Origin of the sequence: Lysobacter sp. Hz25, assembly GCF_046097045.1 — a bacterium.
GTDB lineage: Bacteria > Pseudomonadota > Gammaproteobacteria > Xanthomonadales > Xanthomonadaceae > Lysobacter > Lysobacter antibioticus_B.
Genome location: NZ_CP175666.1, coordinates 3,785,492 through 3,842,415 on the forward strand (window position 1 = coordinate 3,785,492; position 56,924 = coordinate 3,842,415).

Consider the following 56,924-nt stretch of genomic DNA (forward strand, 5'->3'; position numbering starts at 1 on the left):
GCGAAGTGCTGATCGGGGTGATGATCGGGGTCACCGCGACCCGGATCCGCAGCTTGTTGCCGGGGTCTTCGGGCAGGCGCGAGCGGAACCGGCTGCCCTTGTAGACGTAGTCGACGTCGTAGGCGATCGGGCGGCGGAACTCGCGCTCGACCGGCACCGGCTTGCAGTTGTCGCCGGTGCTGGGCTTGGGGTTGCGCTCGCGGCCGAGGGCTTCGCGGACCGCGCCGACTACGCGCGACAGGCGCGAATCCTCGGGGGTGGGCGGCTCCGGCTCGCACTGCTGCTCGACCGTGGTGGCGCGCAGGGTCTGGTAGACCGGCGTCACCTTCAGCACCTGGGCGTAGTCGAAACGCACGTTTTCGGCCTGGATCACCGTGTGCTGGGCCGCCGCCGGCATCGTCCACAGGCCAGCCAGGGCGCTGGCGAGCACCAGGATCGAAGCCTGCAGGACGGTTCGGTTCATTGGGCTCGCAGAGTGGGATTCGTAAACAAAGTGTAAGAGCAGTGTCCGCTCACGGCCTGAATCCCGCCTTTAGACCCTGAGCCTGCGAGCTCTCGGCACGGTGCCGGCGCCGCTTCGGAGGCCGCAAGCGGGTCGGATTGCGCACCGGGCCCGCGCCGTCGCGCCCGAATCCTCGCCCTGCCCCTGCCTTGCCGTCCCGCCCTGCCTCGCCCACCTGCCCGCCGTTCGCACCGGCACCGCCGCGGCGAACCGCGAAGCGGATCGGCCGCATCGCCGGCCCGGATCGTCGCGGCGCGCACCGCGAGGGTCATCGGCCGTTAGAATGAACCGACCCCAAGCCGTATCTCCATGAGCCTGCATCTCTACAACAGCCTGTCGCGACAGGTCGAAGCCTTCGTCCCGCTGGATCCGGCACGCCCGACGATGTACGTCTGCGGCCCCACGGTCTACAACTTCGCGCATATCGGCAACGCCCGCGGCCCGGTCGTGTTCGGCGTGCTCGCCGACCTGCTGCGCCGTCGCTACGGTGTGCTGGCCTATGCGCGCAACATCACCGACGTCGACGACAAGATCAACGCCGCGGCCGCCGAACAGGGCGTGCCGATCTCGACCATCACCGATCGCTTCGCCGCCGCCTACCGCGAGGACATGTCCGGCCTCGGCGTGCGCCTGCCGGAGCTGGAACCGGCCGCAACCGCGCACATCGGCGAAATCGTGACGATGATCGAGCGCCTGATCGAAAACGGTCACGCCTACGCCGCCGAAGGCCACGTGCTGTTCTCGATCGAGACCTACGACGGCTACGGCAAGCTTTCGCGCCGCGACATCGACGACATGCGCGCCGGCGCCCGTATCGAGGTCGCGCCGTACAAGCGCGACGCCGGCGACTTCGTCTTGTGGAAGCCCTCGACCGGCGACCTGCCGGGCTGGGACTCGCCCTGGGGCCGCGGCCGCCCGGGCTGGCATATCGAGTGCTCGGCGATGGCCGCCGCGCACCTGGGCGAAACCATCGACATCCATGCCGGCGGCGTCGACCTGGTGTTTCCGCACCACGAGAACGAAATCGCCCAGAGCGAATGCGCCCACGGCGGCAAGACCTTCGCCCGCTTCTGGCTGCACAACGGCATGCTCAATTTCGACGGCGGCAAGATGGCCAAGTCGAAGGGCAACATCGAGACCGTGCGCGACCTGCTCGGCAAGCACCCGGCGGAAGCGCTGCGCTATGCCCTGCTGTCGGCGCACTACCGCCAGCCGCTGGAATGGTCGCCGGGCCTGATCGAACAAAGCGCGCGCACCCTGGACCGTCTGTACGGCACCTTGCGCGAGCTCGCCGAGGTCGACGCCGGCGCCATCGCGATCCCGGCCAGCATCGAGGCCGCGCTCGAGGACGACCTCAACACGCCGCAGGCCCTGGCCGAACTGGCGCGCATCGCCGGCGAAGCGCGCAAGGCCACCGACCCGGCCGAACAGGCACAGCTCAAGCGCGACCTGCTCGGCGCCGGCCTGGCCCTGGGCCTGCTGCAGCAAGACCCTGCGGCGTGGTTCGTCGGCGCGGTCGATGCCGACGACGACGCCCGCATCCAGGACCTGGTCGACGAGCGCAACGCGGCCAAAAAAGCGCGCGATTTCGCTCGCGCCGACGCGATCCGCGACCAACTCGCCGGCGAAGGCATCCTGCTCGAGGACACGCCGGCCGGCGTGCGCTGGGTCAGGAAGCGCGCCACCCAGCCGGCCTGAGGGCCGGTCGCGGCGACCACCGCTGCGCTTGTGCACGCCCGGTCGGCAACGGCCGCGGCGCACGCCCCGAACACCGCGCCAGGGACGGCCGCCTACCGTGATGAATCGATGATAGTCAGTCCCTTCCCGCTCGAACCCACCGCCGCGCAAGCGCAGGCCGCGATCCGCGAAGAATTCGCTTTCTTCGGCGACTGGTCCGAGCGTTACCAGTACCTGATCGACCTCGGCCGCAAACTGCCCGACCTGCCGGATGAGTGGAAGACCGAACAGCATCGCCTGCTCGGTTGCCAGTCGATGGTCTGGATCGTGGTCGAAGGCGACGCCGACAAGCTCGTGTTCCATGCGATCAGCGACTCGGCCATCGTCTCCGGCCTGATCTACCTGGCCCTGCGCGTGTACTCGGGCCGCAGCGCCACCGAGATCGTCGCCACCCAGGCCGACTACATCGCCGACATCGGCCTGGCCAAGCACCTCTCGCCGACCCGCAGCAACGGCCTGGCGGCCTTGCTCGCCTTCGTCCGCGACCAGGCGCAACGGCGCCTGTGAGCCACGACGCCGACCGCCCGGACGCAGTCGGCACCGGCTCGCGCGACGCCACCACCGTTCAAACGCCCGCTCCAGCCCCCACTCCAGCGGTCGGCGCCGCGCAGCTGCTGCGCAACCCCGGCTTCGTCGGCCTGCTGGTGTATCGCTTGCTGGGCATGCTGTCGTACCAGATCGTCGCGGTCACGGTCGGCTGGCATGTCTACGAAATCACCCACGACCCGCTCGCGCTCGGCCTGATCGGCCTGACCGAGGTCATCCCCTACTTCTGCTTCGCCCTGTTCGCAGGCTATGCGGTCGATCACCTGCCACGGCGCAAGCTCGGCCTGTTCGCCTGCCTCGGCCTGTTGCTGACGACGCTGATGCTGGCCGGCGTCGCCAGCGGCCATCTGCCGACCGGCGCGTTCGGTTTCGGCACTTTGACCATCTACGCGGCGATCGCCATCAACGGCGTGGTCCGCGCCTTCCTGGCGCCGGTCTATATGTCGCTGTTCGCGCGCGTGCTCAAGCGCGAGCACTACGCGCGCGGCGCCGGCGTCAGCAGCGTGGTCATGCAGACCGGGCTGGTGCTCGGCCCGGCGATGGGCGGCGCGCTGGTGGCCTGGGGCGGCAAGACCTCCGCGTATCTGGTCGCGGCCGGTTTCGCCCTGGCCGCGGCGGTCGCGATCATTTCCCTGCGCGTGACCGAACCGCCGGCGCCGGCCGAACGCGCGCCGGTGTTCAAGAGCATCGGCGAAGGCCTGCGCTTCGTCTTCAATAATCAGGTGGTGCTCGGCGCGCAGGCGCTGGACATGTTCTCGGTGTTGTTCGGCGGCGCGGTGGCGCTGCTGCCGGCCTTCATCAACGACATCCTGCATTACGGCCCGGAGGCCCTGGGCGTGCTGCGCGCGGCGCCGGCCGCCGGCGCGGTGCTGATCGGGCTGTGGCTGGCGAAACATCCGCCGCAGAAGAACGCCGGGCGCCTGCTGCTGTACGCGGTGGCCGGGTTCGGCGTGTGCATCATCGGCTTCGCCCTGTCGCGGCAGTTCTGGCTGTCGGCGGCGATGCTGATGCTGTCGGGCATGTGCGACGGCGTTTCGGTGGTGCTGCGCTCGACCATCCTGCAGTTGTCCACGCCCGACGAAATGCGCGGCCGGGTCTCGTCGATCAACGGCATCTTCATCGGCTCGTCGAACGAACTCGGCGCGTTCGAGTCCGGCCTGGCGGCGCGCCTGTTGGGCCTGGTGCCGTCGGTGATCTTCGGCGGCTGCATGACCCTGGCGGTGGTCGGCGCGACCGCGAAACTGGCGCCGAAGCTGCGCCGGCTGGACCTGCGCGACCTGCAATGAGGCCGCGCCGCGGCCGGATCAGCGGCCGGATCAATCGCTGCGCAGTCTGACCCGGCGACGCTGCGCTTCCGAATGTTCCGCCGCGTCGGCGCGCGGCGCCGGTTTGCGCACGGCCGCCGCGATCGCGGCGACCAGGGCGATCAGGCCGTTCAAGGCCACCGCCGCGACCGCCACCAGCACGTCGCCATAGCTGCCGGCGGCGCTGGGCTCGGCATCGAGATTGGCCAACTGCCATACGCCCACTCCGATCAGGGGCGAACCGACCAGCAGGTTGAGCACGAACAAGACCGCGCCGGCCACGCGGTCGAAGCGGTAGGACAGCCGCCACAGCACGAGGTTGAGGCCGATGATCAGCACCGGTGCGGCCAGTAACAGCAAATCGTCCATGAAGGGGGCTGGGTTGTGCGGGTACGGACACGGTATCACCGCATCGGGGTGCCGGTAGCCGCCGGCGGCTAAGCCGTCGATGCCGCAGGCGGCATGCCGCGCAGGCGCTCCATGCCGGCCCGGCATCGCTCGGCGTAGTCCGGGTCGGCGGCGATCTCGTCGAGAATCGCGATCTCCTGCGCCCGCGCCGCCGCCTGCAGCGGAACGAACGCATCGAGCAACCCGGCAAAGTGCGGCGGCGAATTGAGTATCCGGGTGTGCAACAAGGCGCACCACTCCGGCGCCCGCTGCCGCAGCGTCGCCAGGTTTTGCGCCAGCGCAGCGAAATACCGGTCCGACGCAAAGCTTTCGACGGCGTGAACGACGCCGAAGATCACCTCATGGAATTCGCAATCGTCGTCGAGCAGGCCGAGCAAGACAGGGATCAAGGCCTCGTCCTCGGCGCGATACGCCTCGGCGATCAAGGCGTCGAAGCGCGCCACATTGGTTTCTTCGACCGGCCCGAAGGCGAGCAAGTCGCGGCGGATCTCGGAGGTGGGGCGCATCGTGCATCGCTCCTGGGCAACTCGTGGCGGGTGCGTCGTGCCGAGGCCGACCCGGCACAGCGTGCCCGGCCCGGCCTGCATCGTAGCGGCGCGGCCGCAAACGAAAAGCCCCGCTTTCGCGGGGCCTTTCGTGATGCGGGACGAAGCAACGGTTCAGTCGCCCATCTGCTTCTGCAGATGTTCCCAACGCTCCTGGGCGTCGATGGTGCGCTCCGCGGTCAGGCGCGCCTCCAGGCGCTCCAGGCCGATTTCTTCGCCGGTGTCGACGCAGAAACCGTAGTCGCCGGAATCCACGCGCTTGAGGGTGCTGTCGATCTTGCTGATCAGCTTGCGGTAACGGTCGCGGGTGCGAAGCTCGAGCGAGTTTTCGGTCTCGCGCGTGGCGCGCTCGGCCTCGTCGCCGACATCGCGCACTTCGTCCTTGAGGTTCTCGATGGTCTGCTTCGACTCTTCGACCAGATCGGTGCGCCACTGCAACAGACGCTGGCGGAAGTACTCCAGCTGCAGCGGGCTCATGTATTCCTCGTCCGACGCCGGCTTGTAGCCTTCCGGCACGAGCGGACGACCGGTGGCGGGGTCGTTCTTGTAGGGCACGACCTTGACCTTGGTTTTCGGGGCGGGGGTTTGTTGGCTCTTGGCGGTCACGGCCACGGCGACCTTGCCGGCCGGGCGCACGGCCGGAGCGGCGGGGGTTGTCGCAGGCTTGCCCGCGGGAGTTTTGCTGGATGCTGTCTGGGTCACTGTGTTCTTGCTTTGGTCGGAGATGCTGACGACCTGCGTCGGGGCGGCCTTGGACGGCGACGGCGACGCGGGCTGCTTGTCGGCAGGCTTGGCTGCGGGCTTCACAGCTTCGGGCTTTTTCACTTCAGTTTTTTTAAGCTCGGGCTTCTTCGCTCCGCTGTCCTTGCTTGCCGCGGATTTCTTGGCCGGTGCCGCGGGCACCGCCTTCTTCGCCGGAACCGCCGGCTTGGCGGCCGGCGTCTTCGCGGCCGGGGCCTTGGCAGGCGCCGTCTTCTTCGCGGGCGCGGCCTTCTTGGCCGCCGGTTTGCTCGGCGTGGCTTTCTTGACTGCTGCCGTCTTGGTCGCCGCGGGCTTGCTCGCAGGCTTCTTGACCGCGGGCGTCTTGACCGCAGGCTTCTTGGCGACCGCCTTCTTCGGCGCAGGCTTGGCCACGGGTTTGGCCACCTTCTTAGCGGCCGGCTTGACGGTCTTCTTGGCGGCCTTGACGGCCTTCTTCGCAGGTTTTTTCACTGCCACGAGCGGCTTGTCCTTCTATTCCCTGAGGGCGCCCCTGGACGCGGTCCAGGAGCTTCGCGGGCCAAGCATGACCCACCCGGTCATCAAATGCACATGCGTTCGACGACCGCAAGTGAAATCCGACATTACGCCGGTTTTCGCCCGGTCCGAGCAAACTTGGCGGCTTCGCTTCCACGCCGCGCGGACCTTCGTCTTGCACTTGCCTTGTTTGGGGAAAGCGCGCTGTTATACCCTGCTGCGGCACCCGCGGCAACCGCGCGAAATACCCGGCCAAACGCAGTGCCCGCGGGTCTATCCAGCGCCCCGGCCCTGCCTTAGTCCCTACCGTTGCCGGCATGAAGGAAACGTGATCGACCGCCTGCTCATCGCCCTGCTTCATGGCTACAAACGTTGGATCAGTCCGATGTTAGGCCAGCGCTGCCGTTTCTATCCCAGCTGCTCGTCGTACTCGATGCAGGCCATCGAGCGCTTCGGCGCGCTCAAGGGCAGCTGGCTCACGGTCCGGCGCATCGCGCGCTGCCATCCCCTGCACCCCGGCGGGCACGATCCGGTGCCGCCCCTGGAATCTGGAAAGCACTCATGTCATCGACACTGATCGTCAACGCCCGCCTGGTCAACGAAGGACGCGAGTACGACGGCGACCTGCGCATCGAGGACGGCCGCATCGCCCAGATCGGCAGCGGCCTGGCCGCGCGCGGCAACGAAACCGTGGTCGACGCCCGTGGCCGGCGCCTGCTGCCGGGCATGATCGACGACCAGGTTCACTTCCGTGAACCGGGCCTGGAGTACAAGGCCGACATGGCGACCGAGTCGGCCGCGGCGGTCGCCGGCGGCCTGACCACGTTCATGGACATGCCCAACACCAATCCCCCGACCCTGGATGCGCAGGCGCTGGAGGACAAATACCGCCGCGCCGCCGGCCGCGCCTGGGGCAACTACGGCTTCTATCTGGGCGCCAGCAACGACAACCTGGCCGCGATCCAGACCCTGGACCCGCGCACGGCGCCCGGTGTGAAAGTGTTCATGGGCGCCTCGACCGGCAACATGCTGGTCGACGATCCGGTCACCCTCGACGCGATCTTCCGCGACGTGCCGACGCCGATCATCACCCACTGCGAAGACACGCCGATGATCGACGCCGAACTGGCGCGCTATAAGGCACAGTACGGCGACGACATCCCGGCCCGCTTCCATCCCGACATCCGCTCGCGCGAGGCCTGCAAGAAATCCACCGAGCTGGCGATCTCGCTGGCGCGCCGGCACGGCACCCGCCTGCACGTGCTGCACATCAGCACCGCCGACGAGCTGGCGCTGTTCGAAGCCGGCCCGATCGAAGGCAAGCGCATCACCGCCGAGACCTGCATCCATTTCCTGCGCTTCGACCGCGACGACTACGAGAAGCTCGGCCACCTGATCAAGTGCAATCCGGCGATCAAGGACCCGGCCGACCGCGAGGCGCTGATCCGCGCGGTCGCCGGCGACGTCATCGACGTGCTCGCCACCGACCACGCCCCGCACACTCTGGAAGAAAAGGCCCGCCCCTACACCGGCGCGCCGAGCGGCCTGCCCTTGGTGCAGTTCGCGCTCAATGCCGCATTGGAACTGGTCCACGAAGGCCACCTGACCACCGCCCAGGTGGTCGACAAATTCGCCCACGCACCGGCCAAGCTGTTCGACGTCGACCGGCGCGGCTTCCTGCGCGAGGGCTATGCCGCCGACCTGGTGCTGATCGACGACACGCCCTACACGGTGCAGCGCGAGGACGTGCTGTCCAAGTGCGGCTGGTCGCCGTTCGAGGGCCGCACCTTCCATTCGCGCATCGCCTCGACCTGGGTCAATGGCGTGCTGGCCTGGGACGGCAGCGCCCTGGTCGGCGCACCGAACGGACAGCGCCTGGCGTTCAATCGATGAGGGCAGTGCTCGCGGGCTCGATGCTGGTCGCGGCGTGGCTGGCGCCGGTGGCCTTCGCCGGTGCGCAAACCGCGCCGGTCGCGGCGCCGGCGCGCGCGCCGGCCGACACCCGCATCGTGTTTCCGCCGGCGGTGCAGCAGGGCGCGCTGGTGATCGGCAAGGTCCCGGCCGGTAGCGTCGTGCGCTACGGCGAGCGCGTTCTGCGCACGACCGGCTACGGCACGGTGGTGTTCGGCGTCGGCCGCGAGGCCAGCGGGACGGTGGCCGTGCAGGTCGAGAGCGCGCCGGGTCGCGCCGAAACCGTACGCATCGCGGTGACGCCGCGCGATTTCCCGACCGAATACATCCAGGGCGTGCCGCCCAAAACCGTCAACCCGCCGCCGGAGATCGCCGCGCGCATCGAGCGCGAGCAGGCCGAAGTCACCGCCGCGCGCGCGCGCGACGACGACCGCGCCGATTTCGCCCAGCCCTTCGTCTGGCCGGTGCGCGGCCGCATCAGTGGCCGTTTCGGCAACCAGCGCGTCTACAACGGCCAGAAAGGTTCCGGCCATTCCGGCATGGACATCGCCGCGCCGACCGGCACCGCGATCGCGGCGCCGGCCGCCGGCGTGGTCACCTTCGCCAAGCCCGGCCTGTATCTGACCGGCGGCACCGTGCTGCTCGACCATGGCCACGGCGTCAGCTCGAATTTCCTGCACCTGTCGCGCATCGACGTCAAAGTCGGCGACCGCGTCACACAGGGCCAGACCCTCGGCGCGGTCGGCGCGACCGGACGCGCGACCGGCCCGCACCTGCACTGGGGCATGAACTGGTTCGACGTGCGGGTCGATCCGCTGCTGGTGTTGGAACGCGGGCAAGCGACCCAGGCGGCGAAACCGGCGGCGCCGTAAAACCTATCTGGCGCTAACTCAGGCCGCGCCCGGCGCCGGATACAGGCGGCCGAGCGGCTCGTAGGAAGGCGAACGTTCCAGCTCGCACAAGCGCAGCCACTTCGGATTCGGCTGGCGCGGCCCCGCCGCGAGCAGGCCGGCGCCGGTCGAGATCAGGCCGAGCCGCGAACGCGCCGCGGTCGCGGCGATGTAGAAATCGCCGTCGTCGACGCCCGCATCGCCGTCGAACGACGGCAACAGTCGGCGTTCCTCGGGCAACCACGGTGCGATCTGCAGCCACAACGCCGGCCAGTCGATCTGCGGAAACGGCGCGGCGCGCGCTGCCATCGGGGTCAGCTGCGGCGCCAGGCGCCCAGGCGGCTGCACCGGGTTCTCGGCGAAGCACCGATAAACGAATTCGCTCGCGGTCATCGCATCGGCGCCGGCGCGGGCGACACGCTGCAAGGCTTCGTACAGCACCCGGCGCAAGGCCGGTAGCGGCGGCAGCTCGCGCTCGCGCACCGCCGCGAGCACGCCGAGCGCGCGCAAAGGGTCGCCGGCATAGTTCGGCCGACGCAAAGACAAGGCATGCGCCAGCACGGCGATGCGGTCGTTGTCCTGCAAGTCCTCGCCCTGCCCCGACAAGGGGCGGCGCACGTCCACCGCGACCACATCGGCTGCGCCCAGGCGCTCGTCCAGGGCCGGCTCGACCACGCCGCCGGCGCCGAAATCGATCACGCAACCGGCGCGGCCGACCAACAACACATGGTCGTAGTCGCTGTCGCCGAACCAGGTGGTCAACGTCGCCAGCTCGTTGCGGCTGCGCATCAGCAGCAGGTCGCCGGTGCGCAACTGCGCCGCCGAGACCGTAGCCGGGCTCGCGCCGTCCGGCGGGTTCATGCCACGACCTCGCGTTCGGGCGCGACGCTGTGGCCGGTGACGCGGTCGCGCCCGGCCGACTTGCTCGCATACAAGGCGGCGTCGGCGCGTTCGAGCAACTGCTCCGGGGTTTCGCCGGTGCGCAACTCGGCCACGCCGAGACTCAGGCTGACCGGCAACAGGCGGCCGTCGATCGACAGCGGGCTGCCGCTGACCGATTCGCGCAGATGCTCGGCGACCCGGATCGCGTCGCGCAGATAGGTGTCGGCCAACACAACCAGCACTTCGTCGCCGCCGTAACGGCCGAACAGGTCGTAGGCGCGCAAACGATTGCGGGTGCGCAGCGAAACGATGCGCAGGGTTTCGTCGCCGACGCGGTGGCCGTGTTCGTCGTTGATGCGCTTGAAGTGGTCGATGTCGAAGAACACCACCGACAAGGGCCGGTGCGAACGGTGCGCGCTCTCGACCGCGCCGCGCAGGCTTTGCGAGATCGCCGCGCGCGTCATCGCCCCAGTCAGGCTGTCGTAGGTGGCCAGGCGGTTGGCGGTGTCGCGGTCGCGCCGCAGCTGCTGCAGTTTCGAGGTCAGGCCGAGCAACAGGCCGAGCCCGCCGAAGGCCAGGCCGACCGGGAAGGAATATTCCAGCCAGGCGTACTCCGGCCACCACTCGTGATTGGCGCCGACCAGGACCACCAGCAGCACCATCAACGGCGACCACGCCAGCAGCAGGAAATACGCCTCGCGCTGGCGCCGCCAGATCGCTACCACGGTGCAGTACAGCACCAGCGCGATCACCAGCAACAGGTTGAGATTGCCGAACAACGCGCTGTGCTTCCAGGTCCGGAACAAGGACACCAGCAGCAGCGCGCCGAGCGAGACGCTGCAGTAATCGAGGATGCGCGCGACCTTCGGCTGGGTCGTGCGCAAGCCGAGGAAGAAGATCAGGAAGCGGATGCTGGCGAGCACCGCCGCGGTATTGAGCACGACATTGGTGCGCCCGTCCGGGGCGATCTCGTCGAGCCAGGGAATCGCGCGCATTTCGCCGCCGTCGGCGGTCAGGGTCAGGATCTGCAGGACCAGGGTCAGGCCGAGATAGGCATAGCCGCGCTCGCGCAGACCGGCCCAGAAGCCGAACGCGAGCACCGCCGCCACCCCCATCGCGGTCAGCACCACGCTGCGCAGGCCCACGTGCAGCATGTCCTCGCGCTGGACCTTCGCCAGCGGCTGGATCGTCACCTTGGACGGCAGCACGTCGACCGTCAGCACGCGCAGATACAGCGAGTCGCCGCGGCGCAGGCCCTTCGGCAAGGGAAAGACGATGAAGCGGGTGGAATGGCTGAAGTCGGTGTCGGGCCCGTAGATCGAACGCCGCAGCGGCACCGCGTCGCCCGGGCGCCACAGTTCGATCTCGCGGCGATAGGGCCGGCTGATCACCAATTGCGGCGCATCGGATTCGGCGACGTCCTGATTGGCCGTCACCCGCCACCACACCGGCTGGCGCCGCGGCGCCGAAATCTGGTTGCCGGCGATGCTTACGAACTCGCGATCGAATTCGCCCCCGAGTATCCGCGCCGGCACCGGATCCTGGCCCAGGCGGGACAGACTCAGCGACGGCGACGCATAGGAGGCGCGGCCCGGCGAAGCCAGGCCCAAGGATTGCGCCGACACGATCGTCGCCACCCACATTCCCAGCAGCACCAACAGGGTCTGCCAGGCTCGACGCGAGGGTTTCCCCATGCCCCTTCCGGTCACAAGTCTGGTGAACCGAGCATAGCCCATGGGCCTCGCGCTCCGGGGGAGGGGGCCGTCACGGTTTGGGCCTCGAATCTGTGCACTCGCACACGCCTCCATGCATTGCCGCAGCGATCCTGCCGCGGCTCGGAGAAGATGCTACACGTCCGTTACGTCGCCGCGATGCCGACTATCCGTAGGACATCGCCGCGTCGCAGCCTCAGTCGCGGGCGCCCTGCCCGGTGACCCGGGCGACGGCGTCGTGCGCGTGCAGGCTTTCGAAGTGAGCGATCTGCGCGTCGAAACGTTCGATGCGCTTGTCGTGCGACAAGGCGGCGGCGACACGGCGCGCGGCATCTTCGCAGAACATCAGGTTTTCGGCGTTGAGACGGGCGAAGGCTTGCTCGTCCTCGCGCTTGACCGCGGTCTGCACCGGCGTGCCGAGGGCGTGTTCGATCGCGTCGATCAGGGCCACCAGCGGGACTTCGTCGAAAGCCGGACGCAGTTCGACGCGGACGTCGGCGCGGCTGCGCTGGGCGTGCGGCGTCGCCGCCAGGCCGCGTTCGGACGCCAGCCAATCGCTGACCACCGCGGTCGACAGCGGATGGGCGGCGGCGAAGTCGTCGGCGAAGCGTTCGGCGTTGAGCTGGCGCGACAGCGCCGCCGAGGCCGGACAGGTGCTGGAGTACTCGACCGCGAAACGCAGACCCAGGTGCAGGTGACCGTCGAGCAGGTGCGCGTCGATCTCGACCGGGTAGCGCTTCCAGCCGGCGTTGTGGCTGGCGAGCGCGGGACGCAGCAGCAACTGCTCGTAGCGCAGGACCAGGCGCGCGGCGCTGGAAATGCCGCCCTGGCCGTCGACCAGGCTCTGCAGCACGCGGCGCAGGCCGGCCGGGGTCACCGTCTCGCTGGCGAAGGCGTTCTGCAGATGCAGGTACATGCGCGACATGTGGATGCCGCGCGCGTCGGCGTCGCGCAGATTCACCGAGACGTCGACCGAGGCCGCGACCTGGATGGAACTGCCGTCGGCCGCGGCGATCCGCAGCGGCAAGGCGATGTTGGACATCCCGACCCAGTCGAGCGGTCGCGCCGCGGCGGCGGCGTCGAAGGCGACATCGGGCAGGACGGGCTTGAGTGCGGAGGGGGTCTTGGGAGGATTCACGACGGCAGACATGGGGGCGCGTGGGGGGAACGCAACGCCGCCATTCTAGCCGCAGGGGGCCGGGCGCCCCCTGCCCGGCCCTGCAACGGTCAGTTGCGGGCGCCGCGCCAGGCCGCCAGCAAGGCCGTCCACGGCGACAGCGGCCGGGCCGCGTCGCCGCGTTGCAGGCGGGTATGGGCCAGGGCCGTCCACAAGCGCCGCGGCACGGTCGAGCCGCCGCGGGCCGGCCACTGGGCCAGCAGTTCGCGGCTCCATTCGGCCGCCGCGCCCTCGCCCGGGCGCGCCATGCTACGCGCGACCACGCTCAGCGGCACCGCCGCATCGCCCTGCAGGACCAGGCGCGCTTCCAGCAGCGACGAGAGGATCGGCGCCACCGCCGCTTCGGCCAACTGCCCCGGCACCGGCCCGAACAGGGCCAGGTCGATGGCGCCGATGGCCTCGGCCAGCGGAGTCAAGGCCTCGAAGGCCTCGTTGCGGTCGCCCGGGCGTTCGCGGCTGTCGCGCAGCGACGGCAGCATCACCGCCAGCGCCTTCCACGGCGCGGCTTGCCGCTGCAAGGCCAAACCGAGCGGGTGCCGGCGGCGCCCCTGGCTCCAGCCCTGCAGTTCTTCGATCCACCAGCCGAGCTTGGCTTCGCCGGGCGCGGCATCGCTGCCGCCCCAGGCGGCGTCGGTCAGTTCCTGCTGCAGGCTCGCCCAGGCCACCGCGGTGCCGCGCTGCGCGCGCGGCACGAACACTTCGGCCACCGACCATTCCGGCCAGCGCGCGCGCCACTTGCCGGTGAAGTCTTCCAGCGCGTCGTCGCGTTCGGCGGCGGCCGCTGCGGTCATCGCGTCGCCGGCCATGCGCCTGGCTCGCTCAAACTCGAAGGCAACTCGACCAGCACGTCGCCCTGCCAGGCGATCGGGTCGTCCTCGGCCAGGCGATAGCCCCACAGCGCCACCACCGAGGCCATGCCGGCGGCGCGCGCGGCGACGATGTCGCGCTCGTCGTCGCCGACGTAGATGCAATCGCCGGGACGCATGCCGATCAATTCGGCGGCATGGGTCAGCGGCAGCGGATCGGGCTTGCGCACCGCCAGGGTGTCGCCGCCGATCAGCACCGCGCAGCGTGTCTGCCAACCCAGCAGCGGGATCAGCTTGCGCGCGAGGTATTCGGGTTTGTTGGTGACGATGCCCCAGACGCAGCCGGCCGCTTCCAGCGCGGCCAGCATCGCTTCGATGCCCTCGAACGGCGCGCCGTGCAGGCCGAGTTCGTTTTCGTAAAGGTCGAGGAATTCCTGCACCCAGCCATCGCGCTCGCCGGCGTCGATGTCGGGAAAGGCCGCGCCGATCATCGCCCGCGAACCCTTCGACACATGCGGGCGCAAAAGGTCGAGGCTGATCGGGTCGCGGCCGCGATCGGCGCGCATGCGGTTGGCGACGGCCAGCATGTCCGGCGCGCTGTCGAGCAAGGTGCCGTCGAGATCGAACAGCACCGCCTTCGGAAAGGCGCGTGCGTCGGCCTGGCCGAGCGAAGCAGCGGTCATGCGTCGAGCTCCGGCTTCAGCGCGCAGGCCAGGTAGTTGACGTCGGTGCGCGAGATCACCCGCGCCGCGTTGCGCCAGGGCTCGTACATCAGGCCGCTGACGTCCTCCATCCGCAGGCCGGCCTCGCGCAACCAGGCGGCGAGTTCGGACGGCTTGATGAAATCGCGGTACTGGTGGGTGCCCTTGGGCAGCACCCGCGCCACGTATTCGGCGCCGACGATGGCCAGCGCGAACGCCGCCGGGGTGCGGTTGAGAGTCGACAGGAACAGGCGCCCGCCGGGCTTGAGCAGGCGCGCGCAGGCGCGCACCACCGCGGCCGGATCGGGCACGTGTTCGAGCATCTCCATGCAGGTGATCGCATCGAAGCGGCCCGGCATTTCCTCGGCCAGGCTCTCGGCCGGCTGCAGGCGGTAGTCGATGGCGACGCCAGTCTCCAGGCGATGCAGCTTGGCGACCTTGATCAATTCCGGCGCCAGATCGATCGCGGTGACCCGCGCGCCGGCCGCGGCCAGCGCTTCGCTGAGCAGACCGCCGCCGCAACCGACGTCGAGCACCTGCGCATCGCGCAGATTCGCGCGCTGGGCGACGTAACCCAGGCGCGCAGGGTTGAGCGCGTGCAAGGCCTTCTGCGGGCCTTCCGGGTCCCACCAGCGATTGGCCAGGGCGCCGAACTTGTCGAGTTCGGCCTGGCTGAAATTATTGTGCTCGGCCGCGGCGCCGTCGTGCTCGGCCGCGGTGCTTGCGCCCTCGGACGTGTCGGAGGGAGTGTGCGGGGTCGAATTGGCTGCGCTCATGACTTCCTGCCCGTCATTGCTGCGGATCGTTGCGGAGCGCCCTGCCCGCGCGATGCGCGTGCGAGGGTCGGTCCGGCGTGGCGCGGGCCGTGCCCGCGGCGTGTGGATCGATAGTGTGAAGCAAGCGCCGCCGATGCGCCGTCGAGGCCGCGCAAGCGCACGGCGACAGCGCCCGGTGGCGATCGCGTCGCAGCGATCGCGCTCAGCGCCGGATCGTCGCGATGCGTTCGCGCCATTGCCGGGCGTTCGCGACCAGGGCCGCGGTGTCCATGTCGATCAGCTCGCGCTGGCGCAGCTTGCTGCGCCCGGCGATCCAGACATCGCTGACCTGGTGACGGCCGGTCGCGTAAATCAACTGCGAAACCACGTGGTGCACCGGCTGGGTTTCGAGCTGGCCGAGGTCGACGCAGACCAGATCGGCCTGCTTGCCGATCTCGATCGAACCGATCTTGGTTTCGAAGCCGAGCGCCTTGGCGCCGCCGAGGGTGGCCGCGCGCAGCGACTTGAACGCATCCAGGGCCGAGGCGTCGTTGGCGACCGCCTTGGCCAGGAACGCCGCGGTGCGGGTCTCGCCGAACATGTCGAGGTCGTTGTTGCTGGCGCAGCCGTCGGTGCCGATCGCCAGGTTGACCCCGGCCTGATCGAGCTTGCACGCCGGACAGAAGCCCGAGGCCAGCTTGAGATTGGATTCCGGGCAATGCACCACGCTGACGCCGCGCTCGGCGCACAGGGCGATCTCGGCGTCGGTGAGCTGGGTCATGTGCACCGCGATCAGGCGATCGGTGACCAAGCCGAGCCGGTCCAGGCGCGCCAACGGGCGCTGGCCATGCAACTTGATCGAGTCGGCGACTTCCTGCGCGGTCTCGTGGGTGTGCAGATGGATCGGCAGGTCGAGCTGGTCGGCGAGCATGCGGATGCGCTCGAAGTTCGCATCGCTCACCGTGTACGGCGCATGCGGCGCGAACGTGGTCGCGACCAGCGCATCGTCGCGCCACAGGTCGTGCACTTCGCCGGCGCGGTCGAAATATTCGTCGGAGCTCTTGGCCCAGGCGGTCGGGAAATCGATCACCGGCAGGCCGACCCGGGCGCGGAAACCGTGGCGCTTGTAGACCGCGGCCTGCACATCGGGGAAGAAATAGTTTTCGTTGGCGCAGGTGGTGCCGCCGCGCAGCATCTCGGCGATCGCCAGGGTGATGCCGTCCTCGACGAACTCCGGCCCGATCACCGCGCCTTCGACCGGCCAGATGTGGCCCTGCAGCCATTCCATCAGCGGCAGATCGTCGGCGATCCCGCGCAGCAGGGTCATCGGGTTGTGGGTATGGGCGTTGACCAGGCCCGGGATCAACGCGGCCTCGGGCCGCGACACCGTCTGCGCGGCGGCGTAGCGCGTGCGCGCTTCGGCGCTCGGCAGCAGGCCGACGATGACGCCGTCCTTGATCGCCACGGCATGGTCCTCGAGCACCACCGCATGCGGTTCGACCGGCACCACCCAGCCCGCTTCGATCAACAGGTCGCAGGCGATGGGCGGATGTTCGTGGGTCATATGCGCTCGCTCGTGAGGCTGTGGGCACCGGCCCGGCAGGCTCCGGTGGTGGCCGCCAGGCCGGCGGCATGGCGCCGACCGGGGCGCTGCGCGCCCGCGGTTGCGGCTGTACCGGCACCGATTGTGGGCCGGCGGGGTTACATCATGCTTTCTTTGCCGATGACGACCGCAAGCGGCCGGCCCGGCGCCTGGCCGGCGCCGGAAGGCGCCGCGGCCAGACCGCGGCCGCCGCAGCGGCCACGGTTCGCAACAGGCTTACTTCGCGCGGCTGAAATACTCGCCCGAACGCGTGTCGACCTTGATGATCTCGTCCTGGCTGACAAACAACGGCACGCGCACCACCGCGCCGGTTTCCAGGGTCGCCGGCTTGCCGCCGCCGCCCGAGGTGTCGCCGCGCACGCCCGGGTCGGTCTCGACGATCTTCAGTTCGACGAAATTCGGCGGCTGGACCATGATCGGCACGCCGTTCCACAAGGTCACCACGCAGGCTTCCTCGCCCTTGAGCCACTTTTCCGCGCCGCCCATGCCGGACTTGTCGGCCTGGACCTGCTCGAAGCTTTCCTGGTTCATGAAGTGCCAGTACTCGCCGTCGCTATAGAGGTACTGCATGTCGGTGTCGATGACGTCGGCGGCTTCGAGGTCGTCGGTCGCTTTCATGGTCATTTCGACCACGCGGCCGGTCTTGATGTTGCGGTACTTCACGCGGGTGAAGGCCTGGCCCTTGCCCGGCTTGACGTACTCGGTATCGGTGATGACGCAAGGCTCGTTGTTGACGAGGATCTTCATCCCGTTCTTGACGTCGTTCATGCCATAGCTGGCCATGCTGAAACTCCTGCGAATAATGAGTGTGGCGTTGCGATTGGGTTCCGGTCACCCCCGCACCGGGCGGGTCGGCGGTGGCCGCGGCCGTCGTCCGGCGCGATCCCGGGCCGGCCTGCGACGGGCCCAGGCGTCCGCGAAACCGGGACCTGCCTGTGGCGGCGGAAGGCTAGAATGTCGGGCTGCGCCGGCCCATCCGCTGCGATTCACCGCGGCGGCGGGACCCGGGCGCCGTAATCGGAACCCTGAAGGCTAGCCCCGCATGATACCCGCTGCTCAAGCCTCCTTACAGCAGGCCCCCTCGCCCGCATCCGCAGCCGTCGGCCCGACGCCGCCGGCCGCCGGCGCGCGCTGGCAGGCGCTGTGGCGCGACGCCGTGCGCGACCCGCGCGAGCTGCTGGCCCTACTTGGCCTGTCCGATGCGGCCCTGGCGCTGTCGGATGCCGCCGCCGCGCAGTTCCCGCTGCGGGTGCCGCGCGGCTTCGTCGCCCGCATGCGCCACGGCGACCCGAACGACCCCCTGCTGCGCCAGGTCCTGCCGCTGGACGAGGAAATGCGGCCGATGCCGGGTTTCAGCCTCGACGCGGTCGGCGACGGCGCGGCCAAGGCCGGGCATGGCGTGATCCGCAAGTACAACGGCCGCGCCCTGCTGATCGCCACCGGCAGTTGCGCGATCCACTGCCGCTACTGCTTCCGCCGTCACTTCCCCTATGCCGAGGAAACCGCCGCGGCCGGGGGCTGGCGCGACGCGGTCGCCGCGATCGGCGCCGACGCCGGCATCGACGAGGTCATCCTGTCCGGCGGCGACCCCTGGTCGCTGGCCACCCCGAAGCTCGAAGAACTGACCGAGGCCCTGGCCCAGGTCCCGCACCTCAAGCGCCTGCGCATCCACACCCGCCTGCCGGTGGTCCTGCCCGAGCGCGTCGACACCGCGCTGCAGGCCTGGCTCGAACGCCTGCCGTGGCCGGTCGCGGTGGTGCTGCACGCCAACCACGCCAACGAATTCGACGCCGAGGTCGAGGCGGCCGCGCGCCGCCTGCGCGCCAGCGGCGCGACCTTGCTCAATCAGGCGGTGTTGCTGCGCGGCGTCAACGACAGCGTCGAGGCCCTGGCCGCGCTGAGCGAGCGCAGCTACGCCGCCGGCGTGTTGCCCTACTACCTGCACCAGCTCGACCGGGTGCAGGGTTCGGCCCATTTCGAGGTCGGCGACGAGCGCGCCCGCGCCCTGCACCGGCAGCTGGCCGCGCGCCTGTCGGGCTACCTGGTGCCCAAGTTGGTGCGAGAAGTGGCAGGCGACCCGGGCAAGCGTCCGTTGTAAGGTTGTAATCTGGTTGGGGTTTGATTGGGGAACGCCGAGGAACCGTACGCGGACGCAGATGCGCCCGCGGCGTACGTCCGCGGCGCGATCGAACTCCTCAACGGGTCACAGATTCTCGACCTTGCATGGACGAGGCCGGCGCTTCATGTCATAAAACCGGCCCACGGAGGTGGTCAATGCAATTCGGCAAAGACATGGTGCTGCGCTTGTTGATCGTCGACGACAGCGTCGAGGCGGCGGAGGCCATCGTCAGCGGGCTACGCAACAGCGGCATCGCGGTACGGCCGACACGGCCGGAAAACGAACAGGAAGTCGCCGCACTGATCCTGCAGCATCCACCGGACCTGGTGCTGGCGGCGCGCAACTCGCGCAACGTCTCGCTGGCCAAGTTGATGCAGAGCGTCGACGCCAGCGGCAAAGACCTGCCGGTGCTGGTGCTGTTGGAATCGATCGACGACGCCGCCCTGCTCGGCGCGTTGGAGATCGGTGCGCGCGGCGTGGTGCTGCGCTCGAACGTCGCCCACGTCCAGAACGCGGTGCGCGCCGAATGGGCCGACCTGGAAGCGCGCCGCTCGCTGCGGCGCCTCGAGGCCCAGGTGCGCGAGACCGAACGCCGCTGCGACGCGCTGATCGACTCCTCGCGCGATCCGATCGCCTACATCCACGAAGGCATGCACATCCGTGCCAATGCCGCGTACCTGGAAATCTTCGGTTTCGAGTCCTTCGACGACATCGAAGGCATGTCCCTGCTCGACCTGGTCGCGCCGTCCCAGGTCGACGGCTTCAAGCAATTGCTCAAGCAGCTCAGCAAGGGCGAACCGCCGCCGCCGAGCTACGAGACCCAGGCCCGCGCGCTCGACGGCAACGCCTTCCCGGCGGTCATGGAATTCACCGCGGCCACTTATGAGGGCGAACACTGCCTGCAGGTGGTGCTGCGCCGCCAGGAGATCGACCCCGAGCTCGCCCGCGAAGTGGAAGCGCTGCGCCAGCGCGACCAGGTCACCGGCCTGCTCAACCGCGCCACCTTCCTGCGCGCGCTCGAAGACGCGGTGTCGGACGCGGCGCAGAACTCGGCCCACCACGGCCTGCTGCTGCTCGAACCCGACCATTACAACCAGCTGCTGCAGGAAATCGGCCTGGACCAGGCCGACCAGCTCATCGCCGCCTGCGGCGAGCGCCTGCGCGCGGCGATCGGCCCGGACGACATCGCCGCGCGGTTCGGCGAGCACCAGTTCGCGGTGCTGACCCGGCACAGCGACCACATGCACACCTCCAACCTGGCCGAAGGCATCCGCGCGGCGTTCGCCGACCACGTGCTGGAGACCGACAGCCTGTCGCTGAGCGCCACCGCCAGCGTCGGCGGCGTGCAGATCGGCGAGAAGATCGCCAGCATCACCGCGGTGCTCGGCAAGGCCAGCCAGTGCCTGCAGTCGGCCAGCGACGTCGGCGGCAACCGCACCGAGTTGTTCGACCCGGGCGCAGCCGACCGGGCCGAGGAAGAACGCATCGCCGCCTGGGTCGGACGCATCCGCGACGCCCTCGACGCCGACCGCTTCGTCATGAACTACCAGCCGCTGATCAATCTGCACGGCGAGCCGATGGAGATGTACGAGGCCTACCTGCGCATGCAGAACAGCCCCTCCGGCGAGGCCGGCGGCGAACTGGTGCAGCCGCTGTCGTTCCTGCAGATCGCCGAAGAACACGGGCTGTTGTGGGAGATCGACCGCTGGGTCGTCGGCAAGGCGATCCAGGTCATCGGCGAACGCATGCGCCAGGGCAAGCGCACCACCTTGCTGGTCAAGATCACCCAGGCCTCGCTGCAGGACGAAAGCCTGTTGCAGCACGTGGTCGATCAACTGGCCAAGCACGGCGCCGACGGCAAGCTTCTGGTCTTGCAACTGCCAGAGTCCAAGGTCTTCACCAACCTGCGTGCCGCCCAGGAGCTGCAGTCGCGCGTCTCCCAGTACGGGGTGCGCGTCGGCCTGGAACAGTTCGGCGCCGGCCTCAACTCGTTCCAGTTGCTCAACCATTTCGACGCGGCCTTCCTCAAGATCGACCGCGGCTACATGGTCGACCTCACCGCCAATCCCGAACACCAGCAGCGCGTGCGCGAAATCGCCGAAAAGGCGCGCGAACTGGGCCGGCAGACCATCGCCGAGTTCGTCCAGGACGCCGCCAGCATGAGTCTGCTGTTCGGTGCCGGCATCGACTACGCCCAGGGCCACTTCCTGGCCGCCGCCGGGCCGGACATGGATTACGACTTCCAGTAGTTCGGGAATCGGGAATCGGGAATCGGGAAAGGCTGAATAACCGAGCCAGTCGCCGCAACAAAAAACCGCCGAAAGGCGGTTTTTTGTTGGTGGCATCAGCCGACAGCGTCTCTGCCTTTGCCGTTCCCCCCTTTGGAAAAGGGGGGCCAGGGGGGATTTGCTGCTGCTCTTCCCCGCAACCTCAGCGCACCACCGCGCGGCCGCTCGGACGCTGTTCCGGCGCATTGCGCAGCGCCTCGATGCGCTCTTCCAGCGGCGGATGGCTGCGCATCAGGCGCGACAACCCATGCCCCACCGCACCGCTGATGCCGAAGGCCTGCACCTGGTTCGGCAAGGTGCTCTGGCCGTAGGTCTGCGACAGACGCTGCAGCGCCGCGATCATCTTGTGGCGGCCGGCGAGCTGGGCGCCGCCGGCGTCGGCGCGGAACTCGCGGTAACGCGAGAACGCCATCGCGATCATGCTGGCGATCAGGCCGAACACCACGTCCAGCACCATCACCACCACGAAGTAGAAGATGCCCGGGCCGCGCGACTCGCGCTGGCCACCGAGCATCGCGTCGATCCAACCGCCGACGATGCGCGCGGCGAACAGCACGAAGGTGTTCAGCACGCCCTGGATCAAGGCCATCGTCACCATGTCGCCGTTGGCGACGTGGCTGACCTCGTGGGCGAGTACCGCTTCGGCTTCGTCGCGGCTCATCGCCCGTATCAGCCCGGTCGACACCGCGACCAAGGCTGCGTTGCGGTTGGCGCCGGTGGCGAAGGCGTTGATCTCCGGGGCGTCGTAGACCGCCACCTCGGGCATGCCGATACCGGCCGCTTCGGCCTGGCGGCGCACGGTCGCGACCAGCCACTGCTCGGTCTCGGTGCGCGGCTGTTCGATCACCTGGGCGCCGGTGGTGCGTTTGGCGATCCACTTCGACATCAGCAGCGAAATCAGCGAGCCGCCGAAACCGAATACCGCGGCCATCACCAGGATGCCGCCGTTGTTGCCCAGGCGGATGCCGAAGACGTTCTGCAGCACCGACATGACGATGCCGAGCAGGATCAGCACGGCCAGGTTGGTGGCCAGGAAAAGGGCTATGCGTTTGAACATGGTCGTACGGCTCTGTCTTGCCGCGCACCGTGCGCGGCTTCAGTCGACGTCCCTGTCCAATGCGGCGTGGTCGCCGCCTGTCCTCGTGTGCGGCGCGATCGCCGCACTGGTCAAATGTGGCGAAACCACCGTTAATTCAACGAGAATCCCGCCATAACCCGTCCCAGCCGGAGCGCTCGTTCATTGTCCGGACATCCTTCACCGACCGCTTCGCCTGACCGGGCGGACACGCCGTACCGGGGCCGCTTCGCGCCCTCGCCGACCGGCGACCTGCATCCGGGTTCGCTGCTGGCCGCGTTCGGCAGTTGGCTGCTCGCGCGCCATCATCGCGGCACCTGGCTGGTCCGTATCGAAGACCTCGACCCGCCGCGCGAAGTTCCCGGCGCGGCCGAGCGGCAGCTACGCACCTTGGCTGCGTTCGGCCTGCACAGCGATGAGCCGATCGTGCGCCAAAGCGCGCGCGGCGCGCTCTACCAAGCCGCGCTCGACCGCCTGCTCGACGAGGGCCGCGCCTTCTTCTGCCATTGCAGCCGCAGCGACCTGGCGGCGAACCACGGCATCCATCGCCGCTGCGTCGCCCACGCACCGCGCCACGGCCGCGCTGCGCCGCAGGCGGCGGTGCGCCTGCGCGTCGCCGACGGCGCCATAGCCGGCTTCGACGACGCTGTCCTCGGCGCGCAGTCGCAGGACGTCGCCCGCGAGGTCGGCGACTTCGTCCTGCGCCGCGCCGACGGCTACTGGGCCTACCAACTCGCGGTCGTGGTCGACGACGCCGCGCAAGCCATCAGCGACATCGTGCGCGGCGCCGACCTGCTCGACTCGACGCCGCGCCAGATCCTCCTGCAGGCCGCGCTCGGCCTGCCGACGTCGCGCTACGCACATTTGCCGCTGCTGCTCGACGCGCAGGGCCGCAAGCTGTCCAAGTCCGATGCCGCCCAGCCGGTCGACGCGGCCGATCCCCTGCCCGCGCTGCGCGCCGCCTGGCGCGGCCTCGGCCAGGATCCGCAGGCCCTGGACGCGGTAGCGACTGTCACGGAACTGCTCGAACGCGCACAGGTTTCGTTTAGTCCGGCACAGATTCCGAAATGTGCTAAGGCTCTCGCCGCGATGCACAACGATCCTTTGACGAATGCTGTCTAGAATCGGTCCGAGACCGCGCGGTCGCGGTCAAGGAGAGTACAGATGCAGTCACGCGTTGCACTCGTCACCGGCGGTACCGGTGGCATCGGCACCTCGATCGTCCAACGCCTCGCCAAGATGGGCCACAAGGTAGCGACCAATTTTCGAGACGAAGCCAAAGGGCGCGCCTGGCAGGCGCAGATGAAGGAATTGGGCATCGACGTGGCGATCGCCAGCGGCGACGTGTCCTCTCCCGAGCAGGCCGAAGCCCTGGTCCGCGACGTCGAGCGCCAGATCGGCCCGGTCGACATCCTGGTCAACAACGCCGGCATCACCCGCGACTCCACCTTCCACCGCATGACCTCGCAGCAATGGAGCGACGTCATCGGCACCAACCTCAACTCCTGCTTCAACGTCACCCGCCCGGTGATCGAGGGCATGCGCGAGCGCAAGTGGGGCCGGATCGTGCAGATCAGCTCGATCAACGGCCAGAAGGGCCAGTACGGCCAGGCCAACTACGCCGCGGCCAAGGCCGGCATGCACGGCTTCACGATTTCGCTGGCGCAGGAAAACGCGAAGTTCGGCATCACCGTCAACACCGTCTCGCCGGGCTACATCGGCACCGACATGGTGATGGCCGTGCCCGAGGACGTGCGCAACAAGATCGTCGCCCAGATCCCGACCGGCCGCCTCGGCACGCCGGAGGAAATCGCGTATGCGGTCAGCTTCTTCATCCCCGACGAAGCCAGCTGGATCACCGGCGCGAACCTGTCCGCCAACGGCGGCCAGTACATGGGCTGGTAACAGCGAGGGCCTGATAACAGCCGGGGTTGGTAACAGCCCGGCTTGGTAAAAGCCGGGCAATGAAAGCCTTCGCCTCACCGGAGACCTGTTCAGGGTCTCCGGCTGCGGCGCGCGATCGGCCCGGCCTGCCCGCTTCGACGCAACACCGCCGCGGCCGCGCCGCGCACTCGCCGTAGCCGACAGCCTTCGCCGCCCCTGCAACCGGCCTCCGCGGCTACGCCCAGGCCGCCGAAACCTCGCGCGTGCAGGCTCCGCGACGGCCGGTCGACGCCGGAGCGCCGTACCTGTTGCAAGCCCTTGCGCCCTGAGCCATGCTGCAAGGCACCACGTTTTAGAGCCAAAGCTCCATGGCCTCGACCCGAATTATCAAGAAGTATCCGAACCGTCGTCTGTACGACACGGAGATCTCCAGCTACATCACCATCGAAGACGTACGGCAGTTGATCGTCGATGGCGAAGAATTCGAAGTCCGCGATGCGCGCTCCGGCGACGACCTGACCCGCCAGGTCCTGCTGCAGATCATTTCCGAACACGAGCAAGACGGCGAGCCGGTGCTCTCCACCCAGTTGCTGAGCCAGATCATCCGGTTCTACGGCGACTCGCTGCAGGGCTTCATGGGCAACTATCTGGAACGCTCGATGCAGGTGTTCCTCGATCAGCAGCAACAGTTCCGCAACCAGATGGGCGGCATGCTCGGGCAGACGCCCTGGGCGATGATGAACCAGCTCACCGAACGCAATCTGACCTTGTGGAAAGAGTTCCAGCAGAACCTGTCCGGCAACGTAGGCCAGCCCACGACGCCGAAGCAGAAGACCGACAAGCGCGAGCGTTGAGCCGCGCTTTTTTGTTGCGCGCCGCTTGACCGCCTGTCGCGGTCGCGGCGCGTGGTTTCTTGTCGGGCCGTCGGGGGACGGCCCGGGTGCGTGCATGCACCGCGCCTTTCGCATGAGATGAAACTCCATGAATAAACGCATCGCCGTCGTCAGTGGCGGCATCGGCGGTCTCGGCACCGAGATCTGCCTGTCGCTGGCACGTGCCGGCCGCCGCGTCGTCGCCCTCGACCTGGGCACGCGCGAGGAACGCATCGCCGAATTCGCCGAGCTCACCCGCGAGCTCGACATCCGCTTCGAAGCGGCCAACGTCGCCGACTACGACGACTGCGGCGCAGCGATCGAACGCATCGTCGGCGACGACGGCGGCATCGACATCCTGGTCAACGCCGCCGGCATCACCCGCGACGGCAGCCTGCGCAAGATGGACAAGCGCGCCTGGGACGACGTGCTCGGGGTCAACCTCGACGGCGTGTTCAACCTGTGCCGCCACGCCGTCGACGGCATGACCGAGCGCGGCTTCGGCCGCATCGTCAACATCAGTTCGGTCAACGGCCAGACCGGCCAGTTCGGCCAGACCAACTACTCGGCGGCGAAGGCCGGCATGCACGGCTTCACCATGGCCCTGGCGCGCGAAGTGGCGCGCAAGGGCGTCACCGTCAACTCGGTCTCGCCCGGCTACTGCGAGACGGCGATGGTCATGGCCGTGCCCGAAGACATCCGCAGCCGCATCGTCGACAGCGTCCCGGTGGGCCGCCTCGGCAAGCCCAGCGAAATCGCCCGCACCGTCGAGTTCCTGACCGCCGACGACGCCGGCTTCATCACCGGCGCCAACATCCCGGTCAACGGCGGGCTGTTCATGAGTTTCTGAGGGGCCGGGAATCGGGAATCGGGAATCGGGAATCGGGAATCGGGAATCGGGAATCGGGAATCGGGAATCGGGAAAGGCTGCAGACCCGAAGCTGGCGCCGCAACAAAAAAACCGCCTCTCGGCGGTTTTTTTATGGCTGGCGAAGTCGCAGCAAACAACCCCTCTTCGCCCGTGCTGTTCCCCCCTTTGTAAAAGGGGGGCCAGGGGGGATTTGCTGTTGCTGTTGCTGTTGCTCTTCCCTCAACGCAACGGCCGACTCGCGCAATTGGCTTGATAGAACTGCAGCGCCTTCGGCATCAACGCCTGCAAGGTCTGGATGCGGTTGGCCGGATCCGGATGGGTCGAGGCGAACTCCGCCGGGCGCTGGCCGCCGCCGAGCTGCGCCATGCGCTCCCACAACGGTATCGCCTGGCGCGGGTCGTAACAGGCCGCCGCCGCCAGCATCAAGCCGACCTGATCGGCCTGGGTTTCGTGATTGCGCCCGTACGGCAGCACCAGCCCGTACTGCGCGCCGGCGCCGAGCGCGCCCATCACCATCTGCTGCTGTTGCGGGTCCATGCCGCCGACCGCCATGCCCGCGGCGATCTGGCCCATCTGCACCAGCTTCTGCTGGGCCATGCGCTGCGAGCCGTGGCGCAACAGCGCGTGGGCGATCTCATGCCCCATCACCACCGCCAAGGCGTCGTTGTTCTGGGTCACCGGGAACAAACCGGTGTAGACCGCCATCTTGCCGCCGGGCAGGCAGAAGGCGTTGGCCTCCTGCGAGTTGATCACCGCCACGTTCCATTGGAAGTTGCGGTAGTCGGTCGGCGCGGTCTGGCCATTGCTGGCCGCCAAGGACTCGGTCACCTGCGGCACCTTGCTGATCAGGCGCTGGGCGATCTCGCGCACGCCCTGGCTCTGCGGTGCGTTGTCCGGCAGCAACGCGCGTTGCGCATTGGCGTCGCCCAGCACCTGCTGGAACGCCTGCGCCCCGAGCTGTATTTCTTCGTCGGCGGTGGTGCCGTAATGGGCCTTTTCGCCGGTGTAAGGGTCGGTCTGGGCGCTGCCGAACCACGACCACGCCGCGTAGATCGCGAACAGGACCAGGATCCACCAACGGAACCCGCCGAAGCCGCGTCGCGGCCGACTCGCGCCACCCATGGGATCGATCCTCATGTCCACACTCCCCACTGCCACGGGCCCAGGCCCGATCCGTTGATTGCCGGCCGCGGCCGAAGCCGCAACCACCGTATCCGCCTGCCTCCTGCGAGCGGCGCGATTCCATCATGAACCCAGTCGCGGGTCCGCGCCCACCCAACTCAAACCGATCAACTCAAACTGACCAACCCAAACCGATCGATCTCAGATTTCCCGCACGATCCGGAACCCGAGCCGCCCGTTGGTGGTGTCCGCGCTGGTGCCCTGCCGCCATGCCGCGCGCGACTGCGCCGGCGAGCTCGACCAGGAACCGCCGCGCAGCACCCGCGTGCGGCAGCCCGGATTGAACCAGGCCGCGCCGTCGCGCGGGGCGCGGCGGTAGTTGTCGTGCCAGCAATCGGCTACCCACTCGCTGACATTGCCGGCCATGTCGTGAAGACCGAATGCATTAGGCGCGTAGCTGCCGACCGGCATCGGCCCCCAGGCGCCGTCGCCGAAGCCCTGAAAGGCGTTGCGCCAATGGCGCCGGCTCGGCGACGCGTCGAGGCTGCCGGTGAGGTTGCCGACCCGCGCCGGCGGCGAGCCGTCGCCCCAGGGATAAGCGCCCTGGCTGCCGGCACGCAGCACGTACTCGAACTCGGCCTCGCTCGGCAGCCGGTAGCGCTGGCCGGTGATCGCCGACAACCACTCGACATAGGCCACCGCGTCCTTGGCGCTGACGTGCACCACCGGCAAGTTGTCGGCGGCCGGGTTGCCGGCGTAGTCGGAGCGCCAGTCGACCCCGCCGCGCCGCACCAGGTTGCCGCTGCGTTCGTCGTAGGCGGTGGAATAGCCGCGCCGCGCCGCGCGCGCGCGGTGCTTGGTCGAATTCATGAAGCGGCGGAACTCGCCGACGGTGATCTCGTAGCGCGACATCGCCACGCCGCGCTCGAAGCGGATGTTGCGGGTCGGCCGCTCGGCATCGCTGGACCCGGCCTCGCTGGGCTCGGCGCCCATGCGGAACGCACCGTGGGGAATTACCACCATCGCCGGCCCGCGCCCGCCCAGGTTCATCGCATCGGTGAACACCTGGCCGGGGCGGAACAAGCCGTAATGGGTCGCCAGCTCGATGCGCTCGCGCAGTTCGGCCGCGGCCGGGTCGCCGGCCGGGGCGATCCGCAGCAAGGTCGCCAGATGCCCGCGGGCGACGTCGATGCCGCCGAACTTCGGCAGCGCGGCGATGCCCTGGTCGCGCAGGCCGCCGATCCGCGCCCGCCGCTGCGCCGCGATGCGGGCCTGGGCGGTGGACGCGGTATCGAACTTGGGCCGGACCTGCGCCGCCGCCGCGAGCCAGCGCGCGGCGCCGGCGTAATCGTCGCGGTCGGCGGCGAGTTCGGCGCGCCGGATCAGCGCACTTTCGGCCGCGGCGATGCCCTGCAAGGCGCGCGCATCGTTCGGCCGCAGTTCCAAGGCCTCGCGGAACCGCGCCAACGCCCCGCCCTTGCCGTTCTCGCCGACGCGGCCGGCGTTCAAGTCGTCCTCGCCGAGGCGGTTGGCCTCCTGGGCCTGGTCGGCGCGGTCGACGCGTTCCAGATAGGCCACCACCTTGCGATGCTCGGGTGCCGCCACGCGCGCCACTGCGGCCGCCTCGTGGGCGCCGCGCAGGGACAAGGGCTCGTCGTCGATGCCTTTCAACGCCGTGTCGCCTTCGACCAGCAACAGCGCCACGGCCTTGTCCAGCCCCTTGGCGAAACGGCGGTCGTCCGGCGCGTAGGCGCGCAGGGCCAGATAGATCGGGATCGCCGAATCGGCGTCGGCATGCAGCCGGCCGGCGGCCAGCGCCGCCTCGCCGCGCTTGTTCAAGTCGTCCAGGTTCTCGGCCGTAACCGCGATGGCCGGCGCCCGCCACGGCGGCACCGGCGACACCGCCTGGTCGGCGCTGATCGTCACGATCGGCGCGCGCGCGCCGCCATCCTGCGACGACGCCTTACCGCCCCGATCGGTGCACCCGACCAGCAGCCCTATCGCGGCGATGCCTGACCACATCAATGCGCGCAACCTGCAACCTCTCCGGAACCGTCTTGGCGATCGATGGGACGCAGCATATCGCTTCGACCGCGGCCCCATGTTCAGGCAATGTGGTGACCCTGCAGAGGGCGGTTCGTCCCGGGCTTCGCCTTGTCCATGGCTTGCCTGCTCTGGCCGGCCTAAGCCGCCGCGCACCCGCGGCGACGCGTCGCCGCGAAAAGTAGGCTATTGTCGCCCGCCCCGGCAACCTCGACGCCGGCCACGCGAAAGAACCGAAACATGCCCGTCTGGATCAACACCCCCGCCGCGCTGCAAGCGCATTTCGAGGTCAAGCCCGAACGCATCGGGCTGGACACCGAATTCATCCGCGAACGCACTTACTGGCCGCAGTTGGCCTTGGTGCAGATCGCGATCGAAAGCGCCGACGGGGACGAACCGACGATCCTGCTGGTGGATCCGTTGCGCCCCGGCATCGCCGAAGCGCTGGCGCCGATCCTCGCCGACGAGGCCATCCTCAAGATCGTGCACAGCCCGAGCGAGGACCTGGTCGCCTTCAAGCACGCCTGCGGCGTGGTGCCCAAGCCGCTGTTCGACACCCAGCAGGCCGCGGCCCTGGCCGGCATCGGCAGCGGCCTGGGCTATCAGAAGCTGGTCGAGCAACTGACCGGCGTGGCCCTGGCCAAGGGCGAGACTCGCTCGGACTGGATGCGCCGCCCGCTCTCGCCGTCGCAGCTCGAATACGCCGCCGACGACGTGCGCCACCTGTTCGCCATGCTCGACGCCCTCGACGGCCTGCTCGCCCCGCTCGGCCGCCGCGTCTGGCTCGACGAAGATGCCGCCCGCACCGTCTTCAATGCCGAAAACGAAGCCCCGGAACGCTGGCCGCATTTGTCGATGCGCAGCGCCCAGTTCCTCGACGCGCCTGCGCAACGCCGCCTGGTACGCCTGCTGCGCTGGCGCGACGCCTACGCGCGCGACAGCGACCGCCCGCGCAGTTGGATCCTCGACAACGAACTTGCCGTCTCGATCGCGCGCCAGGTCCCGGCCGACCGCGATGCCCTGCAGCGACAGCTCGACGCCCACCCCAAAGCCCCACGCAAACTCGGCGATGCCATCTGGGCCGCACTGAACACCGAGCTGGCCGACGAAGACCAGACTCCCGACGCCGGCGTCGCCGAAACCCGCGACAAACAGCGCCTGCGCCAACTGCAGGAAGCCGTGGCCACCCGCAGCGCCGCCCTTGGCCTGCCCGACGGCGTACTCGCTTCGCGCCGCTGGCTCGAAGCCCTGCTCGACCACGGCGACTGGCCCGACGCCCTGTCCGGCTGGCGCCGCGCCGCACTGGAGCCCGACCTCGCCCCCTTGCTGGCCCAGCAGAACTAGACCGAAGAACCAAGCGCAAGGACTAGCGCCCCCCAGCCCGGCCCGCTACACTCGATCCCCGAAGTGGGGCGGTAGCTCAGCTGGGAGAGCGTCGCGTTCGCAATGCGAAGGTCGGGAGTTCGATCCTCCTCCGCTCCACCATGAATACCAGCGTACGACGAAGCCGGCCCAGTGCCGGCTTTTTCGTGAGTACCGCGCAGACGCAGGCGAATCGCGCGACCGATCCGGGCGAGGATTCGCATGAACCGTATCGACGACGCCCGCCGACGCGCCTGCATTGCCGCATCAGCGCGCTGCCGCCGCTGCCTCGTCGACGATCAGGCCGAGATCCGAGTTCATCCATACAACCGGCAACAACCGGGTTTGAAGGCCTGCGTCAATTGGGTCAGGTAACTACCGCTAGCGGGATAGTCGCTGTTTTCGGCGAACAATCCGATCCGGCGCGGCGCGTTGTCGCACGGCAGGTAATGGAAGGTCCCGAAGACGTGGTCCCAAAGTACCAGGGTATAACCGTAGTTCCGGTTCGCCTCGGATGGCGTGCTGGAGTGATGCCATCGATGCACCTCGTTGGTACTGAACACGTAGTTCAACCAGCCGCTGCGCAGGTCCAGATTGGCATGTTGAAGCATCAGCACCGGCTGGCTCAGGGCCAGGTAACCGAGCATGACGTCCGCAGGTACGCCCAGCAGCATTAGCGGGAACACGCCCAAAAGAAAGTTGTTGAGATAATTGAGCGGGTGGAAGCGAAAATTGTTGAGGGCGTACAAACGCTCGCTGCTGTGGTGAAGCGCATGCAGCTTCCATAGCCATCCGAGTGTGTGGTGCCAACGGTGCGCCCAGTACCGACCCAGTTCGCTCAACATCACGACGGCAAGCAATTGCGGAACGAAGGCCTGGGCGGCCAACCAGTCCGCAAGCGCACTGCCCCCTCCGAACATCCGCCAGACTGCGACCGCCAACACCGGACCGGCGAACTTGAGCAGAGGATCGACGATCGCCACGACGACGACGGCGCTGGTCAGATCGACAGCGATGTCGGCGCCTTTGCCGAGCCATCGCCGCTCGTGCGGTAGTACACGCTCCAATCCCCATGCCGCCGCGAAGCTGCCCAAGGCACCCAGCAGCACCGCCAACTCCAGGTTCCAGCCGAACTTTCGCGCTAGAAAGAACAGCGTCATGTTGCCGATCACCGTCGTGGCCAGCAGGTATCGCGAGATCAAGCGTTTCATCCGTGTCTTCCTTGAGAACACGCTTAGGCCGGCAGACGCCGCGCGATAAGCAACGTGAGCAGCAGCAGGCCCGCTGCGATCGAGAGCGCGAGCGTGGCCCCTCCCACCCATGCCAGGGCAACCGCGCCGACCGGTCCGGCTGCACGGATGAACCCCTGCATGCGCGCGACCTCCCCGTTCCATCGGCCGGCATCCGCCGCGCCATACAAGGCCTGCACGAGCCATGGCCGGGCCAGCGTCTGCAATCCCGCACCCAATCCGAACACGGCGACCCCAGCGGCCACCCATGCGGGCGCGCGCGCCGCGACCACCCCGGCCAATCCCAGCACTTGCAACGCGATCGGAACGCTCTTCATGACGTGTGCGGACACTGGGCCGCTCCCCCGAAGCAGCCAAACGCGACCGGGCAGTTGCGCGATCCCCAGTGCCGCGAGCACCAGCGCCGCGATCAAAGCCGAGGCGCCGCGTTCCATCAGCAAGGGAATCAGCAACGTGGTCAGCGCCATACTGGCCAAGGTCCCGGAAGCGAAGATCGTCACCAGTTTGCCCAGGTGCGGCGGCCAGTCCGGCCTGTGCGCACGTTTCCTGACCGGCATCGCATAAGCCGGCGGCAGTCCGGGAATGACGTGGCGCTCCATCACCCATGCGACCAGCGCCACCGCTGCCGCGCAGGCCAGCACCGCTACACGCCAGTCCCGATGTTCGATCAGCATGGAGAGCAAGGGCAGGAAAATAGTGCTCGCCAGTCCGCCGAATACGGTCACCGCCGCAAGAGCGCGCAAGCGATGCCCCTCGTCGGAGACCGCCCGAATCACCAGCACGAACGCGGGCTCGTACAGCAGTGCCGCCATCGCGATACCGACACTGAGCCAGCCCAGATACAGCGTCAGCGGCCCCTGTGTGTTCGCCACTACGAGCAATCCGAACAACGCCAGGCCGATGCCCGTGCGCGTAAGGCTCAAGGCATGCCCTTCATCCAGCCACCGACCGATCCACGGCGCCGACAGCGCCATTGCTCCCAGGCCGATCGAGAAAGCGCCGGCGACCGCCATGCGCGACAGACCGAGCGCCGACTCCATCGGCACCAGCAGTACCGAGAAGCTGTAGTACAGCACGCCCCACAGCACGCATTGGCACGCCCCCAATACCCAGACCGCGCGACGCACGGGAGCCGGCATCGCCTTCATTTGCAGCACGCCACCGCACGGGATTCGACCGCGACGGCAGGCTCGCTTGCGCAGCCGCAGCCGGATTCGCCTTCGGCCTTGGCTTGCGCATCGCGGACGCAGCAGGCATCGGCATCGTCTGGCGCGGGGCCGCCGCAACAACCGCCGGCGGCTTGAGATTCAACGGCGGATGCATTCGCGACGGGCGCTGGACCGCAGCAGGAACTTTTCGTTTCGGCGGCATCCTCTTCCGCGAACTGGGTGACGCACACGCCGGTTTCCGGGAGCACCAGTTCGACACGTCGTGCCGCCTCCCAATCGCCCGCGATCGCGGCGACGACCGAGCGCACTTGCTCGTAGCCGGTCAGCAGCAGGAAGGTCGGTGCGCGCCCGTAGCTTTTCATGCCCACGATATAAATGCCCGCATCCGGATGCTTGAGCTCTTCGGCGCCGTGCGGCCGCACGCTGCCGCAGCTATGCAGGTTCGGATCGATCAACGGCACCAACGCGACCGGGGCCTGGGTACCGGGATCCAAGGCTATGCGCAGTTCCGACAGGATGCCGAGATCCGGGCGAAAGCCGGTCGACGCGACAATCTCGTCCACCGGGCGGGTTTGCTTGCCATCCCCGTGCGCGACGATGCCGTCGCCAGTGATCTCAAGTCGATCGAGATGGAAATCGGTCGTCACCTGCAGCATGCCGTCTTCGACCAGCTTGCCGATGGTCAGCCCCAGACGCCCGCGTTCCTTGAGTTGGTCGTGTTCGCCGCCGCCGAGCACGCGTCGCAACGACGGACGTCGCACCGCCCATTCGATCCGGGTTCCCGGCACTTGCCGAGCCAACCGTGCCAGATCGTTGAGTACGTTGAATGCCGAGTGGCCACTGCCGACGACCAGCACCCGCTTGCCGGCGTAGCGCTCGCGGTGAATGCCCAGCACATCGGGCATGCCATAGAAGATCCGATCGCGTAGCGCACTTTCGCCGATGGCCGGCACGCCCGAGGCTCCTATCGGATTGGGGCTGTCGATCGTGCCTGACGCATCGATGACCGCCTGCGCGAGCACTTCATGCTCGCCCACCCTATCGACGTAGCGCACCAGGAACGGAACATCGTTGCGCTGCGTGTCCTTCATGCGGTCGCGCCGCTGCTTGGTCACGAAAGTGACACGCGCTTGGGTGCGGATGTGGGGAAGGAGCGCGGGCAGGGACGCAAGCGGTTTCAGGTAACGCTCGACGACATCGCCTCCGCTAGGGAACTGCGCCAAGTCGGGAGCGATCCAGCCGTGCTTGGCGAGCAACGCAGCAGCGGCGCGATCGATCGCGAACTCCCACGGCGAGAACATCCGCACGTGCGCCCAGCGCAGCATGCCAGCGCCGACCGAATCGCCGGCCTCCAGGACCAACGGCGTGAGTCCACGCTCGATCAAATGCGCCGCAGCCGCCAATCCGACCGGGCCGCCACCGATTACGACTACGGGAAGTGCGAGGTTCATCGATATCTCCTTCAGCAAGTGGCGACGGCTTCGGCAATCGGTCGGGTGTCGAGGGTGCTTACGGGAATCAGGTATTCGACGATGACGACGTCGAGCCAGCGGCCCTCCAACTGACCGTGCCTTTCGTAGATCCCGACTTCGCGGAAGCCCACCGAGCGGCATAGCGCCCGGCTAGCGGTGTTGAAAAGAAAAATGCGCGAGAGCAACTTCCAGTAGCCGTGTTCGCGGGCGACGTCGATCAAGGCCTGCAACAACCGGCGTCCGACGCCCCGCCCGCGCGCGTCCGTGTCCAGGTAAACCGAGAACTCGCCGATGCCGGCATAACAATCGCGGGGGCGATAGTTGCTCAGACCGGCCCAACCGATCACCGTTCCTGCAGCGTCTGTGGCGACTAGCAGCGGATAACGCGCGACTTCGGTCAAACGTCGTTCGATGTCGCCCACCGTGCGCGGGACGATTTCGAAAGTGGACGAGCGTTCGGCGATGCCCTGGTTGTAGATGGCGGCGATTGCGGAGGCATCGGCGGGAACAGCAGAGCGAATCTCGATCATATTTCACCTGTTGTTAGTAACAACTAAATAGACAAAAAAACTCAGCCGCACTTCCCGTCGGTCCCGCACGCGGGCGCGCAACCGCCCACGCTCACGCCCGACACGAAGCGGGCTTGGGCCGCCCGCGCCAGGCGCCGGAGAATTTCGGTGGCTGCGGTGCAGACTTCGGGATCGAGGTCGCGGATCAAATCCATTTGCTGCGCGATCAGCTCGCTGTTGATCCGCTCGTACAATTGGCGCCCGCCGGCGGTGACGCGCAGCGAGACCGCTCGCGCATCGTCCGGATCGGGCAATCGTTCGACATAACCTTTGCGAACCAGGGCATCGACCACCCGGGTCGTCGTGCTCTTGTCCAGCCGCAACGCCTCGGCAAGCGCTTGGCTTCGGCTCGGCCCAAGGCCCACCAATGTCTCCAGGGCGTAGCACTGCGTCACCGAGATGTCGTAACAGCAGATCTTGTCGCGGTCCCGGAACTGATAGATCCGAACCAGGTCCGACACGGCGGAATGCAACGCCTCGGCCTCCTTGAGCAGGCCGGAAGTTTGGGGGATCGACTTAGCGACGGTCTTGGCCATGGCACGAATATGTTGTTAGTCACAACTATATGGAGCCCGGCCGACCCGCGTCAAGCCGTTCGGCGGCCCAAGATTGAAATTAATTCCAATATTCCGGAATATTGGAATCATGGAGACAAAGACCGCCCTTCACGCCCTTGGAGCCCTCAGCCACGAGTCCCGGCTGGCAGCTTACCGGCAGCTGATACAGGCCGGCCCCGATGGCTTGTCGGTCGGTGAACTGCGCGAGCGCCTGGATCTGCCCCCGGCCACCTTGACGGCCCATCTCAACGTCTTGCGTGCCGCCGGCCTGGTACAGGACCAGCGCGAGGGCCGTGTCATCCGCGTACGTGCGAACTACCTGCAGATGAACGCCCTCATGGCGTATCTGTCCGAGAACTGCTGCGCCGGCGGCGCCGGTTGCGACCCCGCGCCGGTCTGCGTTCCGCGCGCCTGCGACCCCTCGTCTTTGTCCCTTCAATCCGGCCGCCACGCCATGACCGATCGAACCTATAACGCTCTGTTCCTGTGCACGGGCAACTCGGCTCGCAGCCAGATGGCCGAGGCCTTGCTCAACTTCATGAGCAAAGGCCGTATCCGCGCCTATAGCGCAGGCAGCCATCCCGCCGATCGCGTGCAGCCGCTGGCCGCGCAGTTGATCGCGGCCCTGGACCCCGGCCATGCGTTGCGGACCAAGAGCTGGGACAAGTTCGCCGGCCCCGACGCTCCGGTCATGGATTTCGTCATCACCGTCTGCGACAACGCAGCCGGCGAAGCTTGTCCGATCTGGCCGGGCCACCCGGCCACCGCGCACTGGGGCGTGCCCGACCCAGCGCTCACGCCCGACGACCCCGCCGCATTCAAGAACACCTGGCTGACTTTGCGTCGCCGGATCGACCTGTTGTTGGCACTTCCACTTGAAAAGCTCGACCGCCTGGCTCAGGAACAGCACCTGCGCCAGATCGCCCACACCCTCTGATTCGACCCCGATGACTCCCAATAAACGCGTTCTGTTCGTTTGCGTCGAAAACTCCAACCGTAGCCAGATGGCCGAGGCCTTTGCCCACATCCACGGCGGCGAGCACGTGGAGGCCTTCAGCGCCGGCTCCAAGCCCTCCGGCGTCATCAATCCGAAAGCGATCCGTTTCATGTCCGAGCTGGGCTACGACTTGACCACGCACACCTCCAAGTCGCTCGACGACATCGAGGGCGAGTTCGATGCCGTGATTACCATGGGTTGCGGCGACGATTGTCCGTGGATACCGGCCAAGCATCGCGAAGACTGGGGCCTGCCCGATCCCAAGCATATGGACGACGACGGCTATCGCTCCGTCCGCGATGACATCTCGTCGCGCGTAAAATCGCTGCTAGCGGCGCTGCGATGAACCTGCCGCGCAAACTGATCGCCGAATTCATCGGCACCGCCCTGCTCCTGGCCACGGTGGTCGGCTCGGGCATCATGGGCGTCGCGCTCGCGGATGGAAACGACGCCGTAGCGCTGTTGGCGAATGCCGCTGCGACCGCAGGCGCCTTGTATGTGCTGATCGTTTTGTTCGGGCCGATCTCCGGCGCGCATTTCAATCCCGCGGTGACCTTGGCCATGCGTCTGCGCGGCGAGTTGCGCAACGGCGAAACCGCGGCCTATATAGCCGTGCAGATCGTCGCTGCGATCGCCGGCGTGCTGCTCGCCCATGCCATGTTCGATCTTCCCCTGATCCAACCGGGCACCCATGTCCGCACCGGCTTGCCCCAGTGGATCAGCGAGGCGGTTGCCACCTTCGGTTTGCTGCTGACCATTCTGTTGGGCATTCGCCACCGCCCCACGGCGGTTCCAGCCCTGGTGGCGAGCTATATCTTCGCTGCGTACTGGTTCACCGCCAGCACCTCGTTCGCCAATCCTGCAGTGACGCTGGCGCGTTCGCTGACCGAGACGTTCGCGGGCATTCGCCCGGACGACGTGTTGGGGTTCGTCCTGGCGCAGCTAGTCGGCATGCTCGCCGGCTGCGCCGTGGCCCATTGGCTCAAGCCCAACGATGCGGGCATGTCGATCGCAAGGGCCGACGAGAGGCCGACGGATTTCAAACCCCGATAGCCGCGGGCCATAAACTGCGAGGACTCGTGTGCTCATGCGAGCGGACGGGATCGTCTCAAGGCTCGGCCAAGGTTAGCGGACAGAACCGGGGTAGCGATCCAGCATGCGCATCCCGCCTCGACAACTGCACCCATCGCGCCCCGGACAGCCCCACCATCAAACCCAGATTGCCGCGGTCGTGACTCCAGCCCGCGCGATATCTGCTCTGATCGTCAGTCCGCTCTGGATGTAACAAGCTCGGGCCGAAGCCCAGTCTGTCGGCGACCTTGGCCAAAGCCAGCCGAACCCCAGCGGTGCCATGACACAACGAATCATCCTCCAACCGCCCAAACCACTCGACGCTGCGCGCGAACGCGGTGCGCACCTGCTCGCGTTGCCAAGCTTCCAGACCGTCCCAAGCCTCAGCGCGCGCCAGCAAAAACCCCGCAGCGCCATTGCACCAACCCAGCGAGTACTGCGGTTCGTCCATGCGGGTGTCAGGCCATAGGCCGATTTCGGGATTGAACAACCGATCTTCGCGTCGCAATGCGCGCAAGGCGAGTTCGTGCATGTTCGCGTCGCCTAACGCACGTGCGAGGCGGATCAGGGCAAAGGCGATGCCGCTGCCGCCGTGGGCAAAGCCGGTGACGCAGCGGTCGACGCCGTGCAGCCACCATTCGGGGCCGTCGGCGGTGTCGCGGGCGGCGGCGGTCAGCCGGTCGGCGAGTCTCCGGGCGACATCCAGCAGTCGCGGGTCTGGGTGTTGGCGACGCAACGCGAGGGCCACCAGGGCGATGCCGGCGGCGCCGTCGATGATGTCGTGGCGCGCGGGGTCCCATTGCGGTTCGCGGGCCAGGAAGGTTTCCAGTGCGAGCGACGACAGCTCGTGGTCGCCGCGTTCGCCGGCGGCTTCGCTCAGGCTGAGGATCAAGCCTTCCATGCCGGAGTAGGCGCCGCTGCCGAGCATCGGGCTGCGTTCGACCAGGATGCGGCGGCCGGTGGCGATGAGGCGTTCGGTCAGGGCTTGGTCGTCGGCATCGGCGCCGTGCGCGCAGCGGCGCGACAGAAACAGCAGCAGGCCGGCGAGGCCGGTGTAGAGGTCCGGGCCCATCGGCATGATCGCGAACTCGCCGCCGGGCGTGCCGACCGGCGGGCTGTAGGTCCACAGCACGCTGCCGTCGCCCTCCCCCGGCACCGCGCGCTCGGCGAGCAGGGCGGCCGCGGCGTCGGCGATGTCGGTCTGTTGCAGGCGGGGAGCGTCTTCGCAACCGAGCGCGGTGGCGACATAGCCCAGTTGCCGCGTTATCCAGCGTTCCTCGGCGAAGCGCGCGAGGCGTTCGCGCACCTGCTCCAGCGCCGAGCGCTCGAAGAAGCCTTCGATGTTGCCGCAGGGGCTGAGCAGGTCGCGGCTGTCGAGTTGGGCTTCGAAGTACGGGATGTCGAACTGCAGCATCTGTTCGCGTTCGCTGGCGTAGAGATGGCGCAGGAACGGCTTGCTGGCTTCTTCGCGGCGCAGCTTGAGCAGCAAGGCATCGGTCTTGGCCGGGTCGGCCAGCGCCGGGTGGGTGGTTTCGGCCAGGAACAGGCCGTACAGATAGGTGTGGCGCAGGATCTGCCGCGATCGCAATGTCGTGTTATCGCTCAGCAGGGCTTCGATGTCGTCGGCATGCGCGACCATGGCCGCAGCGGCACGGCGATAGCCGTCGCTGAAGCCGTCGAAATGCGCGGCGAATGCGGCCGGCTCGCCGTCTACCCGCGGCACCGGGCTGTCGATCTGGATCGCTTCCTGCACCCGCGACAGGCGCATGGTCGCGGTCTTGGCGTCGACCGCGACCTCGCGCGACACCGGGGCGGCGACCTTGTCGCCTTGTGCGGCGCCGGAGAATACGCCCTCGCGGGTGCGGCGCAGGGACACCACACCGACCGACAGCACCGACTCGCCGAGGCGCCGGTCGAGTTCGCGCTCGGCATCGAGCAGGGGCACGCTCGACGGCGGCTGCCGGTCGATGCGCGCGGTGTTGGTGAACAAGGCCTCGACGTCGACGAAGAACGGCTGCCCCTGCGCGTCGGTGACGATGTTCTCGAAGTGCAGGTCGGAGCCGCACAGCGCATGCGCGAGCGCGGTGCAGACGCCGAGCGAACGGTAGAAGCGTTCGGCCGCCGCCCTGCCCTGGGCGCCGCCGCCACGCACGCCGAGCTGCCAGCCGTAGTGGCCCCGGTCGATCGAGGCCAGTACCGCCATGTCCTCGTCGACCATGTGCTGCAAGCGTGCGAACAGCAGGTCCAGGCCCAGCCCGCGCGGTTTGTAGTACAGGTCGATACGCTCGAAGCGATAATGGACCGTGGCGCGCGCGCTGCGATGCGGATCGCCCTGGCCGAACTCGACCCGCAAGGGCGCATCGCCGGAGTGCAAGCCGAAGGCCGCCAAGGCGGGAAGATCGTCGGCCAGATGAGCCAGGTGCTCGCCGAAAAATTCGATGAAGCCGGCGCAGAACCACTGCGCACGCTGATACAGAAACCCGTAGCGTTCGCGCAATTCGCGTGCGGCGTCGCCGCCGGCGATGGCCTGCACGAAGGCGACGAACACTGGGTCGCCGACCGCGGTCGGCGCCACCGCGGCGCCGTCGTGCTTCGGCGCGGCCGCGGCGTAGCGGTTGAGCTCGAACACGAACACCTTCTGGAACATCCAGCACAGCCGCTGCATCAGGTAGTCGCTGGCGCCGTCGGCGATCGGCGCGTGGAACGCCGCCGGCAGGCGGCTAGCGGCGACGCAAGCGGCGATCTCGCCGCGCAGGGCCTCGGCTTCCGCGCGGCAGATCGCGGCGATATAGTAACGATCGAAATCCAGGCTGCTCATGTCATCGGGCTTCCGTGGCGGCGGCGTTCATCGCCGCCTCGTAGTGGGCGAAGGTCCAGGGTTCGCTCAGGGCGACGCGGTCGATGACCACGGTCGGCACCGAGGAGATGCCGTGGACGATGGCGCGATAGCGTTGCTGCTCGACCCGCCGAGCGATGTCGGGGCGTTGCATGCAGGCGTTGAGCTCGGCGGCATCGAGCCCGGCCGCTGGCGCAAGGCGCTGGGCCAGTTCCATGCCGGCGATGCCGGTGAGGTCTTGTCCGTAGACGCGGTCGTACAAGGCCCTCGTGTCGCTGCCGGGGCGTTGTTGCAAACAGGTCACCGCATGCGCGAGTTCGGTCGAGCCTTCGCGGATCGGAAACGCCAACACCCGGATCTTGGCACCGCCGTTGTCGACGAAGCGCGCCATCAGCCGCGGCAGCATCTCGGCATGGAAGCGCTTGCACGCCGGGCAGCCGTAATCGGTGACCAAGACGATCTCGTGCGGCGCATCGGCGCGGCCGAGCATCGGCAGGTCGTCGACCTGCATCCCCTGCAAGGGTTCGGAACGTCCCGCGGCCATCAGCACGAAGCCCAGCGATACCGCGAGCACCGCCACCAGCGCCGACGCCCCTATCCAGACCCACGGTCCTTTCATGTGTTCACCTCAGTGATGATGCAAACCGGCCACCGGGTCCAGGCGCGCCGCGCGCGCCGCCGGCCATACCCCGGTCGACAGACCGACCAGCAGCGCGGTGACCACCCCGAACAGACAACCCGACCAGGAAACGGTCGGCTCGCCGAAATAGCTGGAACCGGAGGTGATCGCCAGCGCCGCGGCGGCGCCCAGGACCACGCCGAGCACGCCGCCGAAGCCGGTCAGGATCACCGCCTCCAGCAGGAATTCGAGGAAGACGTTGGCGCGCGAGGCGCCGATGGCGCGCTTGATCGCGATCTCGCGGCGGCGCGCGTTGACGCCGGACACCATGACGTTACCGATGCCCAACGCGGCCACCGCGAACACGACCGCCATCAACAGGAACAAGCCGGCGCGCACGCTGGCCAGGGTGTCGTCGAGATAGCCGCGCAGGCGCTGCGCAGTGACGACGATGAAGTCGTCCTCGCCGCCGACGACATGGCGCTGCTTGCGCAACTGCGTCGACAAACGCCGGCCGATGGCCTCGATGTCGTCGTCGCCGGAGAAACCGGCGTGGATCTCCAGATCGCTGAGGCTGCCGTCGGCGTCCATCGCCCGGACCAGGCCGATCGGCGCGACGACCAATCGCTCGGCGTCGAAACCGAGCGCGTTACCGGCGCCCTTGACCACACCGACCACGCGACAGGAGCGTGCGGCCAGGCTGAGATCGCGGCCGAGCACCGCGGCCGTGCCGCCGAGTTCTGCGGCCAGGCTGCGCCCGAGCAGGCATTGCCGGCCGCTGCCACGCCAGTCCTGCCGCGACGGCCAGGCGCCGGCGATCAGTTCGACCTCGCCGAGCCGGAAGTACTCGACGGTGGTGCCGTAGATCGCGGCCGAGCTCTTGCGCGCGCCCAGCGCGACCGGGTTGTTGAACGCGCCGTAGCGCAGCAGCGGCGCCACCGGCCGCCGGGCGAACGCAGCGGCAACCACGCGCAGGTCGCGCTCGGACAAACGGTTGGCGCGGCCGAGCACCAAGGATTCGTAAGACGGATCGGAGCGCACGATCAGCACCTGCCGCCCCATCGATTCGAACGAACGCACCAGGGTGCGCGACAGGCCCTCCGACAACGACGCCACCGAGACGATGCCGGCCACGCCCAAGGCCACGCTGAGCATCGCCACCGCAGTGCGCACCGGGAAGCTACGCAATTGGCGCAAGGCCGCATGGAAGGCTTCGCCGAGCACGAACCACGCGCCCGGCGCCGCTTCCACGGCCGATGCGGCAACGCGTTGCGGCGCGCGCACCGAACTCGTGTCAGCAGGGCGCGTGGTCGCGTTCATTCGGCGCGCAACACCCGCTTCGGGTCTTTGCGCGCGGCCTGCCACGCCGGCGCCAGCGAAAACACCAGCACCAGCGCGGTGGTCGCCAGCGCGACCAGCGCGCAGGCCTGCCCGCTCAACACCGGCGCGGAGTCCAGGCGCAACACGCCCTGGAGCAAACCGGCGGCGATGCGCCCCAGCACCAGTCCCAACGGAATCGACACCAGGCACAGCAGCAAGGCCTCGCACAGGAACAACGCGGCGATGTCGGCGCGGGTCGCGCCGATCGCGCGGCGCAGGCCGATCTCGCCGGAGCGCTCGTCGGCGCTGAGGAACATCATGTTCATCACGCCCAGGGCCGCGACCAGCGAGGCCAGCAGCGAGATCCACGCCACCGTGCGGCCTTGGTTCTCGGTGGCCGCGCGCGCGCCCTGCAACAACGCCTGCTTGGCTTCGATGCGGAAGTCGTCGGCATCGTAACGGCCGCCATATTTGCGCAGCAGCAGCGCCTGCAGCTTCGCGCGCAAGGTCTCGATGTCGACGCCGGGCGCGGCCTTGACCACCAGCCGGCCGCCGTCGTCGCCGGGCCGGACCAGGGCGCTGGCGCCGGTCAGGGGCAGGAACACGGCATCGTCGTTGGAGACGAACTTGCCCGGCTCGTCGGTTGCCGCGAGCACGCCGCCGACCGCATACCACTGCCCGCCGATGCGCAGGAACTTGCCCAACGGCGCTTGCCCGGGAAACAAGCGAGCGGCGATGCGCACGCCCAGCACGCAACGCTTCGCCGAGGCGCCGCGCCCGCTCAGCGCCTGGCCCTGCCCGACCGCGACCCGGTCGATGGCGAAGTAATCCTCGCTCACCGCCAACACCTGGGCGACCTGGCGCGTGCCCGCACCTTCGAGCAAGGTCGCCGCGCCCGATAACTCTTGCACCAGCGCCGCGCGCGCGATCCACTGCGGCATCCGCTGCATATCGTCGAGATCGCCGCGGCCGGGCACGAAGCCGCCGCTGGCGGTGGACTGGCCGCGGATCACCAGGGTGTCGTCGCCCAGGCTCTCGAAGCGGCGGCCGAGCACCTGCGCCATGCCGTCGGCGATGCTGACCACGGTCGAATACGCCATCACCGCCAACACGATGGCGCTCGCGCACAGCAGGGTCTGGCGCGGACTGCGCGCTAGCGAGCGTGCGGCGTCCCACAGGTTGGCCATCCAGCGGCGCATGCCGGTCGTGCTCAGGCGGCCGCGGACGCGGCGGCGTCGATCACCTGGCCGTCGCAGACCCGGATCGTGCGTTGGCAGCGTTCGGCGACTTGCGGCGCATGCGTCACCACGATCAGGGTACGGCCCTTGGCATGGATGCGCGCGAACACCTCCAGCACCTCGTCGGAAGTCTTCGAGTCGAGGTTTCCGGTCGGCTCGTCGGCCAGGATGATCTCGGGCTCGCCGACGATGGCGCGGGCGATCGCCACGCGCTGGCGTTCGCCGCCGGACAATTCGTCGGGGCGGTGCGCGCCGCGATGAGCCATGCCGACTTCTTCCAGCGCGGCCAGAGCGCGGCGCCCGGCGGCAGCGCGCGCCTCGCCGCGATAACGCAGCGGCAGCATCACGTTCTCCAGCGCCGAGCAATTGCCGAGCAGATGAAAACTCTGGAACACGAAGCCGATGGTGCGATTGCGAAAGCCCGACAGGGCCGCGTCGTCCTGGCGCTGCACCGGCGCGCCGTGGATACGGATCTCGCCGGCATCCGGCGTGTCGAGAAAACCGATGATGTTCAACAAGGTCGACTTGCCCGAACCCGAGGCGCCCATCACCGCGACGTACTCGTGTTGGGCCACGTGCAGGTCGACCCCGCGCAACACCGGCACTTCGGTCGCACCGAGGCGGTAGCTCTTGCGGATGCCGCTGAGCTCAACCGCGTTCATACGAGATCACCCGCACCCGGGTGCCCGGTTTCAAGGACGGTTGGCCGCTTGCCGGCACCACGACCAGGTCGTCGGCATCGAGGCCGCCGCGGATTTCCTGGTGAGTCTCGTTGACGTCGCCCAGGCGCACGCGGCGCAGGCTGGCGATGCCGTCGCGCACCACCAGGACCGCGCCGCTCGCGCCCTGCCCGGCTTCGGTGCCCAACTCGGCCGGGTCGTCGCGCAGGGCGGCGATCGGCACGGTCAACACCGGCGCGGCCTTGCGGCTGGGGAACTCGACCCGGCAGGTCATGCCGGTACGCAGGCTGGCGCGGCGGGTGTTGCGGATCTCGATCAGCACTTCGTAGTTCGCCGCACCGGCTGCCGGCGCGCCGCTGCCGGTGGTCGAACGCGCCGGCGCCATCGACACCGAGCGCACCGTGCCGGGCAAGGGCGTCTCGTCGAAAGCCGGCACCACCACGTTGGCGACGGCGCCGGGGCGGATCTTCCAGACGTCGTACTCGCCGAGCTTGGCGGTGGCCACCAGCACGCTGGTGTCGGCGATGCGCGCCACGGTCGAGCCGCTGAAGCTCAGCGCGCTCGGCACCGCGGTTTCGCCGGCGGAGACATCGATCGACAACACGGTACCGTCGATCGGCGAGCGCAGGATGGATTTGTGCAGGCTGTCCTGCACCTCGTCGACCAAGGCACGCTGGTTCTGGATGCGCGCATGGCCTTCGCGATAGGCCGCATCGGCCTGGCGGTACGCCGCCTCGGCCTCGTCCAGGCCTTCCTCGCTGACCAGTTGCTGCTTGCGCAACGCGGTGAACCTGCGCAACTTGGCCGCGGCCAGTTCGCGGCTCGCGCGCTTGACCTCGAGCGAAGCCATCTCGCCGTCGCGCCCGGCCTCGCGCTGGGCCAACTGCGCCTGGTACTGCTGCGAACGCAGCTTCATCAACGGCTGCCCGCGCTTGACCTCGTCGCCCTGGCGCACGTAGATCTCCTCGACCGCGCCCAGCACTTCCGAGGTCATCGCCAACTCGTTGCGATACGACAAGGTGCCGTCGGCGAAGATCGTGGTCGGCAAGGCGTCCAGCGCCGGCTTGACCACCGCCACCGGCGCCACCGAGGCGACCGTGTTGCGCACCATCAACAAACCGACCGCCAGCACCCCCATCGACACCGCGCCGACAGCAAGTGCGAGGCGTCGCGGGCGCCACTCACGCATAGACGGGACGTTCATGACGCGATCCTCCTTGCGCGATCCGGCCGAGGTCGTGGACGCGATCGCCCGGCTGGATCCACTGGGTGCGGTGGGTGACGATGATCTTCATGCCCGGCCACTGCCGCAGATGGCGCAGGATCGCGCCTTCGGTGGCGGCGTCGATGTCGCTGGTGAATTCGTCCAGCAGCATGATCGGTGCGTGGCTGTACAGCAGGCGTGCCAGGGCGATGCGCTGGCACTGGCCCGATGACAGGCTCTGCCCGACCGCGACCACCGGCGTGCGGTAGGCCAACGGCCAGGCGAGGATCTCGTCGTGGATACAGGCCGCGCGCGCGCAGCGTTCGATGCGCTCGACATCGGCCTGCGGATCGAACATGGCGATGTTCTCGGCGACGGTGCCGGCGAACAAGGCCGGATGCTGGTTGAGATAGGCCACCGAAGCCGCGGCGGCCCCGGTTCCGCCGCCGCGCTCGCCGTGGATGCGCACCTGGATGCTGCCGGCATCGGGCAACAGCAGTCCGCCGATCAGTTTCAACAAGGTGCTCTTGCCGCAGCCCGAAGGGCCGACGATGACGTTGAGGCCACGGTCGTCGAAATTCGCCGACACGTCCTCCAGCACCGGCGTGCCGGTGCCGAGATAGGAAAAGCCGACGCCGCTGACCGCGACCTGGCTCGGCCCAGCCCACGGCGGCGCCTGCGCATCGGCGACGGGCGCGGCGTCGTCCAGGCTCATCAGGCCCTGGATCGACTCGATGCGGTCGGCGTTGATCCGCACCACCACCAGTTGCATGAAGAACATCTGGATCGCGCGCACCGACGGCCCGGTCCAGCCCAACAGGAAATAGCAATAGAACGCGGTCTGGTCGGACAGATCGATGCTCGGAAACGCGACGAACAGCAGCAACAAGGCCGCGATCGGCACGACCTTGTCCTGATAGGCGTACAAAGCCTCGAACACGGCGTTGAGCTTGCCGCGCGCTTCCAACCACTTCTGGTGTTCGCCGAAACGGTCCATCAGGCGGTCGGCGAATACCTGCTCCTTGCGGTTGACCTTGACGTCGACCGCCATGGTCAAGGTTTCGGCCAGGGTGCTGTAGTAGCCGGAATACGCCAGCACCTCGCCGCCGGTGAGGCGCAGCAGGCGCTTCCAGCACAGGATCAACACCGCCGTCGACAGCAGGGTCAGGGCGAGGAACAGCAAGGCCACCGGCGCGCTCTGGAAGGCCAGCACCGCCAGGGTCGCCATGAGCACCCCGGAGTCGAGAATCAGCCCGGTGATACGCGCCGACAGGAAATCGCGCACGCCCGACACCGAGTTGACGCGCGCGATCAGGTCGCCGGCCGGCAACAGCGAGAAGATCCGCAGCGGCAGCTTCAACAAGCGGTCGACGAACCGGGCGATCAGCGATCTGTCCAAACGCAACTGGATCAACAACGACACTCGCGCGCGCATCCAGTGCGCGACCACGAAGGCGAGCGACAACACCAGCAAGCCCATGCCGAGGCCGGTCGCGCTGCCGCTGCCGCCGTAGGCCAGGAAGGTCACCGCCCGGCTCAGCAGCCAGGGGAAAGAAATGGTCGTGGCGACGGTCAGCGCGATCACGCTGAGCAGGAACAGCCACAGCGACCAGTTCTCGCCCAGGAATTCTTTGAACAGCTGTCCCAGCGGCGAGATCGAGACCTGCGAGCGCGCGGTTTCGTCGCGTTCGGCGCAGATGAATACGCCGCTCCACATCGCCTCGAATTCGGCGTGGGCCATGCGGCTCTCGCCGCTGGCCGGGTCCAGCACCGCCACAGTCTTGTCGTCGACCGCGCCGACCACGACGAAATGCTCGTGCCGCAGATGCACGATGGCCGGCAAGGCGGCGTGCCGCAGTGCCTGCACGGTGCCGTCGGTGGCCCGCAGCGCCTTGGGTTTGACCTCGCACATGCGCAACACGTCGAGCATTTCCTTGGCCGACATGCCGCGCTGGCTGACCGGATAACGCGCCGCCAGCGCCAGCATCGGCATGCGCAAGCCCAGGCCCGACAGCAGCATCGAGATGCAGGCGTGGCCGCAATCGGCGGCCGAGGTCTGGCTGACGAACTTGGTTTTCGTGGTACCGCGCCGCGATGGCTTGTTCACGCGCTGTCCGTCCAGGCAAGACGCCCCGAGATTGGGAAGCAGCGGACCTTGCAAGCGGATTCCGGCAACGCACGGGCAAGCATCGGCAGCACGCGCCCGCCGGCATACGCGACGCGCGTGTTCGCGCCCCGTCCGACGATGCGTGCACTACCCGACGCACGACGCCTGAAGCACCGCTGCGGGATTCGCTGTAAGGGCCGTACTTGAAAGGAGCCGCCCGTTACCGCCAGGCGGCTCCGGTTAACGGATCAGCAGTGGCCGACACATACCGAGTGGCCGTTGGAACAGCCGCACTCGCCAGTGAACGAACAGAGCCAGCCGCAACCGCACACCACGGGTTTGCCACCGAACAAGGCTTCGAGATTGTCGTCCGAGAGTTCCTCGGCGAACGGCACGGCAGTCGTACTTGGATCCTGGACGAGATCGTGTTGCTGCAACATGGGGAAGTCCTCAGATTTGACCACCAGCGATGCGCTGAGTGGGTCGATGCCCCCTGACTTTCGACGTTGCACTTGTTATCACGATGCATCGTGCGGTTCCGTGGTCCGCGTCAAGATTCGTTTCGCATCGAAGCGACGTCGTTAATGCAGCTTGCACCGCGCGCATGGCGATGGTTTTTCGATATGCGAAAATCTGCGTAAAGACAAGCCAAATCGTGAACTCGCAACGATTCCGCGCGAATCGCCGAATCGGTCGTCGACTGATTCCGGACATCATCCCAAACACGGCCATTCGTTGCCGCATGATCGTATGTCGTTCCATCCGCAGTTGAATACTTGGCCGTTTGGAAGAGAGCACAGCCAACCCATCTCATGCAGATTCAGCGACCATCGATGTGTCGAACAGCGGAATCGGCGCCTCATCGCAAAGCACGCTGTCATATCAGCGAAGATGGGATGAATGCTTGCGTTTGCGAGCCACCGGCTTGCGCCTCCATGAACGCCGGAGCGCTCTGCGCCCTGGCCGCGGAGGCCTCAAAGTCATGTGGCGGTGAAGGCCTCAGTACTCGGCTCCGCCGAAGTAAAGCGGAGCCCGCCTTCGCGGGAACGACGGTGGCATCTCTCGCAGCGCGAGAGAATCGACGGGCCCCATCCGATCCTCACACCCTCCACAGTCCCCTCGCCTCCTCGGCGATGACGTCGGGGTATTCTTCCGGGAAGAACAGCTTCGCCCCAGGCACGCGGCGCACGCCGCGCGAGTTCGGAAACACGCGGTCGAGATACTCGGCGTCGCTCTGGGCGAAGATATCGTCGGCCGCACCCCAGACCACACGCAGCGGCACCGTGCTGCGCCTGAGCCCGGCTTCGATGCCGGCCAAGGGATTCGGCTCGAAGGCGGCATGGAAAGCGTTGTACTGGGCCCGGCGCAGCGGCGTGCTCAGCAAGGGCGCGATGTAGTACTCGATGGTCTCGTCGGCGAAGCCGGCGGGGTCGCGAAACACCGCCGCGCCGAAGGTCGAACGCGCCAGCGACTTGTCGGTCAGCCACTGCGCGGTCATCTCGTCGAGGGTGCCGGCGCGCGCCATCTCGACGATCGGCTTGACCTTGGCCGGCGGGCTGTCGGGTTCGACGTCGCAGTTGGTCAACAGCAGGCTGCGTACGCGCCCGGGATGGCGCAACAGGAACAACTGCGCGACCGAGCCGCCGCTGTCGCTGGCGACGATGTCGACCGCGCCGATCGCAAGCGAGTCGAGCAAGGACGCCAGCATCTCGGCCTGGGCATCGGCGGCCAGGGACTGGTGCTCGGGAATCTGCGAATACCCCAACCCCATGAAGTCGGGGGCGAGGCAGCGCCGATACGGCGAAAGCCGGTCGATGGCGCCGCGCCACTGGTAGCCGTTGAGCGGCGCTCCGTGCAGGAACAAAGCCGCCTCGCCGGAGCCGCGCTCGACATAGGCGATCCGGCCGAAGCCGAGCTGGGCGTAGCGCCTCGCCGCGGCGAACGCGGCGACGCCGGTGGCCGGCATCGCGGCGTCGGCCTTGTCGCGTCGAGCGGGCACCAACGGCGCGCAGGCCCCGGCCAGGCCAGCGGCGGCCGCAGCCGCGGTCATCGCCATGAACTGTCTACGTTTCATTACAAAGTCTCCGTGCGACGGATGTCGTTGCGCCATGCTGGCGACGCGGCCGCGGGCGCGCGCGCACATACGGCCGGCGCGCAGCACGAAGGGATGATTTTCGGCACTGTTGCGCGGCCGGGGCGCGTATGAGCATCGGCCCATGAGCGACCGCCCCTCCTGCTATCCCGGCCCTTCGGCCGCGCTGCTCGCCAGTGCCGGCCCGGGCCGCGCGCCGCTGCTCGACGTGCTCAGCAAACCGGTGCCGTCGGGCCTGTTCGATTCGCCGCTGGATACCCGCCACGTGCTGTGCCTGCACGAAGGCCATCCGGTGCCGGTGTCGTATCGCGTCCAGGGCCACGAGCGCCAGGGCGTGCGCATCCACGGCCAGTTCTGCGTGGTGCCGGCCGGGTCGAGCACGCGCTGGATCGTGTCGAAACCGGCGCGTTCGCTGCTGTTGCGGCTGACGCCGTCGCTGCTGCGCGAAAGCGCAGATGCGATGGGTTTGGGCGCGTACGATGCCGACCTCGCGCCGTCGATCCATATCCGCGACCCGCAGGTCGAACGCATCGGCTGGATGATGCAGGCCGAAGACAACGACGCGTATCCGGGCGGCCGCCTGTTCACCGACAGTCTCGCCTCCGCGCTCGCGGCGCGCTTGCTGGCGCTGCAATCGCGCAAGACGCTGACAGCGGCCAAGCCCGGACGCGCCCTGCCCGCCTGGCGCCTGCGTCACGTGGTCGAGTACATCGAGGCGCACCTCGACGAGGATCTGACCCTGGCCGAGCTGGCGAGCGTGGCCGGCTTCAGCCTGTCCCACTTCAAACCGCTGTTCAAACAGGCGGTCGGCATGCCGGTGCACCGTTTCGTGCTGGAGCGGCGCGTCGAGCGCGCGCGCACGCTGTTGCTGCAAGGCGGCAAGAGCATGAGCGAGATCGCGCTGGAAGCCGGCTTCGCCCATCCCAGCCATATGGCCCGTTGCCTGCGGCGCTTGCTCGGTGTCGGCCCCAGACAGATCGCGGACTCGCTGCACTGAGTGGACGCGCGAGTATCGCGGGCACACCCTGCAGCCTTGTCCGGAACGCGAATACAAACAAAAACAGCCCCGGCCAAAGCCGGGGCTGTTCGCTTTCATTGACTAACGATGGTTGAACATCGCTCAGAACTTGATGCTCCAGCTTTCGAGCGTACCGGTGTCGCTGGCGTAATTGTCGCGCACGCGCAGCTTCCAGGTGCCGTTCAAGTCCTCGGTCGACAGATTCAGCGCCTGCGAGAGCCTGACGTCGTCGGCGCTGTCGCTGGTGTTGTAGTTCTTCACCAGATAAGTCGTACCGTCCGGCGCGACCAGGTCGATGCGCAGGTCGCCGCGGTAGCTGTGGTCGATCGCCACCGTCACCGTCGCATTGCTCGGCGCCTTGCCGACGCGGCCGGCGACCATGACCGGGCTTTCCAGCGTGGCGACGTCCTTGATCGCGAAATCGGTGTCGTTGCTGTAGGTCTGCACGCCGGCAGGCGCGGCCACCGTGACCGAAGCGGTCTTGGTGTGGGTGGCGCCGGCGTTGTCGGTGACGGTCAGGCTGACGTTGTAGGTACCGGCCGCGGCGTAGGTGCGACTGGGGTTGGTGGCGGTCGACAGCGCGCTGCCGTCGCCGAAGTTCCAGCTGCGCGAGACGATGTTGCCGTCGTTGTCGGTCGAGGCATCGGTGAAGGTCACCGTCAAACCGTTGACCTGGCTGTTGAAGTTCGCCGCCGGGGCGAGATTGCCGCCGGCTGCGCCGCCGATACGGATCGCCCCGGCGACGGCGGCGTTGGCGTCGACCAGGCCGGCACCGCAACCGCCGGGGCAAGCGGCCAGCGCAATCGCGCGGCTGGAATCCTTCAAGGCCTGTTCCACCTGCGCCGGGGTCAGCGGGGCGGCGACGGCCGACTGCATCAGGGCTGCGATGCCGGCCACATGCGGGGCCGCCATCGAGGTGCCGCTCATCCAGGTGTAGGTTGCGCCGCCCTGAACCGTCAGGCCAAGGTTGCCGAGCGAGAGGACCGCCTGCTCATTGTGGGTCCGCACGCACGTTCCCGACGGGTTGGCGCCAAGTGCAAGAAAACGCGGGAGCGGGCTGCAGTTTTCGCCGCCCGGCGCGGAGACGTCGATCGTCCCGCCGTAGTTGGAGTAGAACGCGCGGTCGCCGTTGCGGTCGGTCGCCGCGACCGCGATCACGCGGTTGCAATTGGCCGGGGTGAATCCGGACACGTCGATGTTGCTGTTGCCGGCCGCGACGACGACCGTGGCGCCGGCGTCAGCGGCCCTGTTGATCGCAGCTTGATAGGCCGGATCGCATTGCGCAGCCGGGCCACCCAAGCTCAGGTTGATGATCTCAGCGGGATTCGGGTTGTCCGGCACGCCATCGACATGCAGGCCCGCGGCCCACACGATGGCATCGGAGATGTCCACGGTGGTGCCGCCGCATCGGCCGAGCGCGCGGATCGGGACCACGCGTGCGCCGTGCGCGACGCCGGCCACGCCGGCGGCGTTGTTGGTCGCCGCGCCGATGGTGCCGGCGACGTGACTGCCGTGCCAGCTGGAGTTCTTCGCTTTCGACAGCGCATTGCACTCGCGATCGACCGTCAGCCAGTCCCCCTCGTCGTTCGGGTTATTGTCGCGACCGTCGTTGTCGCGCGACATCCACGGATCGGTGATGAAGTCGTAACCGGGCAGCAGGTTGTTGGCGGCATTGAGTTCCGCCTGCGGGGTGATGCCGGTATCGATCACCGCGACCACGGTGCCGGCGCCGGTGGCGCGGTCCCAGGCGGTATTGATGCGCGCACCGGCAACGCCGGAGTAGTGCCATTGCTCGCCGTAACGCGCGTCGTTGGGCTCCATCGTGTGGTTCCACAGGCGGTTGACCTGCACCGATTCGACGTTCGGGTCGGCGGCCAGTTGCCGCATCAGCGCCTCGGCGTCGACCCGATCGAGCTTGCCGTCGGCGCGCACCAGGTCGGAACCGATCGCCATGCGGCGCACGTGCTTCATGGCGATCAGCCGGCCGGCGATCTTGGCGCGCACGGTCTCGCGCAGGGAGGTCGCCACCTTGGCGCTGTCGCGGCGCTGTAGCGAGCCGTTGCGATACTTGACGATGAAGCCGTCGTAGCCTTGCGGCGCCTGCAGGCCGTCCAGGTTGACCTGGCCGGCGAAGGCCGGGGCGGCTATTACGGACAGCGCCAACACCGTGGCGGTGGCCAGGACATTCTTGCGAATGCCGTTGTTCGATGCAGTGGACATCTGGAACCCCTCTGAGCTATCGGAATGTCGGGTCTTGAACGGACCCGCTGACTGTCCGGCCTTCGTCGGCGTGGACGCCATGCGACCGGTGTCTCAGATGTAGTGCGATCGAATACCCACCGGCTTCTAAGGAGATATCTCTTTTTCCTCATTTGTCGCGCGGCGGTCGCTTTCTTCGAGTGAATGGCCCAGGGTCGCCGCGCGCAATCGCGCAACGGCCGGCGATCCAGGCTTGGGAAGCAGCGTGACTCGCGCAGGCGAGAGCAAATCCCCCCAGCCCCCCTTTGCAAAAGGGGGGAACGGCCGAGGCCAAGCGGACGTGGCCGTCGTCGTCGCGACGAGCCGGCCGCCCTCGTGATCGATCCCTGCCTGGTCGCTATCCGGGCTGCTCACTATCCCGGCTGCTCGGTATTCGGACTGGTCGCCGTCCACGCTGATCGCCATGCCGACGACAGGCCGATCGAAACAAAACAGCCCCGGCCGGGGCCGGGGCTGTTTCGTCTTTACGGACTACCGAAGATCAAACGTCGGTCAGAACTTGATGCTCCAGCTGTCGATCTTGCCGGTGTCGTTGACGTAGTTGTCGCGTGCGCGCAACTTCCAGGTGCCGTTCAAGGTCTCGGTCGACAGGTTCAGGGTCACCGTGCCGCGGATGTCGTCGGCGCTGTCGTAGGTGCTGTAGTTCTTCAGCAGATAGGTCGAGCCATCCGGCGCGACCAGGTCGACGCGCACGTCGCCGCGGAAGCTGTGCTCGATCGCTACCGTCACCACCGCATTGGTCGGCGCCTTGCCGGTGCGGCCGGACACCGTGATCGGGCTTTCGGTCGTGTTGAGGTCCGTGATCGCGTAATCGGCGGTGTTGCTGTAAGTCTGCACGCCACCGCCCGGCGCGGTCACCGTGACCGAGGCGGTCTTGGTGTGGGTGCCGCCGGCGTTGTCGGTGACGGTCAGGCTGACGTTGTAGGTGCCGGCCGCCGTGTAGGTGTGGCTGGGATTGGTGGCGGTCGAGGCCCCGGTGCCGTCGCCGAAGTTCCAGCTGCGCGAGGCGATGTTGCCGTCGCTGTCGGTCGAGCTGTCGGTGAAGGTCGCGGTCAGGCCGTTGACGGCGGAACTGAAGTTCGCGACCGGGTTGACGTTGCCGCCCACCCCGCCCTGCGCGGCCAATACCGCTGCCGCGGCATCGATCAGGCCGGGTCCGCAACCGCCGGGGCAGTTCGCCGCGGAGATCGGACGTGCGGTCTGGTTGAGGATGGCCTGTACCTGCGCGGCGGTCTTCGGCACCGGTGCCACGGCCTGCATCAGTGCGATCACGCCGGCCACGTGCGGGGTCGCCATCGAGGTGCCCTGGTAGAACGCGTAGCCGTTGCCGCCGACCGTCGACAGCACGCCGTTCTGGTCGTGCTGGCGCACGCACTTGCCCTGTGGGCTTTCGCGCAACGCCAGGAATTCGTTCTGAGGCGAGCAGGTTTCGCCGCCTGGTGCGGTGATGTCGATGCTGGCGCCGTAGCTCGAATAGAACGCGCGGCGGCCGTTATTGTCGCTCGCGGCTACGCTGATCACGCCGGCGCAGCTCGCCGGGGTCGCACCGGCGACGTCGATGTTGCTGTTGCCGGCGGCCGCGACCACGATCGAGCCGTTAGCGACGGCCGTATCGATCGCGGCCTGGTAAGCCGGGGTATCGGAGCACGGACGGTCGCCGCCGAGCGAGAGGTTGATGACCTCGGCCGGATTGGCGTTGGCCGGCAAACCGTCGACCGCGCCGCCGGAGGCCCAAACGATGGCGTCGGCGATGTCGGAGGTGGCGCCGAGGCCGTCCTTGCCGAGCGCGCGCACCGGTACCACGCGGGCGCCGTAAGCCACGCCGGCGACACCGGCGTTGTTGTTGGTCACCGCGGCGATGGTGCCGGCGACGTGGGTGCCGTGCTGGTTGTTCGAGGAGTCGGTGGCGTCGGCGTCGCGGCCGTTGCCGTCGTCGGAACGGCCGCAGCCCGCGGTTGCGCCGACCGTGGCGCACTCGGCGGCGCTGTAGCCCACCGCCGTGGTCACCATGTCGTAGCCCGGCAGGATATTGGCGCTGAGGTCGGTGTGGGCGAGGATGCCGCTGTCGACCACGGCCACGACCACGCCCTGGCCGGTGGTGGTGTTCCAGGCGGTCGAGACGTTGGCGCCGGCGGCGCTGGTGGCGTAGTGCCACTGTTCGTTGTAGCGGCTGTCGTTGGGCGTGGCCAAGGCACGCACCAGCAGATCGGGCTCGACCGACAGCACGTTCGGGTCGGCGGCGAGCTGGCGCATCAGCGCCTCGGCATCGACGCGGTCGAGCTTACGGTCGGCGCGAACCACGTCGGAGCCCAGCGCCATGCGGCGGAAATGCTTCAGGCGCAACGCCTTGAGGTCGGCACGGGCGGCCTGGATGCGGCTGGCGGCCTGGCTCAGCGAGGAATCGCGTGCGGTGGCGCTGGTACGCGGCGCACTGCCGTCGCGGTAGCGGACGATGAACTGCCCGTACTCGCCGCCGTCTTTCAGACCGCCGAGATGAACCTGGCCGGCGAAAGCCGGAGCGGCCAGTGCGGACAGCGCCAACACCGTGGCGGTGGCCAATACGTTCTTGCGAATGCCGTTATTCGATACAGTGGACATCTAAAGAATCCCCTCTGAGCTATCGGAATATCGAGTCCTGGGACGGACTCGCTGAATCCGGTCTTCGTCGGTGGCGGACGCTGCGAGACCGGTGTCTCAGGTGTAGTGCGCTCAGATGCCCTTTGACCTCTGACGAGAGATCACTTTTTTCTCATTTGTGCTCTGAAACGGTAGTACTGTCACATTAATAGGGTAGCGCTCCCTCGCGGAGACGCCTGCCCCCAGCGATAGGCATGCGGCAGGATGTTGCGGCCTGGCGATCGACCGCCAGCATCGACTTCGTAAAGCGGCTGAGGCTACCGATGACAGACACGCGCACGCCGCCCTGGCCCCCCGATTCGCGCTACCTGCGAACCGGCGACCTCGTGATCGACCTGCGCTACCGCCGGGTCTGTTGCGACAGGGTCGAGGTCGAGCTGCCGCAGCGTCTGTTCGACTTGCTGGTGCTGCTGATGGCCGAGCCGCACACCCTGCACGGCCGCGCCGAGCTGTTCGCTCGCCTGTGGCCGGGCCTGGTGGTCGAAGACGCCAACCTCTCCCAGAACATGTGGCTGCTGCGCAAGGCGCTCGGCGAGCCGCGCAAGGCCTGGATCCGCACGGTCGCCAAGGGCGGTTACGTATTCGAACCTCCCGAGCCGGTCGAATGGTTCGCCGAACTGCCGGCGCCGGCCGAACCTGCAGCGGCTGTCGCAGCGTCGGCCGATACCGGCGCCATCGACCAACTGGCCGGCGCCCTCGAGGCAAGACTGGCCGAGGAAGCGAGCGCACCGGCGACCACCGCCGCGATCGAACCAGAACCCACGCCGGAACCCGCAGTACGCCGAAGTACGTCGGCGGCGCCACGCTGGAAGCGCTGGGCGCGTCCGCTCGCCTGGGCCGCCGCGGTACTGGCCATCGTCGCCATCGCCGGCTCGCTGCTGTGGTTGCGCGATCCCAAGTCCGCCGCCACACCCGCTGCCACGCGCCCCTTGACCGTGGCCCTGATCGAAGTGGAAGACCGCGCCAATGCCGCGCGCTGGCCGGTGAAGCTGTTGCGCGAATGGTTACGCTGGAAACTGGGCAGCCTGCCGGAAGTGACGCTGCTGACCGAGGCCGACCTCGCCGCCGATGGCGAGACGAGCTCGCCGAAGGTGGTCTTTCTGTCGTCCGGCGCCGCCAGCGGCGATGCCTCGCAAATACTCATCAGGGCCCGCTTCCACGACCAGGGCCGGGAACAGCGCCTTGAGGTCACCGGACCGATCTCGCAGGTGCCGGCGATGGTCGACACGCTATCGCAGCAGGTGATGGCCAAGCTCGTCCCGGACCGCACCGATCACTGGCCGGCACTGAACCTGGCCGCGCCGGCCGCGCGCCGCTACGCCGATGCGGTCGAAGCCATCGATCGGCGCGACTGGATCGCCGCGGCGGCGATCTCCAACGAAGTCGTCCGCCAGGCCCCCCGCTTCGGTCTGGCGCGAATGCAGCTGGCGCGCGCGCAATCGCGCCTGGCCCAGGCCACCGCCGCTATCGAGCAGATG

49 protein-coding genes, 1 tRNA gene and 1 pseudogene (2 of these 51 running past the window's edge) are annotated in these 56,924 nt (G+C 68.1%); 20 read left to right on the forward strand and 31 right to left on the reverse strand.

Annotated elements, in window-relative coordinates:
* A protein-coding gene (locus ACKN61_RS15515) for a hypothetical protein (RefSeq protein ID WP_408950294.1) crosses the window boundary here: on the reverse strand, positions 1-463 show its 5' portion. The gene continues 5 nt to the left of window position 1, outside the view; 463 of the gene's 468 nt are visible here — the first part of the coding sequence; it begins with the start codon at positions 461-463; its stop codon lies off the left edge, out of view.
* A 348-nt stretch (positions 464-811) separates the two neighbouring features.
* On the opposite strand from ACKN61_RS15515, the gene cysS reads away from it, so the two are divergent.
* The 3 genes from cysS (at position 812) to ACKN61_RS15530 (ending at position 4,071) form a co-directional block, all read left to right on the forward strand.
* Positions 812-2,200 carry a cysteine--tRNA ligase gene (gene cysS / locus ACKN61_RS15520; RefSeq protein WP_408950295.1) on the forward strand — a complete coding sequence of 463 codons (1,389 nt, stop codon included), beginning with the start codon at positions 812-814 and terminating at the stop codon, positions 2,198-2,200.
* Between the two features lie 108 nt (positions 2,201-2,308).
* Entirely contained in the window at positions 2,309-2,746 is a 438-nt protein-coding gene (locus tag ACKN61_RS15525; RefSeq protein WP_223620615.1) for a SufE family protein, read from the forward strand.
* 104 nt (positions 2,747-2,850) lie between these two features.
* The gene (locus tag ACKN61_RS15530) at positions 2,851-4,071 is read left to right on the forward strand and encodes an MFS transporter (RefSeq protein ID WP_255610938.1); all 1,221 of its coding nucleotides are present in this window, start codon (positions 2,851-2,853) and stop codon (positions 4,069-4,071) included.
* Between the two features lie 30 nt (positions 4,072-4,101).
* Here ACKN61_RS15530 and ACKN61_RS15535 read toward each other — a convergent pair whose 3' ends face one another.
* The 3 genes from ACKN61_RS15535 to dksA all read right to left on the reverse strand — a co-directional run bounded on the left by ACKN61_RS15535 (position 4,102) and on the right by dksA (position 6,260).
* Positions 4,102-4,458: a hypothetical protein gene (locus tag ACKN61_RS15535; RefSeq protein ID WP_408950296.1), complete on the reverse strand. Its 357-nt coding sequence runs from the start codon at positions 4,456-4,458 to the stop codon at positions 4,102-4,104.
* A 68-nt stretch (positions 4,459-4,526) separates the two neighbouring features.
* Positions 4,527-5,084: an Imm30 family immunity protein gene (locus ACKN61_RS15540; RefSeq protein WP_408950297.1), complete on the reverse strand. Its 558-nt coding sequence runs from the start codon at positions 5,082-5,084 to the stop codon at positions 4,527-4,529.
* Between the two features lie 72 nt (positions 5,085-5,156).
* Positions 5,157-6,260: an RNA polymerase-binding protein DksA gene (gene dksA / locus ACKN61_RS15545; protein ID WP_408950298.1), complete on the reverse strand. Its 1,104-nt coding sequence runs from the start codon at positions 6,258-6,260 to the stop codon at positions 5,157-5,159.
* A 346-nt stretch (positions 6,261-6,606) separates the two neighbouring features.
* Between dksA and yidD the strand changes: the two genes are divergently transcribed.
* Genes yidD through ACKN61_RS15560 form a run of 3 tightly spaced genes read left to right on the forward strand, consistent with a single transcriptional unit; the run spans position 6,607 to position 9,061 of the window.
* Positions 6,607-6,855, forward strand: a complete 249-nt coding sequence (gene yidD / locus ACKN61_RS15550; protein WP_408950299.1) for a membrane protein insertion efficiency factor YidD — start codon at positions 6,607-6,609, stop codon at positions 6,853-6,855.
* Positions 6,840-8,171, forward strand: coding sequence for a dihydroorotase (locus ACKN61_RS15555; RefSeq protein WP_057972797.1), 1,332 nt, complete (start codon positions 6,840-6,842; stop codon positions 8,169-8,171). Before yidD ends, ACKN61_RS15555 begins: the two co-directional genes overlap by 16 nt.
* Positions 8,168-9,061: a M23 family metallopeptidase gene (locus ACKN61_RS15560; protein WP_408950300.1), complete on the forward strand. Its 894-nt coding sequence runs from the start codon at positions 8,168-8,170 to the stop codon at positions 9,059-9,061. Before ACKN61_RS15555 ends, ACKN61_RS15560 begins: the two co-directional genes overlap by 4 nt.
* An 18-nt stretch (positions 9,062-9,079) precedes the next feature.
* Here the strand turns inward: ACKN61_RS15560 and ACKN61_RS15565 are convergent, their stop codons facing one another.
* The 8 genes from ACKN61_RS15565 to efp all read right to left on the reverse strand — a co-directional run bounded on the left by ACKN61_RS15565 (position 9,080) and on the right by efp (position 17,498).
* On the reverse strand, positions 9,080-9,940 hold the full coding sequence (locus tag ACKN61_RS15565; protein WP_408950301.1) for a hypothetical protein: 861 nt from the start codon (positions 9,938-9,940) through the stop codon (positions 9,080-9,082).
* Complete coding sequence (locus ACKN61_RS15570; protein ID WP_408950302.1) at positions 9,937-11,655, reverse strand: diguanylate cyclase; 1,719 nt, start codon at positions 11,653-11,655, stop codon at positions 9,937-9,939. Before ACKN61_RS15570 ends, ACKN61_RS15565 begins: the two co-directional genes overlap by 4 nt.
* 214 nt (positions 11,656-11,869) lie before the next feature.
* Positions 11,870-12,811 carry a GTP cyclohydrolase FolE2 gene (folE2, locus tag ACKN61_RS15575; protein ID WP_408950303.1) on the reverse strand — a complete coding sequence of 314 codons (942 nt, stop codon included), beginning with the start codon at positions 12,809-12,811 and terminating at the stop codon, positions 11,870-11,872.
* A gap of 89 nt (positions 12,812-12,900) precedes the next feature.
* Positions 12,901-13,641, reverse strand: coding sequence for a phytoene/squalene synthase family protein (locus tag ACKN61_RS15580; protein WP_408950304.1), 741 nt, complete (start codon positions 13,639-13,641; stop codon positions 12,901-12,903).
* Positions 13,638-14,339, reverse strand: a complete 702-nt coding sequence (locus ACKN61_RS15585) for a phosphoglycolate phosphatase (RefSeq protein WP_408950305.1) — start codon at positions 14,337-14,339, stop codon at positions 13,638-13,640. The genes ACKN61_RS15580 and ACKN61_RS15585 overlap by 4 nt, the downstream gene beginning before the upstream one ends.
* Positions 14,336-15,133 (reverse strand): bifunctional 2-polyprenyl-6-hydroxyphenol methylase/3-demethylubiquinol 3-O-methyltransferase UbiG, encoded by a 798-nt coding sequence (gene ubiG, locus ACKN61_RS15590; protein WP_408950306.1) that lies wholly within the window; start codon positions 15,131-15,133, stop codon positions 14,336-14,338. The genes ACKN61_RS15585 and ubiG overlap by 4 nt, the downstream gene beginning before the upstream one ends.
* A gap of 202 nt (positions 15,134-15,335) precedes the next feature.
* Positions 15,336-16,676 carry a TRZ/ATZ family hydrolase gene (locus tag ACKN61_RS15595; protein WP_408950307.1) on the reverse strand — a complete coding sequence of 447 codons (1,341 nt, stop codon included), beginning with the start codon at positions 16,674-16,676 and terminating at the stop codon, positions 15,336-15,338.
* A gap of 255 nt (positions 16,677-16,931) precedes the next feature.
* Entirely contained in the window at positions 16,932-17,498 is a 567-nt protein-coding gene (efp, locus tag ACKN61_RS15600; RefSeq protein ID WP_031370552.1) for an elongation factor P, read from the reverse strand.
* 259 nt (positions 17,499-17,757) lie between these two features.
* Here efp and epmB point away from each other — a divergent pair, with 259 nt between their 5' ends.
* On the forward strand, positions 17,758-18,813 hold the full coding sequence (epmB, locus tag ACKN61_RS15605; protein WP_408950308.1) for an EF-P beta-lysylation protein EpmB: 1,056 nt from the start codon (positions 17,758-17,760) through the stop codon (positions 18,811-18,813).
* 176 nt (positions 18,814-18,989) lie between these two features.
* On the forward strand, positions 18,990-21,083 hold the full coding sequence (locus ACKN61_RS15610) for an EAL domain-containing protein (protein WP_408950309.1): 2,094 nt from the start codon (positions 18,990-18,992) through the stop codon (positions 21,081-21,083).
* A gap of 181 nt (positions 21,084-21,264) precedes the next feature.
* On the opposite strand, the gene htpX is transcribed toward ACKN61_RS15610, so the two are convergent.
* Entirely contained in the window at positions 21,265-22,179 is a 915-nt protein-coding gene (htpX, locus tag ACKN61_RS15615) for a protease HtpX (protein WP_408950310.1), read from the reverse strand.
* Between the two features lie 183 nt (positions 22,180-22,362).
* Here htpX and gluQRS point away from each other — a divergent pair, with 183 nt between their 5' ends.
* From gluQRS to phbB (ACKN61_RS15635), 4 genes are all read left to right on the forward strand, one after another.
* The gene (gene gluQRS, locus ACKN61_RS15620; protein ID WP_408950311.1) at positions 22,363-23,319 is read left to right on the forward strand and encodes a tRNA glutamyl-Q(34) synthetase GluQRS; all 957 of its coding nucleotides are present in this window, start codon (positions 22,363-22,365) and stop codon (positions 23,317-23,319) included.
* Between the two features lie 42 nt (positions 23,320-23,361).
* Entirely contained in the window at positions 23,362-24,102 is a 741-nt protein-coding gene (gene phbB, locus ACKN61_RS15625; protein WP_031370557.1) for an acetoacetyl-CoA reductase, read from the forward strand.
* A 347-nt stretch (positions 24,103-24,449) separates the two neighbouring features.
* The gene (phaR, locus tag ACKN61_RS15630; protein WP_036147922.1) at positions 24,450-24,935 is read left to right on the forward strand and encodes a polyhydroxyalkanoate synthesis repressor PhaR; all 486 of its coding nucleotides are present in this window, start codon (positions 24,450-24,452) and stop codon (positions 24,933-24,935) included.
* A gap of 127 nt (positions 24,936-25,062) precedes the next feature.
* Positions 25,063-25,803, forward strand: a complete 741-nt coding sequence (gene phbB, locus ACKN61_RS15635; RefSeq protein ID WP_408950312.1) for an acetoacetyl-CoA reductase — start codon at positions 25,063-25,065, stop codon at positions 25,801-25,803.
* Between the two features lie 240 nt (positions 25,804-26,043).
* Here phbB (ACKN61_RS15635) and ACKN61_RS15640 read toward each other — a convergent pair whose 3' ends face one another.
* Both ACKN61_RS15640 and ACKN61_RS15645 read right to left on the reverse strand, forming a co-directional pair.
* Positions 26,044-26,961, reverse strand: coding sequence for a M48 family metallopeptidase (locus ACKN61_RS15640; protein ID WP_408950313.1), 918 nt, complete (start codon positions 26,959-26,961; stop codon positions 26,044-26,046).
* A 186-nt stretch (positions 26,962-27,147) separates the two neighbouring features.
* Complete coding sequence (locus tag ACKN61_RS15645) at positions 27,148-28,872, reverse strand: formylglycine-generating enzyme family protein (RefSeq protein ID WP_408950314.1); 1,725 nt, start codon at positions 28,870-28,872, stop codon at positions 27,148-27,150.
* Between the two features lie 357 nt (positions 28,873-29,229).
* On the opposite strand from ACKN61_RS15645, the gene rnd reads away from it, so the two are divergent.
* Complete coding sequence (rnd, locus tag ACKN61_RS15650) at positions 29,230-30,333, forward strand: ribonuclease D (protein ID WP_408950315.1); 1,104 nt, start codon at positions 29,230-29,232, stop codon at positions 30,331-30,333.
* A gap of 65 nt (positions 30,334-30,398) precedes the next feature.
* Positions 30,399-30,474, forward strand: a tRNA-Ala gene (locus tag ACKN61_RS15655).
* Between the two features lie 194 nt (positions 30,475-30,668).
* Here the strand turns inward: ACKN61_RS15655 and ACKN61_RS15660 are convergent.
* The 5 genes from ACKN61_RS15660 to ACKN61_RS15680 are packed head-to-tail and all read right to left on the reverse strand — an operon-like array spanning position 30,669 to position 35,347.
* Positions 30,669-31,562: a sterol desaturase family protein gene (locus tag ACKN61_RS15660; RefSeq protein WP_408950316.1), complete on the reverse strand. Its 894-nt coding sequence runs from the start codon at positions 31,560-31,562 to the stop codon at positions 30,669-30,671.
* A gap of 23 nt (positions 31,563-31,585) precedes the next feature.
* Positions 31,586-32,749 carry an MFS transporter gene (locus tag ACKN61_RS15665; RefSeq protein WP_408953837.1) on the reverse strand — a complete coding sequence of 388 codons (1,164 nt, stop codon included), beginning with the start codon at positions 32,747-32,749 and terminating at the stop codon, positions 31,586-31,588.
* A complete protein-coding gene (locus ACKN61_RS15670) occupies positions 32,746-34,221 on the reverse strand; it encodes an FAD-dependent oxidoreductase (RefSeq protein ID WP_408950317.1) in 1,476 nt (491 codons plus the stop codon). The genes ACKN61_RS15665 and ACKN61_RS15670 overlap by 4 nt, the downstream gene beginning before the upstream one ends.
* An 11-nt stretch (positions 34,222-34,232) precedes the next feature.
* Entirely contained in the window at positions 34,233-34,772 is a 540-nt protein-coding gene (locus ACKN61_RS15675) for an arsinothricin resistance N-acetyltransferase ArsN1 family A (protein ID WP_408950318.1), read from the reverse strand.
* A 41-nt stretch (positions 34,773-34,813) separates the two neighbouring features.
* A complete protein-coding gene (locus tag ACKN61_RS15680) occupies positions 34,814-35,347 on the reverse strand; it encodes a MarR family winged helix-turn-helix transcriptional regulator (RefSeq protein ID WP_408950319.1) in 534 nt (177 codons plus the stop codon).
* A gap of 109 nt (positions 35,348-35,456) precedes the next feature.
* On the opposite strand from ACKN61_RS15680, the pseudogene ACKN61_RS15685 reads away from it, so the two are divergent.
* The 4 genes and pseudogenes from ACKN61_RS15685 to ACKN61_RS15700 form a co-directional block, all read left to right on the forward strand.
* A pseudogene (locus ACKN61_RS15685) lies at positions 35,457-35,600 on the forward strand (helix-turn-helix domain-containing protein); the annotation flags it as partial.
* Between the two features lie 222 nt (positions 35,601-35,822).
* On the forward strand, positions 35,823-36,305 hold the full coding sequence (locus ACKN61_RS15690) for an arsenate reductase ArsC (protein WP_408953838.1): 483 nt from the start codon (positions 35,823-35,825) through the stop codon (positions 36,303-36,305).
* A gap of 67 nt (positions 36,306-36,372) precedes the next feature.
* On the forward strand, positions 36,373-36,711 hold the full coding sequence (locus ACKN61_RS15695) for an arsenate reductase ArsC (RefSeq protein WP_408950320.1): 339 nt from the start codon (positions 36,373-36,375) through the stop codon (positions 36,709-36,711).
* Complete coding sequence (locus ACKN61_RS15700) at positions 36,708-37,418, forward strand: aquaporin (RefSeq protein ID WP_408950321.1); 711 nt, start codon at positions 36,708-36,710, stop codon at positions 37,416-37,418. The genes ACKN61_RS15695 and ACKN61_RS15700 overlap by 4 nt, the downstream gene beginning before the upstream one ends.
* Positions 37,419-37,473: 55 nt before the next feature.
* On the opposite strand, the gene ACKN61_RS15705 is transcribed toward ACKN61_RS15700, so the two are convergent.
* The 9 genes from ACKN61_RS15705 to ACKN61_RS15745 all read right to left on the reverse strand — a co-directional run bounded on the left by ACKN61_RS15705 (position 37,474) and on the right by ACKN61_RS15745 (position 49,514).
* Positions 37,474-40,254 (reverse strand): type 2 lanthipeptide synthetase LanM family protein, encoded by a 2,781-nt coding sequence (locus ACKN61_RS15705; RefSeq protein WP_408950322.1) that lies wholly within the window; start codon positions 40,252-40,254, stop codon positions 37,474-37,476.
* Between the two features lies 1 nt (position 40,255).
* Complete coding sequence (locus ACKN61_RS15710) at positions 40,256-40,891, reverse strand: DsbA family protein (RefSeq protein WP_408950323.1); 636 nt, start codon at positions 40,889-40,891, stop codon at positions 40,256-40,258.
* Between the two features lie 9 nt (positions 40,892-40,900).
* Positions 40,901-42,211, reverse strand: a complete 1,311-nt coding sequence (locus tag ACKN61_RS15715; protein ID WP_408950324.1) for an ABC transporter permease — start codon at positions 42,209-42,211, stop codon at positions 40,901-40,903.
* Positions 42,208-43,410, reverse strand: coding sequence for an ABC transporter permease (locus ACKN61_RS15720; RefSeq protein ID WP_408950325.1), 1,203 nt, complete (start codon positions 43,408-43,410; stop codon positions 42,208-42,210). The genes ACKN61_RS15715 and ACKN61_RS15720 overlap by 4 nt, the downstream gene beginning before the upstream one ends.
* An 11-nt stretch (positions 43,411-43,421) precedes the next feature.
* Positions 43,422-44,111 (reverse strand): ABC transporter ATP-binding protein, encoded by a 690-nt coding sequence (locus ACKN61_RS15725; RefSeq protein WP_408950326.1) that lies wholly within the window; start codon positions 44,109-44,111, stop codon positions 43,422-43,424.
* The gene (locus ACKN61_RS15730; RefSeq protein ID WP_408950327.1) at positions 44,098-45,333 is read right to left on the reverse strand and encodes an efflux RND transporter periplasmic adaptor subunit; all 1,236 of its coding nucleotides are present in this window, start codon (positions 45,331-45,333) and stop codon (positions 44,098-44,100) included. The genes ACKN61_RS15725 and ACKN61_RS15730 overlap by 14 nt, the downstream gene beginning before the upstream one ends.
* Complete coding sequence (locus ACKN61_RS15735) at positions 45,311-47,440, reverse strand: peptidase domain-containing ABC transporter (RefSeq protein WP_408950328.1); 2,130 nt, start codon at positions 47,438-47,440, stop codon at positions 45,311-45,313. Before ACKN61_RS15735 ends, ACKN61_RS15730 begins: the two co-directional genes overlap by 23 nt.
* 248 nt (positions 47,441-47,688) lie before the next feature.
* Positions 47,689-47,880 carry a hypothetical protein gene (locus ACKN61_RS15740; RefSeq protein WP_408950329.1) on the reverse strand — a complete coding sequence of 64 codons (192 nt, stop codon included), beginning with the start codon at positions 47,878-47,880 and terminating at the stop codon, positions 47,689-47,691.
* Between the two features lie 659 nt (positions 47,881-48,539).
* Positions 48,540-49,514: an alpha/beta fold hydrolase gene (locus ACKN61_RS15745; protein ID WP_408950330.1), complete on the reverse strand. Its 975-nt coding sequence runs from the start codon at positions 49,512-49,514 to the stop codon at positions 48,540-48,542.
* A 142-nt stretch (positions 49,515-49,656) separates the two neighbouring features.
* Between ACKN61_RS15745 and ACKN61_RS15750 the strand changes: the two genes are divergently transcribed.
* The gene (locus ACKN61_RS15750) at positions 49,657-50,529 is read left to right on the forward strand and encodes a helix-turn-helix domain-containing protein (RefSeq protein ID WP_408950331.1); all 873 of its coding nucleotides are present in this window, start codon (positions 49,657-49,659) and stop codon (positions 50,527-50,529) included.
* A 123-nt stretch (positions 50,530-50,652) separates the two neighbouring features.
* Here the strand turns inward: ACKN61_RS15750 and ACKN61_RS15755 are convergent, their stop codons facing one another.
* Together ACKN61_RS15755 and ACKN61_RS15760 are read right to left on the reverse strand one after the other, a co-directional pair.
* Positions 50,653-52,770, reverse strand: a complete 2,118-nt coding sequence (locus tag ACKN61_RS15755) for a S8 family serine peptidase (RefSeq protein WP_408950332.1) — start codon at positions 52,768-52,770, stop codon at positions 50,653-50,655.
* Positions 52,771-53,301: 531 nt separating this feature from the next.
* A complete protein-coding gene (locus tag ACKN61_RS15760; protein WP_408950333.1) occupies positions 53,302-55,407 on the reverse strand; it encodes a S8 family serine peptidase in 2,106 nt (701 codons plus the stop codon).
* A 302-nt stretch (positions 55,408-55,709) separates the two neighbouring features.
* Between ACKN61_RS15760 and ACKN61_RS15765 the strand changes: the two genes are divergently transcribed.
* On the forward strand, positions 55,710-56,924 hold the 5' end (the start) of the coding sequence (locus ACKN61_RS15765; protein ID WP_408950334.1) for a winged helix-turn-helix domain-containing protein. Its footprint extends 1,725 nt past the window's final position; the window shows 1,215 of its 2,940 coding nt (coding positions 1-1,215); it begins with the start codon at positions 55,710-55,712; the stop codon falls past the right edge of the window.

Excerpts from the sequence above, each read along its gene's own strand:
- cysS (WP_408950295.1), top strand. The coding sequence starts at position 812 with ATGAGCCTGCATCTCTACAACAGCCTGTCGCGACAGGTCGAAGCCTTC.
- ACKN61_RS15525 (WP_223620615.1), top strand. The coding sequence starts at position 2,309 with ATGATAGTCAGTCCCTTCCCGCTCGAACCCACCGCCGCGCAAGCGCAG.
- ACKN61_RS15535 (WP_408950296.1), bottom strand. The coding sequence starts at position 4,458 with ATGGACGATTTGCTGTTACTGGCCGCACCGGTGCTGATCATCGGCCTC.
- ACKN61_RS15540 (WP_408950297.1), bottom strand. The coding sequence starts at position 5,084 with ATGCAGGCCGGGCCGGGCACGCTGTGCCGGGTCGGCCTCGGCACGACG.
- ACKN61_RS15555 (WP_057972797.1), top strand. The coding sequence starts at position 6,840 with ATGTCATCGACACTGATCGTCAACGCCCGCCTGGTCAACGAAGGACGC.
- ACKN61_RS15560 (WP_408950300.1), top strand. The coding sequence starts at position 8,168 with ATGAGGGCAGTGCTCGCGGGCTCGATGCTGGTCGCGGCGTGGCTGGCG.
- ACKN61_RS15565 (WP_408950301.1), bottom strand. The coding sequence starts at position 9,940 with ATGAACCCGCCGGACGGCGCGAGCCCGGCTACGGTCTCGGCGGCGCAG.
- ACKN61_RS15570 (WP_408950302.1), bottom strand. The coding sequence starts at position 11,655 with ATGGGGAAACCCTCGCGTCGAGCCTGGCAGACCCTGTTGGTGCTGCTG.
- ACKN61_RS15580 (WP_408950304.1), bottom strand. The coding sequence starts at position 13,641 with ATGACCGCAGCGGCCGCCGCCGAACGCGACGACGCGCTGGAAGACTTC.
- ACKN61_RS15585 (WP_408950305.1), bottom strand. The coding sequence starts at position 14,339 with ATGACCGCTGCTTCGCTCGGCCAGGCCGACGCACGCGCCTTTCCGAAG.
- ubiG (WP_408950306.1), bottom strand. The coding sequence starts at position 15,133 with ATGAGCGCAGCCAATTCGACCCCGCACACTCCCTCCGACACGTCCGAG.
- ACKN61_RS15595 (WP_408950307.1), bottom strand. The coding sequence starts at position 16,676 with ATGACCCACGAACATCCGCCCATCGCCTGCGACCTGTTGATCGAAGCG.
- efp (WP_031370552.1), bottom strand. The coding sequence starts at position 17,498 with ATGGCCAGCTATGGCATGAACGACGTCAAGAACGGGATGAAGATCCTC.
- epmB (WP_408950308.1), top strand. The coding sequence starts at position 17,758 with ATGATACCCGCTGCTCAAGCCTCCTTACAGCAGGCCCCCTCGCCCGCA.
- ACKN61_RS15610 (WP_408950309.1), top strand. The coding sequence starts at position 18,990 with ATGCAATTCGGCAAAGACATGGTGCTGCGCTTGTTGATCGTCGACGAC.
- htpX (WP_408950310.1), bottom strand. The coding sequence starts at position 22,179 with ATGTTCAAACGCATAGCCCTTTTCCTGGCCACCAACCTGGCCGTGCTG.
- phbB (WP_031370557.1), top strand. The coding sequence starts at position 23,362 with ATGCAGTCACGCGTTGCACTCGTCACCGGCGGTACCGGTGGCATCGGC.
- phaR (WP_036147922.1), top strand. The coding sequence starts at position 24,450 with ATGGCCTCGACCCGAATTATCAAGAAGTATCCGAACCGTCGTCTGTAC.
- phbB (WP_408950312.1), top strand. The coding sequence starts at position 25,063 with ATGAATAAACGCATCGCCGTCGTCAGTGGCGGCATCGGCGGTCTCGGC.
- ACKN61_RS15640 (WP_408950313.1), bottom strand. The coding sequence starts at position 26,961 with ATGAGGATCGATCCCATGGGTGGCGCGAGTCGGCCGCGACGCGGCTTC.
- rnd (WP_408950315.1), top strand. The coding sequence starts at position 29,230 with ATGCCCGTCTGGATCAACACCCCCGCCGCGCTGCAAGCGCATTTCGAG.
- ACKN61_RS15660 (WP_408950316.1), bottom strand. The coding sequence starts at position 31,562 with ATGAAACGCTTGATCTCGCGATACCTGCTGGCCACGACGGTGATCGGC.
- ACKN61_RS15665 (WP_408953837.1), bottom strand. The coding sequence starts at position 32,749 with ATGAAGGCGATGCCGGCTCCCGTGCGTCGCGCGGTCTGGGTATTGGGG.
- ACKN61_RS15670 (WP_408950317.1), bottom strand. The coding sequence starts at position 34,221 with ATGAACCTCGCACTTCCCGTAGTCGTAATCGGTGGCGGCCCGGTCGGA.
- ACKN61_RS15675 (WP_408950318.1), bottom strand. The coding sequence starts at position 34,772 with ATGATCGAGATTCGCTCTGCTGTTCCCGCCGATGCCTCCGCAATCGCC.
- ACKN61_RS15680 (WP_408950319.1), bottom strand. The coding sequence starts at position 35,347 with ATGGCCAAGACCGTCGCTAAGTCGATCCCCCAAACTTCCGGCCTGCTC.
- ACKN61_RS15690 (WP_408953838.1), top strand. The coding sequence starts at position 35,823 with ATGACCGATCGAACCTATAACGCTCTGTTCCTGTGCACGGGCAACTCG.
- ACKN61_RS15695 (WP_408950320.1), top strand. The coding sequence starts at position 36,373 with ATGGCCGAGGCCTTTGCCCACATCCACGGCGGCGAGCACGTGGAGGCC.
- ACKN61_RS15700 (WP_408950321.1), top strand. The coding sequence starts at position 36,708 with ATGAACCTGCCGCGCAAACTGATCGCCGAATTCATCGGCACCGCCCTG.
- ACKN61_RS15705 (WP_408950322.1), bottom strand. The coding sequence starts at position 40,254 with ATGAGCAGCCTGGATTTCGATCGTTACTATATCGCCGCGATCTGCCGC.
- ACKN61_RS15710 (WP_408950323.1), bottom strand. The coding sequence starts at position 40,891 with ATGAAAGGACCGTGGGTCTGGATAGGGGCGTCGGCGCTGGTGGCGGTG.
- ACKN61_RS15715 (WP_408950324.1), bottom strand. The coding sequence starts at position 42,211 with ATGAACGCGACCACGCGCCCTGCTGACACGAGTTCGGTGCGCGCGCCG.
- ACKN61_RS15720 (WP_408950325.1), bottom strand. The coding sequence starts at position 43,410 with ATGCGCCGCTGGATGGCCAACCTGTGGGACGCCGCACGCTCGCTAGCG.
- ACKN61_RS15725 (WP_408950326.1), bottom strand. The coding sequence starts at position 44,111 with ATGAACGCGGTTGAGCTCAGCGGCATCCGCAAGAGCTACCGCCTCGGT.
- ACKN61_RS15730 (WP_408950327.1), bottom strand. The coding sequence starts at position 45,333 with ATGAACGTCCCGTCTATGCGTGAGTGGCGCCCGCGACGCCTCGCACTT.
- ACKN61_RS15740 (WP_408950329.1), bottom strand. The coding sequence starts at position 47,880 with ATGTTGCAGCAACACGATCTCGTCCAGGATCCAAGTACGACTGCCGTG.
- ACKN61_RS15745 (WP_408950330.1), bottom strand. The coding sequence starts at position 49,514 with ATGAAACGTAGACAGTTCATGGCGATGACCGCGGCTGCGGCCGCCGCT.
- ACKN61_RS15750 (WP_408950331.1), top strand. The coding sequence starts at position 49,657 with ATGAGCGACCGCCCCTCCTGCTATCCCGGCCCTTCGGCCGCGCTGCTC.
- ACKN61_RS15755 (WP_408950332.1), bottom strand. The coding sequence starts at position 52,770 with ATGTCCACTGCATCGAACAACGGCATTCGCAAGAATGTCCTGGCCACC.
- ACKN61_RS15760 (WP_408950333.1), bottom strand. The coding sequence starts at position 55,407 with ATGTCCACTGTATCGAATAACGGCATTCGCAAGAACGTATTGGCCACC.